The sequence below is a fragment of the Aeromonas aquatilis genome, assembly GCF_054052405.1.
Genome location: NZ_JBSTYP010000006.1, coordinates 1 through 57,671, shown reverse-complemented (window position 1 = coordinate 57,671; position 57,671 = coordinate 1). Strand labels below are relative to the sequence as shown.

The following is a 57,671-nucleotide window of genomic DNA, read 5'->3' as shown; positions in this document are numbered from 1 at the left end:
GCTGCACTTCTTCTGGCAGCGTCACTGCGATCGCAAGGATGGTTGGGATCCTGCGCTCCATCGCGGCGATCACGCCGAGTTGGACGAACAGGGCACCGAGAGCGTGCAGGCGCCCACCTGGTATGCCCTGCTGCCGATCATCCCCTTCGTGCTGATGATGACCTTCTCCAAGCTGCTGGTGAGCGACATCAAGATGAGCGTGGAGGTGGCCATGCTGCTGTCGGTCTTTATCGGCATGTTGTGCGAGCTGCTGCGTAACCGCTCGGTGCGTACCGCTTTGGCCGGGCTCTCCAGCTTCCTCGACGGCATGGGCAAGGTGTTTGGCCCGGTGGTGGCGCTCATCGTCTGTGCCGAGCTGTTTGCCGAATCCCTCAAGGCCATCGGCGCCATCGATACCCTGCTGCACTCTGCCAGCAATGCCGGTATCGGTAGCGGCCTGATGACCCTGGTGATGGTGGGCCTCATCATGGTGGCGGCGGTCATCATGGGCTCCGGCAATGCGGCGTTCCTCAGCTTCTCGACCCTGGCGCCGGCGGTGGCGGCCAAGTTTGGCGTGCCTGCGGTGACCATGCTGCTGCCGATGCAGCTGGCCTCCAGCATTGGTCGCACCATCTCCCCCATCGCGGCGGTGTTGATCGCCTGTGCGGGGATCGCCAAGGTATCGCCCTTTACCGTGGTCAAGCGCACCAGCGTGCCGATGGCGGGGGCGCTGGTGACGGCGCTGACCCTCAACTATCTGCTGTTTATGTAGTGGTGTTTGGAATTTACCGGTCGGGCGGGTGGCATGGCTGCCCGCCTTTTTCTCACTGTGTCGCATTGTTGCAATAGGCGATCGGCCCTCAATGCTGATTGTTGCATGGAGAAGATAATGACAGTTGTAAAGAGCCCGTTTTCCCTCGATAGCTATCTGGCCGATCTGGCCCCGCTCATCAACCTCGATTGCGGTACTCGCACCCCGGCCGGGGTGGCGAAAGTGGCCGACATCATGACCGAGAAATATGAGGCCATCGGCTGGCAGGTGACCCGCCACCAGTTCGCTGCCGAGTGCGGCCCCTGCCTCGAGATCACCAATGCGCCGGGGGCCGATCACTACGACGTGATGCTGTGCGGCCACATGGATACCGTCTTCCCCGAGGGGACGGCGGCCAAGCGCCCGCTGAAAATCGAAGGCAATCAAGCCTTTGGTCCCGGTGTGTCGGACATGAAGAGCGGCCTGCTCTCTATCTGGTATGCCCTCAAAGAGATGGATCCGGCATTGCTTGCCAAGCTCAAGGTGCTGGTCTGCTACAACTGCGACGAAGAGATTGGCTCCCCCTGGTCGAAAGATTGGCTGATGGAGAAGGCCAAACAGAGCGGCTGCGTGCTGGTGGCCGAGGCAGCCCGTCCCAATGGGGATCTCATCAGCGCCCGCAAGGGCAATGCCAAGTACCGCATCACCTTCCACGGCAAGGCGTCCCACGCCGGTTCGGCCCTGACCGAAGGGGTCTCTGCCATCACAGAACTCGCTCATTGGGTGCTGGCCATCAACGCACAGGTCAACATGACCACGGGCACCACCATGAACGTGGGGGTGGTGCAGGGCGGCACTGGTGTTAACGTGGTGCCGGACTTTGCCGAGGCGATCGTGGATTTGCGCTTCTGGAGCAATAAAGAGGCCGCTGCGGTACACGACCGGCTCACCTTTATGGCCAACAACCCCTTCCTTGCCGGTTGTCGTGTCGAGGTGGATCGCCAGACCTTCAAGCCGGCGATGCGCCCGAGCGGCGACACAGAGGCGCTGATGGCGCTGGTGGAGGTGGCAGCCAAGGAGGAGGGGATCCCCTTCAACTGGCTGGAGGCCGGTGGCGGCTCGGATGCCAACTTTACCGCCGCCGCGGGTGTGCCGTCCCTCGATGGTTTCGGCCCCATGGGGGGCGGTTTCCACTCGGAGGCGGAATTCCTGCTGCTGGAGAGCATCGAGCCGCGCATCCGTCTGTTGCAGCGGGTGCTGGGCAAGCTGGCGAAATAAGCCGGTTTATCCCTTGTTCGGGTCGTCATGGCCCGCTCAAAACTGGTCCGCTCAAATCCAAACGGGAGGCTGTTGCCTCCCGTTTTTTTATCTCGATTTTGCGCGCGCTGAGTGAGCGGGCCAGATGGCTTGCGGCCGTTACCCCTGTGGCTCGGCCAGATAGGCCAGATGATCCTGCCGCGCCACCTGCCAGCCATTGAGGTGCAGCGGGGCGGCAAAGCCCGGGCCGTCGGTCACCATGGTGTGGTACTCCCCCTGCTCGCCGCAGGCATCGAAGCCCTGTATTGAAGCAAGCTGCTGCAACTCGGCGAGGGTGGCGGCATCAAGGGTGCGTCCAGTCCACTCGGGGGCCAGTACCCGGGTATCGACGCAGGAGAGGTGGGCGACGATGCCGCGGGCCAGCATATCCGCCAGCAAGGCTTGACGAGATTGCTGCCAGAGCGGGGTATGGACGGTGAGACCCAGCGGCTGGCAGCGTTCGCGGATCCAGTTTGGTGCGCCCCCCACGCTGTCGATATCGCCGGTCACCACCCCGTCGAGGTTCCACTCCTGCTGCAAGTGGCTCAGCGCCGTCTCATAGCTCAGCTCGAACGGCGCTTCTATGGTGACAAGCAGATGGGGCAGTCCGAGGGCTGCCGCCTGACGGCGCACCAGCGGCAAGGGGTGAGCCAGAAATCGGGGCTCTGGCGGGGCAAAGGTGGCCAGTGCCATCACCTGATGGCCCGCAGCGCGGGCATGACAGAGGGCCAGCATGGCATCTTTGCCACCGCTCCAGAGCAGGATGACGCGAGACATAAGGTAAGCTCCAAGGATAAGAGGAGGCATGCTAACCAGTGTGCGGCCGGTTGGTAAAGTGCGATGAGTCATGGGGGGGGGAAGAAATGAGACAGGCCCCGGAAGGGGCCTGTCAGGCGGGCTGAACAGCGTGCGCAGATTAGAGCAGAATGCTGGTCAGGATATAACCCAGGGTACAGGAGGAGATTACCCCGATCAGCCCCGGAATGATGAAGCTGTGGTTGATGATGAACTTGCCGATGCGGGTGGTGCCGGAGCGGTCGAAACCGATACAGGCCAGATCACTCGGGTAGGTCGGCAGCACGAAGTAGCCGTAGCTCGCCGGCAGGAAGGCGATCAGCAGCTTCGGCTCCACACCCAGCGCCAGACCCATGGGGGCGATGGCGGTCAGGGCGGCGGCCTGGCTGTTCACCAGCTTGGAGATGAGGAACAGCACCAGCGCGTAGGTCCAGGGCTGGGCCTGTACCACGTGGGCCAGGGTCTCTTTGAGCAGCGGCATGTGGGCCTGGAAGAAGGTCTCACTCATCCATGCAACCCCGAAGACGGAGAAGATGGCGACCATGCCTGCCTTGAAGACGGCACCGTTGGAAATATCACCCGGCTTGACCTTGCAGCGCATCAGGATGATGGCACCGGCGATCAGCATCATCATCTGGATCACCAGGTTCATGGAGAGCGGGCCGGTCTTGTCCTTGATGGTGAACACCGGACGCAGACCTTCGTTGGCACCGAGTAATACTACGGCAGCGATGGCGGCGAAGAAGATCCAGGTAGACCAGTAGGCCTCTTTCGGGAACTTGGTGTTGAGCAGGGTTTCACCGCCGCCGTAGATGAAGGCGCGTTGCTCCGGATCCTTGATCTTGGCCTGGAACTCTTCGTCCTGGTCCAGATCCTTGCCGCGACGCAGGCTCCACAGGGCCGCCATGACCACACCGGTCAGGGAGGAGGGGATGGCGACCATCAGGATGTCGAGCAGGCCGTAAGCCTGACCAATACCATGACCGGCCGCCAGAATGGAGACCATGGAGACCACGGCAACGGAGACCGGGGAGGCACAGATCGCCATCTGGGAGGCAACGGATGCCACGGCCATCGGACGCTCGGGACGGATGTTCTTCTGCAACGCGATGTCAGCGATGATGGGGAACATGGTGTAGACCACGTGGCCGGTACCGCACAGGAAGGTGAGGGTCCAGGTCGTCAGCGGCGCCAGGATAGTGATGTATTGCGGGTGACGGCGCAGCAGACGCTCGGCCACTTGCATCATCAGGTTGAGGCCACCGGCAGTCTGCAGGGTGGCGGCACAGCCGATCACCGCCAGAATGGTCAGCATCACCTGAACAGGCGGTTCGCCCGGCACCAGGCCGAAGACGAAGGTCAGCAGGAAGAGACCGATACCACTGATGAGACCGAGTCCCATGCCCCCAAAGCGGGTACCCAGCAGCAAACAGCCGAGCACCACCAAAAATTCCATCAAGATCATTCCATCACCTCGTGTGATTCAACCCATGTTGCCGCGGGTAGCCTGAACCATGAATTGTCGTTGTCTGTTTTATTTAGCCCAAAAGGGTTAGTTGCTATTCTGCTCCCCTGCAAAAGTGAAAAAATTGAGTTACTTCAATAACTCGATGAATTTTAGATTAAACCACTTAAAAACCACGTGCTGATAAAAACATCACTTCTTCAAGGGTATGGTATCACTCTGGATTCACCCGTCAGGTCGCTACAGAGGGCGTCATGACGGCAAACAAGGCTGCAAGGGAGGCGTCAGAAAAGGTCTGGATCACGGGAGAATAGGCGCTAAAAGCGCGGGTTCGGATGATAATTTCTACCAAGTTGGGGGTTCTACGAGTCTGATTGTCAGGGGGCGGACGATGACTGCAGATAGCGGCGCTGATAATCCTCGCTTAGCTTGGCAATATCCAATCTGGCAATGGCCTGCGCCACCCGTTGCTGCAACGCCTGCTGATCGGGGCGAAACATGATGTGCATGCTCTTGTGTTCGAGGATCTTCGGGTGAAATTGCAATCCGGCGCTGCTCAGTTTGCGCTCATGGTTGATGAGCCACTGAAAGACATCCCGATCGATCACCGCCAGATCGAGCCGGTCGCGCTGCAATTTGCGCAGGTTGAGCAGGTCGGAATCGACAGCGGCAGTGTTGAGGCGCTTACTGGCCATTAGAGCATCGAATTCACGGCTGTTGACGTACCCCGCCACCACGCCGATCCGGTAGGGGGCGAGATCCTCGAGCTGCTGCCAGAGGATAGGCGCCCCAGCCCGCTGAGCCATGCCCAGCACACTGTCGCCCACGCTGGGGGAGCTGCGCCACAGGGTGGGCAGGGTGTCGGAGAGGTACTCGGGAAAGTAGCCGCTGTAGGGATCGGCCGGATCGGCCGCCAGCCGCACCGCCCGTTGCCAGGGGTAGAAGTCGAACTCCACTTCCAGTCCCGCCTCGGCAAAGGCGCGCTTGACGATATGACCGGTAAGGCCGCCATCGGGCAGGCTCTGGCTGGTGTAGGGGGGCCACTCCAGAGTGGTCAGACGAACGGGCTTGGCCCACAGTGGAACAGGCATGCAGAACAGTAATAGCGAGAACAGCAGGCGATATCCCATGGGCGACGAGTTCCTTGTGCCGGTTGATCCTGAGTATCACCCATAACGGTGACAATAAAAAAGCCGACCCCAAGGTCGGCTTTTGCAATCAAGTGGCAAGATACCGCTGATCAGAACTCGGCGGTACGCGGAGTACGGGGGAACGGGATCACGTCGCGGACGTTGCCCATACCGGTCACGTAGACCACCAGACGCTCGAAGCCCAGACCGAAGCCGGAGTGCGGCACGGTACCGAAGCGACGCAGGTCGCGATACCACCAGTAATCTTCCTTGTTCAGGCCCATCTCTGCCAGACGGGCATCCAGCACGTCCAGACGCTCTTCACGCTGGGAACCACCGATGATCTCGCCGATGCCCGGTGCCAGTACGTCCATTGCGGCAACGGTCTTGCCGTCGTCGTTGAGGCGCATGTAGAAGGCCTTGATATCTTTCGGGTAGTTCTTCACCACTACCGGCGACTTGAAGTGCTCCTCGGCCAGATAGCGCTCGTGCTCGGAGGAGAGATCGATACCCCAGGAGACCGGGAACTCGAACTTCTTGCCACAGTTTTGCAGCACGTCGATGGCGTCGGTGTAGTCGATCTGGGCGAAGTCGGAGGAGACAAAACGCTCCAGACGATCGATGGCATCCTTGTCAACGTGCTGGGCGAAGAACTCCAGATCGTCGCGGCGCTCGGTCAACACGGCGTTGAAGACGTACTTCAGCATGGCTTCGGCCAGTGCGGCGTTGGCGGCCAGATCGTTGAAGGCCACTTCCGGTTCAACCATCCAGAACTCGGCCAGGTGACGGCTGGTGTTGGAGTTTTCCGCCCGGAAGGTCGGGCCGAAGGTGTAGACCTTGGAAAGGGCGCAGGCATAGGTTTCGGCGTTCAGCTGGCCGGATACGGTCAGGAAAGCCTCTTTGCCGAAGAAATCTTCGTTGTAGTCCACCTTGCCGGCGTCGGTGCGCGGCAGGTTTTCCATGTCCAGAGTGGAGACGCGGAACATCTCGCCGGCACCTTCGGTGTCAGAGGCAGTGATGAGCGGTGTCGCAACCCAGAGGAAACCCTCTTCGTGGAAGAAGCGGTGGATGGCTTGTGCCAGGCAGTGACGAACGCGGGTCACTGCGCCAACAATGTTGGTGCGCGGGCGCAGGTGGGCCTGTTCACGCAGATATTCGATGCTGTGGCGCTTGGCGGCCATCGGGTAGGTGTCCGGATCTTCGACCCAGCCAATCACTTTCACATCGGTCGCCTGCAGTTCGAAAGCCTGGCCGCTGCCCTGAGAGGCGGCAACCACGCCGGTCACTTCCACGGAGCAGGCAGTGGTCAGACGCAGCACTTCATTCTCGTAATTGGCCAGGGTATTGGCAACAACCGCCTGTACCGGATGGAAACAGGAGCCATCGGATACGGCCAAAAATGAGATCCCCGCCTTGGAATCACGGCGAGTCCGGATCCACCCTTTGACAGTTTGGGTGGTGCCAACCGCATATTTACCGGTCAGCACATCTACTACGGATGCGTGCGTCATCGAAATATTGTCTCCAGCTTGTTCTTGCAGCGCTATTTGCAACATTAGGGAGTCTGGCCCGGGCACAGATGGCCCACCATGGCAGACTAAGCCGTCAATCTTACCCGCGCGGGTTTGATAAACAAGCAAAAATGTCGGACTCTGGTGGGGTTTTCGGCATGGTTTACTCAACAAGAGTGTCACGGGTGCAGGAGAGGCGGGTGAAAGATCGGCGGCATGGGCCAGATTGGCTGACACGGGTATTGCAGGGGCTGGTGATGCTCTGCTGGGGCGGCTTTATCGTGCTGCTCTCCCTTTACCACCATGCCCGGCCCGAAATTGCCTACGGTTTTCTGGTCTTTGGCGGGATCGAGGTGCGCGATTATTGGGACCCGGCCCTTACCCCCTGGCTGGTCTACGGGCTCTGGAGCTGTTGCGCCCTGACGCTGGCGGTGTTGCTGCTGGAGCGCACGCGCAGCCGCCGTCAGGATGACTCCCGGCACGTCAATCTGGCGATCTTGCTGCTGGTGCTGATCGCCAGTCTGCTCTTCTACTACGTCGGTTAACCGCTTCCGCTCAACGGGGCTGATCCGGCTCCTGTCTGCTGGCCTTGGTGCGCTTGCCGAGCTGGCGCTCCACGCTGTCGAGCATCTGGTTGTAAGCTTGGGCCAACCGGCCAATCTCGTCGCCATCATCCCCCTCCAGCCGGTGGCCGAAGTCGTGCATATCGGTGGCCTCTTCCATGGAGCGGGTCAACTGGTTGAGAGGGCGGACGATCCAGGTGCGGATGACCCAGAGGGTCAGCAGCAGTCCCAGCCCGAAGATGCCGGTGAGGATCAGCGCCGAGGTGAGAATATTCTGCTCGACCCGGGTAAAGAGGGAGTCGAGAGAGTAATCAAAACGGACGGCGCCGAGCACGGTATTCTCCGGCACCAGATGACAGCTGGTGCAGTCGGTGCCGCGAAAATCCTTCTTGGCCAGCAGCGGTCGGGTCACTACCAGACGGCTGTGCATGCCGTCGTGCACCACCTCCAGGCTCCCTTTACCCGCTAGTGCCAGCTGATCATATTCATCCTTGCTCTGTTCGCTCTCCCGTCCCGGCCCGTACTGTTTGCTCACCGCCTCGCCACGGACGATGCGGGCATCCTCCACATGGGCGTGATCGAGAAACTTGGCGCGCAGGGTGTCGCGGGCATCCATCTTGCCGGTCAGCATCAGCATGTTGAGGCCGTCGAAATAGGCTTCGGTCTGCTCGCGGCTCTGCTCCTTGATGAGGGTCAGGATCAGATCGCGCTCGCGCACCGCCTGATAGGCTGCGGAGAAGACCAGTACCATGGAGAAGATGAAGAGCAGGAAAAAGTTGATTTTGGCAGCAATGGAGAGGCGCATGAGCAGTCTTTCTTGATGGTAAAACCGCAGCAGTTTACCCCTCTTGGAGTCTCAGGTCTGGTGTTTTGCTCACATTACGGCAAGTGAAACCGCACTGAAGTGGATAAAGTTGTCCTCTCTATATATCAAATGCCGGTAGTCAAACGGGCGGCAACGATGGCCGCCCGCCGCTTGCCTTAAAACTCGCCCTCGGCGATGGCCTGACTGATGGCACCGGTCAATACCCGCAGCTCTTCAGGGGTGATGACGAAGGGGGGCATCAGGTAGATCAGCTTGCCAAAAGGGCGGATCCAGGCGCCCAGTTCGACAAACTTGCGCTGGATGCGCGCCACGTCCACCCGCTCCTTCATCTCCACCACCCCGATGGCACCGAGCACCCGCACATCCGCAACTGCCGGGTTGAGAGTCAATTCCACCAGTTCGGTACGCAGTTGATGTTCGATGGCGCGCACCCGCTCCTGCCACGGTGAGGCCAGCAGCAACTCGATGGAGGCGTTGGCCACCGCGCAGGCGAGCGGGTTGCCCATAAAAGTGGGGCCGTGCATAAAGACGCCCGCCTTGCCGTCACAGATAGTGCGGGCGACATGCTCGGTGGTGAGGGTCGCCGAGAGGGTGAGGTAGCCGCCGGTCAGCGCCTTGCCCAGACACATGATGTCGGGGCTGATCCCCGCCCAGTCGCAGGCAAACAGCTGGCCGGTGCGGCCAAAGCCGGTGGCAATCTCGTCGGCAATCAGCAGCACGCCGAATTCGTCGCACAGGGCGCGCACCCACTGCAGGTAGCGGGGATGGTAGAAGCGCATGCCGCCAGCGCCTTGCACTATGGGCTCAAGCACGATGGCGGCGATCTCTTCGTGGTGATCGGCCATGAGCGTCGCCAGCTCCACCACGCACTGCTCGTCCCACTCGGCGTGGAAGCGGCAGCTGGGCGCGTCGACAAAATGGTGCTCCGGCAAGAAGCCCTTGTAGAGCTCGTGCATGCCGCCATCGGGATCGCAGACGCTCATGGCGCCAAAGGTGTCGCCGTGATAGCCGCTGCGCAGGGCGACAAACTTGGCTTTGGGCGTCCCCTTGGCGTGCCAGTATTGCTGCGCCATCTTGAGCGCCACTTCCACTGCCACCGAGCCGGAATCGGCCAGAAATACCCGATCAAGCCCCTTCGGAGTGATCTCCACCAGCTTGCGGCAGAGCTCGACCGCCGGGGCGTGGGTGAGGCCGCCAAACATCACGTGGGACATCTTGCCGAGCTGGGCGGTGGCGGCGGCGTCCAACTCCGGCACCTGATAGCCGTGCACGCAAGCCCACCAGGAGCTCATGCCATCCACCAGTTCGCGGCCATCGCTGAGGGTGATGGTCACCCCTTTGGCACTGGCCACTTCATAGCAGGGCAGGGGGTGGGTCAGGGAGGTATAGGGGTGCCAGATGTGGTGCAGGTCGAATTCTTGGTTGGTCATTTGCTGTTCTGTTGTCAATTAATTTGATCTGGTCGGTGTTGACAGTCTACGCGTGCTCTCTACACTAGCCAACAATTTCAGCCACTTGGCACTGCGCATAACCCTGAGTGCGCAGGCCCGGCGGCGGGTTTTGTAGCTGACCATCCCAAGATGGCGGGCGCAGGATCCCACTAATAACAACCGGAAGCCATGTATGAATGCTCTCACCGCGGGCGGTCACGCCCTTCGTCATGACTGGACCCTCGCCGAGGTTCAGGCCCTGTTTGCTCTGCCATTCAACGATCTGCTGTTTCAGGCCCAGACTGTCCACCGCGCCCACTTTGACCCGAATGAAGTGCAGGTGAGCACCCTGCTCTCCATCAAGACCGGCGCCTGCCCGGAAGATTGCAAATACTGCCCCCAGAGCGCCCGTTACCACACCGGTCTTGAGGCCGAGCGGCTGATGGAGGTGGAGAAGGTGCTGGAGCGGGCCCGCGAAGCCAAGGCCAACGGCTCGTCACGCTTTTGCATGGGGGCCGCCTGGCGCAACCCCAAAGAAAAAGACATGCCCTACATCATCCGGATGATCGAGGAGGTGCGCGGGCTGGGGATGGAGACCTGCATGACCTTGGGCATGCTCACCGCCGATCAGGCGGCCCGTCTTGGCGCTGCGGGGCTCGATTACTACAACCACAACCTCGACACCTCGCCGGAGTTTTACGGCGAGATCATCTCCACCCGCACCTATCAGGATCGGCTCGATACGCTGGAGCATGTGCGAGGCGCCGGCATGAAGGTCTGCTCCGGCGGTATCGTCGGCATGGGCGAGCAGGCCAAAGATCGGGCGGGCCTCTTGATGGCGCTCGCCAACCTGCCCCGTCACCCCGAAAGCGTGCCCATCAACATGTTGGTCAAGGTGAAGGGAACGCCGCTGGAGAACGAGGAGAACCTCGATCCATTCGAATTTATCCGCACCATTGCCGTGGCGCGGATCATGATGCCCGCCTCCCATGTGCGCCTCTCAGCCGGGCGGGAGAAGATGAATGAGCAGATGCAGGCCATGTGCTTTATGGCCGGGGCCAACTCCATTTTCTATGGCTGCAAGTTGCTGACCACCCCGAACCCGGACGAGAACAGCGATATGCAGCTGTTCAAGCGACTCGGTATTCGTCCCGCCCAGCGCGCCCAGAAGCCGGATCAGGTTCAAGAAGAGGAGCTGCTGGCCGAGGTGAGTCGCCAGAGCGCACCTGCCGAGATGTTTTATGACGCCACCCGCCCCCGTGCAGGGGCCGCTCGGTCATGACTGGCCCTGCTGTAACGGGCCCCTTTGCATTGGGCGCTGCGCTGGCCGGGCGCGAACAGGCTGGCCTGCTGCGCAACCGCATCGCGACCGACGGGGCGAGTGGCGGGCGGCTCAGAGTTGCGGGGCTCGAATACCTCAACTTTTCCGCCAACGACTATCTGGGACTGGCAGAACACGGCGCCATCAAGGCCGCCTTCAACGCGGGGATTGAGCGCTATGGCGCTGGCGCCGGCGCCTCGCCACTGGTGACCGGTTACAGTCGTGCCCACCAAGAGCTTGAGGAGACCCTGGCCGATTGGCTGGGGGTGGAGGCGGTGCTGCTGTTCAACTGCGGCTTTTCGGCCAATCAGGCGGTGCTCAAAGCGCTGCTTGGCAAGGAGCACCTGCTGTGGCAGGACAAACTCAATCACGCCTCTTTGCAGGAGATGGGCAGCCAGCTCCCCTGCAAGATGAAGCGCTTTGCCCACAACGACATGGCAGCCCTTGAACGGCAGCTTGAGCCAAATCGCGGACTGATTGTTTCGGAAGGGGTGTTCAGCATGGACGGGGATCAGGCCCCCTGGCGCGAGCTCGCGGCATTGGCAGCCCGGAGCGGCAACTGGCTGATGATCGACGATGCCCACGGTCTCGGCGTGCTGGGCCCTGAGGGACGTGGCACCCTGGCGGCGCAAGGGGTTGATCCTGCCAGCGTGCACATCCAGATGGGCACTTTTGGCAAGGCGCTCGGTGTGGCAGGCGCCTTTGTCGGTGGCAGCCGCGAGCTGGTGGAGTATCTGGTCAACTTCGCTCGCCACTATGTCTACAGCACCCATATGCCCGCCGCGCAGGCTTGTGCGGTGAGCAAGAGCATCGTGTTGGTGCGCGCCGCCGATGAGGCCCGCGCCCATCTTGGTCAGCTGATCGCCCGCTTCCGGCAAGGGGCGCAGGCTCTGGGTTGGCAACTCGGTGCCAGCGCTACCCCGATCCAGCCGCTGCTGGTGGGGGAGAGCAGTGTTGCCCTGCAACTGGCTGAACGGCTGCGGGAGCGCGGCGTCTGGGTGAGCGCCATCCGCCCGCCCACGGTGCCGGTCGGTACGGCCCGGCTGCGTATTACCCTGAGCGCGGCTCACCGCGAGCAGGATGTGGATCGCCTGCTCGATGCCTTGGGTGCCAGCCCTGCTGCAACAACGGTTGGGGAGGCTTGCCATGGCTGAGCGTTTTCAAACGGTGGACAAGGCGCAGCTCGCCCGTCGTTTCGGGGCGGCGGCTCGTCACTACGACGCCCATGCCCGCTTTCAGCAGGAGGTGGGGCTGGCGCTGCTGGAATGGATGCCAGACAGGCTGGTTGGCACTGATCTGACGGTGAGCGGGTTGGATCTGGGCTGCGGCACCGGTTTTTTCTTGCCCCAACTGGCGAACCGCTGTCACCAGCTGGTGGGGCTGGATCTCGCCCCCGGCATGCTGGCGCAGGCTGCCCTGCGCGGCAGCGGTGCCCGCCTGCTCTGCGGCGATGCGGAGCAGCTCCCTTTCGCCGATAACACGTTCGACTGGGTCTTCTCCAGTCTGGCGCTGCAGTGGTGCGAGCGTCCGGCTCACGCCTTTGGCGAGTTGCTGCGGGTGGTCAAACCCGGCGGCCAGATCTTTTTTTCGACCCTGCTCGATGAGTCGCTCTGGCAGTTGCGAGCCGCCTGGCAGCAGCTTGATGGTCGCGCCCATGTCAATCGCTTCCTCAGCCTGCCACAATTGGAGCAGGCGCTGGCTAGTGCTGGGGTATCTGCTCCCGAGCTGCGTTGTATCACCTGGGATCTCGCCTATCTTGAATTGCCGCAGCTGTTGCGCGATCTCAAGGGGATCGGGGCCAATCAGGTCAACGACAATCAGGGAAACGACGCCCCGGCCGGTCTGAGCGGTCGCGCCAGATTGCAGCAGCTGGCTCAGGCGTATGAGGCGTTTCGCCAGCCCGATGGCAGGCTGGTCGCCAGTTATCGGGTGTGCCTCGGCCGTCTCAGCAAGCCTCGCTGAGCGCCGGGAATCGCAGTATGTGCAGGGCAGTGTGCCACTCCCTGCCAAGGAGAGAATCGTATGAAATCATTCTTTATCACCGGCACCGATACCGATGTGGGCAAGACGCTGGTGGCGCGCACCTTGTTGCGTGAATTCAGCGCACAGGGAATCAAGTGCGCGGGCTACAAGCCGGTCTCGGCCGGATGTGCCCGCACACCGGACGGGCTGCGCAACCTCGATGCCGTTCTGTTGCAGGAGGCGGCGAGCCTGCCGCTGCCCTATGAGGTGGTCAATCCGTTCGCCTATGAGCCGCCGATTGCGCCCCATATCGCCGCCAGCGAGGCGCGCCAGCCTATCACCATGCAGGGGTTGAGCGAGGGGCTGCGCAAGATTGAACAGGCAGGGGCCGAACTGGCGGTAGTGGAAGGGGCGGGGGGCTGGTATCTGCCGCTCGATCGCAAGCATCTGCTGTCGGACTGGGTCAAGCAGGAGAACATGGCGGTGATCATGGTGGTGGGGGCCAAGCTGGGTTGCCTCAACCATGCGCTGCTCACCTTTGCCGCCATTCGCAATGATCAGTTGCCGGTGGCGGGGTGGGTAATTAATCGGCTCCATGGTTCCATGAGCCATTATCAGGAAAATCTGGACACCCTGAGAGGTTTGCTGCCAGCCCCCTTCCTCGGCGAAATTCCGTTTATAAACAATCCGCTTGAAGCCGATTTGCAGGGGCGTCTCGATATCTCGCCGCTACTTTGACGGCATATTCAGCGAACATTCATCGAATCTCCCTAGAATGTCGACATTAACATGATCAGGTGGGGATCCCGAGTGATCCCCGGTCATGTCCTTTATCTTCACAAGGAGTCTATATGAAGCGAATTATGCTATTCCTGGTGACCAACCTGGCCGTCATGCTGGTGCTGGGGGTGGTACTCAATATCCTGTTCTCGGTTCTGGGGATCAACAAGTCAAGCATTTCCGGGCTGTTGGTGTTCTGTGCCGTGTTCGGTTTTGGGGGTTCCTTTATCTCCTTGCTGATGTCCAAGTGGATGGCCAAGCGCAGCTATGGCGTCCAGGTCATCGAGCAACCCCGTAACGAGACCGAGCACTGGCTGGTGAGCACTGTGGCCCGTCAGGCCCGCGAAGCGGGTATCAAGATGCCGGAAGTGGGGATCTACGACTCTCCCGAGATGAACGCCTTTGCGACCGGTGCCCGCCGCGATGATTCGCTGGTTGCGGTCTCCTCCGGCCTGCTCTACAGCATGAGCCGTGACGAGGCGGAAGCGGTGCTGGCCCACGAGGTGAGTCACGTGGCCAATGGCGACATGGTGACCCTGACCCTGATCCAGGGGGTAGTGAACACCTTCGTGATGTTCTTCGCCCGGATCGTGGCTGGCGTTATCAGCAACTTCTTCAGCTCCAACAACGAGGAAGAGAGCAGCAGCACCGGCGGTTTTGCCTACATGATCACCGTGTTCGTGCTGGAGATGCTGTTCGGCATTCTGGCCTCCATCATCGTCATGTGGTTCAGCCGTCAGCGCGAGTTCCGTGCCGATGCCGGTGCCGCCAAGCTGGCCGGTCGCGACAAGATGATTGCCGCCCTTGAGCGTCTCTCCCGCGGTGCCGAACCGCAGCTGGAAGGCTCCATGATGGCTTTTGGCATCAACGGCAAGCGCTCCATGAGCGAGCTGTTCATGAGCCACCCGCCCATCGAGCAGCGTATCGCCGCCCTGCGTGGTTGATAGATACTGAATGATGGGGGATAACCCCGCAAAAAAAACGGCTGCCTTCGGGCAGCCGTTTTGCTTTTCAGCGTTCTTTAAAGCTTGAAATGCCCCATCTCCTGGCGCAGTACCCGTGACAGCTGCTTGAGCTTGGCTGCCTCTTGGGACACGTGGCGGGCGGCATCCCCCGATTGCTCGGAGAGGGAGGTGATGTTGCCGACGGTAGAGACCACCTCGTTGGCGGCGGTGGACTGCTCGCGCAGGGTGTGGCTGATCTCCCCCATCAGGCCGGTGAGGTTTGAGGCGTGGCTCTGGATGCTGGCGATCGCCTCGCCGGTCTGGTTGGCCAGTGTAACCCCGCGAGAGACGTTGTTGACCGTGTTCTCCATGCTGCGGATGGAGGCATCCGCCCCGCTCTGGATCTTGCTGATCATCCCGGTGATCTGCTGGGTTGAGGCCGCCGAGCGGCTGGCCAGATTGCGCACCTCGTCGGCCACCACCGCAAAGCCGCGCCCCTGTTCACCGGCCCGCGCCGCCTCGATGGCCGCGTTGAGGGCCAGCAGGTTGGTCTGATCGGCGATGCCGCGGATCACTCCGATGATCTCCGAAATCTGCTGGGTATGGCCGTTGAGCTCGGAAATGGTGCTGGCCGCATCCCCCACTGTGGTGGAGATATTCTCGATGCTGCCAAGCGTCTCTTTAATGACCCCTGATCCCTCCTCCAGGGTATTGGCGGAGACCTTGCTCAGCTCGTCGGCATGGGTGGCGTTGTCGGAGAGGTGACTGATGCTCACCACCAGCTCCTCGATGGCGGCGGCCATGGTCTGGGTACTGGTTTGCTGATCGGTGGCAAACTGGGCAGTCTGTTCGGCGATCTGGGCGATGCTGTCAGCAGAGTGGGACAGCTCCTCGGTGGAGTGGGAGACCTTGGCGATGATCCCCTTGAGGGTGGTCTGCATGCCGCCGAGCAGACCGATCAGGCTCTCTTTCGAGCCGGCCGGCACCTTGATGGGACGCGAGAAGTCCCCCTCCGCCAGCAGATGGAGATCGGTCTTGAGCTGTTCGACCGAGGTGCCCACCAGATCGAGCAGGGAGCGATAGGTGCGCCAGAGGAAGAACATCAACACCAGACCGAGGGCGATAAAGAGATAGCGCAACATATCGGTATTGGCGATGGCGCTTTCGACCGCCTCCTGGTTACGCTGCTCCATCATCACGTAAAAGTCATCGATGGGAGACATGATGCGCCCCTTGTTCTGGTGATAGGCCTTGTCATGCATCATGGCGATGGCTTTCTGCTGGTTGGTAACCGGGTCGCCATCGCTCTGCTGCACCAGTTTGAAGGCGGCCACCTCGGTGTTGACCAGCGCATCCGAGTTGTTTTTGGCTTCGTTCAGTTTGGCCAGCTCCCCGTCGGTAAAACCGGCATCCTTCATCAGGTCGATCAGGCCGCGGCGCTGGTTACTATCGGGTCGTGGATTCTGGCCGTTGGCGGCGACAAAATCCCAGTAGATACGGTTGTAGCCTTCCGGCCTCGGTTGCTCGCCGTTGCGAATGGCCAGGATCCGCATGTACTGCTGCTCGTAGGCGGGATCCTTGGTGATGACATAGGTGCGACCGAGTCGGGTCAGATCATCGGAGGATTGGCGCAGCTCATCGGCCAGCAGGTAGGAGACATATTGTTGTCGATAACTCTCTTCCAGTTGTTTACCCGCCCAGCTGTAGGCGAAAAACACCAGTGACAGCAGGATTAGGGTAATGACGGATAGCAGCAGGTTGAGCTGAAAGGCGGGCTTGTTCTGTTCCATGGTATGGGCGTCCTTTCCCTATGGCTGAGTGTCGTATGGAGCATCGCCAAGTCAATGGCTGGCAAGGCTTTTTGCTCTGAGAGTATAGGAAGGGAAAACTTGCTCCGAGGACGATGAACGGAAATAAGCAGAAGCTGGGCGGCGGCCTTGGCAAGAAAAATGACCGGGATCAATTCCCCGGTCATCTGGGTTGGCGTGAATTAATGCAGCCCGATCACCTGCTCATAGGATTTCAAGGTCTGTGAGCGGCACGGCGCAGCAGGCAAGGATCTTGCCCTTTGCCCGCTCGGCGGCGGTGATGGCGGGGGTATCGGGGTGATCCACCTCGCCCGAGATCAGCGTTTGTTTGCAACTGCCGCAGATGCCGGCGCGACAGCTCCATGGCAGCTCTACACCTTGCTTGTTGGCTTGATCCAGCACAGTGCCCTGATTGTTGCCGGTAAAGGCTTGGGCGCCGATACGCAGTTGTACCGCCTGATGGGGGCGGGCCACCGAGAGAATGGCGCCGCCAAAACTCTCCTGTTTGATCCGTGCGGCCGGAACGCCGAGGGCTGCAACTTTGGCGGCAGCATCGGCCATAAAGCCGTGGGGGCCGCAGATAAAGACCTCTTTTTCGGCCAGCCCTTTGACCAGTTGCAGATGCTCATCATTGAGTCGCCCTTGCAGCCCCTGCCAGTGGCTATCTGGCTGGCTCAGGATCAGGGTGAGCGTCATGCCTTGCTGCGCCATGGCGTGCAGTTCGCTGGCGGCGGGAATGTCCGCTTCGCTGCGGCACAGATGCATAAAGTGCACATCTTCCAGCTCCTCGTGTAGCGCCAGGGTGCGGGCTATCGCCAGCATGGGGGTGACGCCGGAGCCTGCGGAGAGCAGCAGGAGGTTGCGCTCGTGGCCCAGGTGAAACTCGCCTGCGGGGTTGGCGGCCAGCAGCCGGTCGCCCACCTGCAACTGCTGGTGCAGCCAGTGGGAGATGCGACCACCCTCCACCTTCTTGACGCTGATACTGTAACGCTCTGGGTGATCTGGCGTAGAGCTCAGGGTATAGCGCCGTTGAATCCGCTCGTTTTTGATATCAAGGCTGATGGGCAGATGCTGGCCCGGCAGGTAGTCGGGCAGCGGCTCGCCATCGGCCGCCTCGAACCAGAAGGTCTCCAGATCCCGCGCCAGCGGTTCGCGGGCCACGCAGACCAGCTCCCGTTTTTTCGGCGCGGCGGCGGGATAGACCACCGGACGGGTGCGTTCCAGCACCTCGATCTCGCTGCCTGCCTCAATCCACCCCTCGTTCAGGGCCACCAGATTCTGGCCGAAGTAGACCTCGCCATCCTCGCCACGGCGGTAGCGGGTGAGGGTGGCCAGCGGCTCTTTCAGGGCGTTGAAACGATCGGTGCCCGCTTCCACCGTGGTCATGATGCAGCGGCTGCAGGGCTTGACCACCTTGAATTCCACCTCGCCGATGCGGATACGCACCCAGCTGTCCTCCTCGAGGGGGCGGGTGCCGCTTGCCACCAGATTGGTACGGAACTGGCTCATCTGGTGCAGGGCATCGGAGCGCAGGTTGAGATCCTCCAGGGAGGCCTGGCTTATCAGCAGCAGCGGATAACCGTCGGCAAAGCTGACCCGGGTGCCGGTCTTCTCGCGAAAGCGATCAGAGGTTTCACCCAGCCAGAGCAGTTGCACCGTCTCCCCTGCCACCCGGCTTAGCCACCCATCGGCTTTGGGGTCGGTGTGCAGGGCGGTGAAACGGTCGCTCCAGACTCCGGTAGCTTGCGGGGCGCGGCTGAAGTCGGCCTCTTGCAGGGTGAGCGGTTCAAAGCCCGGATAGCGCAGTTGCAAGCCCCCTTCGATGGGGGTAGCCACGACCTGTTGCAGTTGGGGATGGGTTCGGGCGGTGATAAAGGTGCCGTCCGGTTTGACCACCATGTAGCGGCGATCCCCTGCCAGTCCCTCTTCGGTCACCCGGGCGCGAGCCAGCGGCATGCCTGCAGTCGATTTGATGGGGTAGAGGTGAATGCTGTCTAGCCTGGGCATCTTCATATCCTTGTGACGCGGCGCGTTCGCCTGGAAAAAGGGGAACATAACGGTTCCCCGGCGATCCGGCAATCCTTTCAAGGGGCGGTCTATAGTTGGGAAAACAGAGCAAGAGGGTATCGGGATGAAAATAAGCTGGTTGCTGGCGGTGAGCCTTTTTTGTCACGGGCTCTGGGCGCAGGAGCTGACCCTGACCACGGGAGAGTATCCCCCTTACTGCTCCGAGACGCTGAAATATCAGGGGCTGATCCCCCATGTGGTGAGCGAGGCGTTCAAGAGTGAAGGGGTGAGCGTCAAGTTCCAGTTTCTGCCCTGGAAGCGGGCCTTTCGCTTGTCGGAGGAGGGAGTGGTGGATGGCACAGTCCACTGGTATGAGTCGAGCGAGCGGCGCAAAACCCATCTCTACAGCGATCCCATTCTGAGCGAGACCTACGTCTGGTTCTATCTCAAATCCGATCCGCTGGAATGGCGTGGCTATCAGGATCTGGCGGATCGCAAGCTGGCTGCGGTCAGTGGCTATACCTACAATGCAGATTTTTTTGCAGCCATCGCGCAGGTGCCGCTGCAGGTGCAGTTCGTCACCCGGCTGCGCCAGAGCTTCGATCTGCTGCTCTCCGGCCGTGCCGACCTGACGCTGGAGAACATCGATGTCGGCTACTACTCCCTGCGTCAGTTCTACCCGGCCAGCACGGTCGATCTCTTTGTAACCCATTCAAAACCCGTGATGAAAGTTGAAGGTCACCTGTTGATCAGCCGCAAGCGCGCCAATGCCGACGAGCTGATCAAAACCTTCAATCGGGGGCTAGCCAAACTGAAAGCGAGCGGCCAGCTGGACAAGATGTTACTTGAGTCACGTTCTGGTCTCTATGAACCATAAAGTGCAACATTTTTTGATCCTGATTCGCTAATCAGTACAAAAAAGCGGCCATTATCGACTCAGTTCCCAGTTTCTAACGCTTTCGCTTCTTCCCCATCCGGCCACCGTCCGCCTCGGCGACACGGTATCAAGCGCCATCGGGTGGGGCCTGTCACACAAAAAGAAGAAAGCAATGTATGAGCAAACAACTGGACATGACCCCATTGCCGGATCTCTCCCTGAAAACGGGAACAGGCCCGGTGCGTACCCGGCTACCCGTCTGGCGGCCGGCCCTGCCACCCTGCAATCACGCCTGCCCGGCCGGAGAAAACATCCAGGCCTGGCTTTCTTTGGCGCAGGCCGGTCGCTTTGAAGCGGCCTGGCAGACCCTGATCGAAGAGAACCCCTTGCCCGCCATTCATGGCCGGGTCTGCTATCACCCCTGCGAGAGCGCCTGCAACCGCGGGCAGGTGGATGAATCCGTCTCCATCCACGCCATCGAGCGTTTCCTCGGCGACGAGGCGCTGGCCCGTGGCTGGCAGCCAGCGCCACCTGCCCCTGCCAGCGGCAAGAAGGTGCTGGTGATCGGTGCCGGGCCCTCCGGCCTCTCCTGCGCCTGGCACCTCAACCGGCTCGGCCATCAGGTGGAGATCCGCGAGGCGGGGCCGCTTGCCGGCGGCATGCTGCGCTTCGGTATTCCCGCTTACCGTTTGCCCCGCGACGTGCTGGATCGGGAGGTGGCCCGTATCGTGGCTGCCGGGGTGACCCTCACTCTCAACCACAAGGTGGAGGATGTGCTGCGCGAGCGCGACGAGGGGGGCTTTGACGCCGTCTTTATGGCCATCGGCGCCCATCTGGCCAAGCGGGTTGATATTCCGGCCCGGGAAGCGGGCAAGATCCTCGATGCGGTGAGTTTCCTCGAGCAGGCCAGTTTGGCCGAAGAGCAGGGCTTGCCGCCACCCAAACTGGGACGGCGGGTGGCGATTTATGGGGGTGGCAATACCGCCATGGACGCGGCCCGCACTGCCCGCCGCCTCGGTGTGGAAGAGGCGATGATCATCTACCGCCGCGACCGCGACCATATGCCGGCCCACGCCTTCGAAGCCGATGAGGCCGAGGAGGAGGGGATCAAGATCAACTGGCTGCGCAGCATTCGCCAGCTCGACAACACCCATATCGAGGTGGAGGTGATGGCGCTGGATGCCGAGGGCAAGCCGGTGCCCACCGGCAAGTTTGAAACCCTCGAAGCAGACTCCCTTATTCTGGCGCTCGGTCAGGAGGTCGATCTCTCGGTGCTGGAGAGCATTCCCGGCGTGCGGGTCAACAAGGAGGGGGTGGTGCAGGTGGCGGGTAACCTGATGACGGATGTGCCGGGTCTGTTTGCGGGCGGCGACATGGTGCCCTCCGAGCGTACCGTCACCATCGCCACCGGCCATGGCAAGAAGGCGGCGCGCCATATGGATGCCTGGCTGCGCGGTCGCCACTACCAGAAGATGGTCTCCTACCCGCTGGTGGGGCCGGAGCAGTTGCAACTCTGGTTCCAGACCCACGCGCCAGCCAGCAGTCAGCCGGTCAAACCGGCGTGGGCGCGGGATGACTTTGGCGAGATCATCGGCGGGCTGGATGAGGTTGCCGCCCGTTACGAGGCGGCGCGCTGCTACTCCTGCGGCAACTGCTTCGAGTGCGACGGCTGCTACGGCAGCTGCCCCGAGCAGGCCATCGCCAAGCTGGGGCCGGGCAAGGGGTATCAGGTGGATGCCGAGCGCTGCACCGGCTGCGGTGCCTGCCACGACCAGTGCCCCTGCCACGCCATCGAGCTGCGCCAACCGGAGGAGTCCCAATGAAACATGAATTGATCATGGTCGACGGCAACGAAGCCGCGGCCCGGGTGGCCTACCAGCTGAGCGAAGTGTGTGCCATCTACCCCATTACCCCAAGCTCGACTATGGCCGAACTGGCCGACGCCTGGGCGGCGGAAGGGCAGACCAACCTGTGGGGCAACATCCCCACCGTGGTGGAGATGCAGAGCGAAGGGGGGGCGGCTGGCACGGTACACGGCGCCCTGCAGGCGGGGGCGCTCGCCACCACCTTCACCGCCAGTCAGGGGCTGATGCTGATGCTGCCCAACATGTACAAGATCGCCGGTGAACTGACCTCGGCGGTGTTCCATGTGGCGGCCCGATCCTTGGCGGCGCAGGGGCTGTCGATCTTTGGCGACCATCAGGACGTGATGGCGGCGCGCAGCACCGGCTTTGCCATGCTCGCCTCCGGCTCGGTGCAGGAGGCGCAGGACCTGGCCTTGGTTGCCCACAGCGTCACCCTGCAGTGCCGGGTGCCCTTTATCCACTTCTTCGACGGTTTTCGCACCTCCCACGAGGTGAACAAGATCACCGCCCTGCATCGGGACGAGATCCGGGCGCTTATCGACAACGACTGGGTACGCGCCCACCGTGCGCGGGCGCTCAACCCGGATCATCCGGTGATGCGCGGCACCGCCCAGAACCCGGATACCTATTTCCAGTCCCGCGAGAGCGTCAACCCCTTCTACGAGGCGGTACCGGCGCGGGTGCAGCAGTGCATGGACAACCTCGGCGAGCTGACCGGTCGTCACTACCGGCTGGTGGAGTACCACGGCGCGCCCGATGCCACCGACGTCATCGTGCTGATGGGCTCGGGGGCGGCTACTGCCCGCACTACCGTGGATTGGCTCAACCAACAGGATCGCAAGACCGGGGTACTGGTCATTCGCCTCTATCGCCCCTTCCCGGTACAGGCGTTGCTCGATGCGCTGCCCGCGAGCGTGCGGCGCATGGCGGTGCTGGATCGCACCAAGGAGCCGGGCGCCGGTGGCGAGCCGTTGCTGCTGGATGTGCAGAGCGCGCTGATCGACGGTTTGCAGCGCGGCCTTATCAAGCGGCTGCCCTGGCTCAGTGGCGGTCGCTACGGCCTATCTTCCAAGGAGTTCACCCCCGCCATGTGCGCGGCGGTGTTCGAGGAGCTGGCATCCGATGCGCCGCGCCCGCGCTTTACCGTGGGGATAGTGGATGATGTGTCGGGCCTCAGTCTGGCCTGGCACCCCATCGGCGATCTGGAGCCCGCCAGCCGGGTGCGGGCACTCTTCTTCGGCCTTGGTGCCGACGGCACGGTGGGCGCCAACAAGAACAGCATCAAGATCATCGGCGAGCTGGAGGGCTTCCACGCTCAGGGCTACTTCGTCTACGACTCCAAGAAGTCGGGCTCGCGCACCGTCTCCCACCTGCGCTTTGGCCCCGAGCCTATCGATGCCCCCTGGCTTATCGAGCAGGCGAGCTTTATCGGCTGCCACCAGTGGGGTTTTGTCGAATCGGTCGATCTGCTGGAGCACGCCGCGGAAGGGGCGACCCTGCTGCTTAATGCCCCCTATGAGGCGGACAAGGTGTGGGGTCAGCTGCCCGAGCGGCTGCGCGCCCGTATCCGCGCCCTCAATATCCAGCTCTACTGCATCGATGGGGATCGGGTGGCCGAGCAAAACGGCATGGGCAATCGCATCAACACCATCATGCAGACCTGTTTCTTCGCCCTGGCCGGAGTCTTGCCGCGGGATGAGGCTATTGCGCTGATCAAGGAGAGCATTGAGAAGAGTTATGCCCGCAAGGGGCCCGAGGTGGTCGAGCGCAACTTCGCGGCGGTGGACGACACCCTGGCCCATCTCCATCAGGTGGTCATCCCGGCCGGTGACGAGCAGATCAGCGACTATCCGTTGCCACTGGCATCGGGGGGCAGCGAGTTTGTCCAGCGGGTCACTGGCGAGATGCTGGCGGGGCGCGGCGATCTGATCCCGGTCTCCATGCTGCCGGTGGATGGCACTTACCCCACCGCCACCAGTCGCTTCGAGAAGCGCGATATCGCCCGCGAGATCCCGATCTGGCACTCCGATATCTGCATCCAGTGCGGCAACTGCGTCTTTGTCTGCCCCCACGCGGCGCTGCGGGCTAAGTTCTACCATCAGGACTGGCTGGCGACTGCCCCCGAGGCAGCGCAGTCGGTGCCCGTCACCGCCAAGGGCTTCCCCGATAGCCGCTACACCCTGCAACTCTATCCGGAGGATTGCACCGGCTGCGGTCAGTGCGTGCAGGCCTGTCCGGTGCGGGCTGGGGCGGATGAGGAACACGAGGGCGAGCGCGCCATCACCATGATGGATAAGGCGCTCCATCTGGCTGGCCAGAAACAGGCGCTGCGCTGGTTCGAAAGCCTGCCGTGGCCTGCCCGCGAGCGGGTGGATTTCTCCACCGTGCGCGGCACCCAGTTCCTCGAACCCCTGTTCGAGTTCTCCGGTGCCTGCGCGGGCTGTGGCGAGACCCCGTACCTCAAGCTGCTGACCCAGCTGTTTGGCGATCGCATGCTGGTGGCCAACGCCACCGGTTGCTCCTCCATCTATGGCGGCAACCTGCCGACTACCCCGTGGGCCAAGAATGGCGAAGGGAAGGGGCCGGCCTGGTCGAACTCATTGTTCGAGGACAACGCCGAATTTGGCTTTGGTTTTCGTCTCACCGCCGATCAGCATCACGGTCAGGCGGTGGCGGCCCTTGAAGCGATGAAGGGGGAGCTGGGCCCAGAGCTGGTCGATACCCTGATTAGCGCACCGCAGCGGCTGGAGTCGGAGATCCGCGCCCAGCGCACCCGGGTGGCCCAAGTGCAGGAGCGGCTGGAAGAGGTGAAATCCGGCAAGGCTCGCGAGCTGCTGTCGCTTATCGATCAGCTGGTGCGCCGCTCCGTCTGGATCATCGGTGGCGATGGCTGGGCCTATGACATCGGCTCATCGGGGCTCGACCATGTGCTCGCCTCCGGGCGCGATGTGAACGTGCTGGTGATGGATACCGAGGTCTACTCCAACACCGGCGGCCAGATGTCGAAATCGACCCCGCTCGGCGCCGTCGCCAAGTTCGCGGCGGGGGGCAAGACGCTGGCCAAGAAGGATGTGGCGTTGCAAGCCATCTCCTACGGCAACGTCTATGTTGCCCGTATCGCCTTTGGTGCCAACCCGAAGCAGGCGCTGCAGGCCTTGCGTGAAGCCGAAGCCTATCCGGGCCCGTCGCTGATCATCGCCTACAGCCACTGTATCGCCCACGGCATCGATATGGAGTTTGGCCTGACCCAGCAGAAACGGGCCGTGGCCTCCGGTCACTGGCCGCTGATGCGCTACAACCCGGTATTGCGCAGATCGGGGCAGAACCCCTTCAGTCTCGACAGCCTGCGCCCCTCCATCCCCCTTGCTGAATACCGGCAGGAGGAGACCCGTTATCGGGTGCTGGCCCAGAGCCATCCGGAGGAGGCCGAACGGCTGATGCAGGTGGCGCAAAAAGTGGCGTGGCAGAAGTGGGCCACCTACGAGGAGATGGCCACCCGCGAGGCCAGCCATTTCCATCCGCCGGTGTGATGGTGAAGTAAGTGAAATATAACCAAGCGGGCCATTGGCCCGCTTTTTTGTATTGGAAATACGCGAATTGCTCACAGGAACAACGCATTTTGTTTGATGGAAAGTACCGTTACAGAATTATCATGGTATTGATGCAAATAACAAAATTATTGATATGCAAGCCCCAAGTGGGCATGATGCACACATGAATATTTTTAATCTCTCTATTCTGTAAATAATATTTTATTTGGGGTGAGTTATGAAGCTAACAGTTCCAGAATTAAAGATTAATGATGATGAAGGATTTTCAACAGAAAAAGATTTGTTTAATCGAAAGCAGTTTGGTGATCGACTTTATAACTTGATTGTTAATTCTGATGAGAATTTGGTGTTGGCATTGGATGCGCAATGGGGGGAAGGTAAAAGCACATTTATAAAAATGTGGTCTGGTGAGAACAAATATAAGCAAGAGCCTCCTCTTGAAACAATATATTTCGATGCATTTGAAAATGATTACCAAAAAGAGCCATTCTTAGCTCTTGCCTCAGAAATATATGAGTTGCTAGAGGATAAAGTTGAAAGTAAGAAAGTTGAATTCAAGAAAAAAGCAGCTCAGGTTTTTAAAACCTTTAGTCGAGGGATGATTAAAACTGGCATTCGGTTAGGTACTGCAGGTCTAATTGATGGAACAATACTTGATCAAGCTGAAAGTGATATTTCTACATTGGTTTCTGAACAAGTAGATTCAATTATTGCTTCCAAGTTTGAGAGTTCTAAAGCGGATAAATTAGCATTAAGAAATTTCAGAGATTTTTTATCAGACATAGCGATCAATCATACACCTGGAAAAAGGATAGTCTTTGTTATTGATGAGCTTGATCGCTGCAGGCCAGATTTTGCATTAGACCTACTGGAAAATATTAAACACTTATTTTCAGTATCAGGTATTACATTCTTGCTTGTTATGAATAGAAAGCAATTGGAAGAGTCAGTCAAGTGTCGATATGGTGATGGAATTGATTCTGTTACATACCTACAGAAATTTATTAATGTTTGGCTATCGCTGCCTCGAGCATCTGGTAAATATCAGCAAGATGATGGCGTTAAATATCTAGTGACAGCTTTTAAATTAATGAGTGAAGGGAGTGCTATAAATAATGATGATGCTGTAGAAACACTAAAATTATTAGTTGAACATTTAAAGCCTTCATTACGTGATATTGAGCGAATGTTAACCTACTTTGCGATCATTGAGAATTCCCTCGGTATACGTATGGATAGCTATTATCAAGATATAATGGCAACGATTTGTTTTATGAGTGTTGCTAATCCAAGACTGCTGGATGCAGTAATTAGTAAGCGTGAAGGAAGTAAAAAATTATTGGATTTCCTCCAAATATCTGAAAGTTCAAACCCCTCTGGAAAGTATGCTCTTGAACATTTGGCTGCGATGATAGAATTTGATCTTGCCTCAGAAGAACGTAGGACTGCGATGCAGGATAGTAGATTGGTAGAGTTCAGGTCAGTACGGTTGCCTAGTCAAGTATTCGACTATATCTATCGAATTTTAAATAATATTCAAACTGTGTGATGAGTTACACGGTTAGTAATTCAATAAATGTCGTTTAGAAATAAAATGGTTTTAGAGATATGTGACCAAGGCTTCCTTTTCCTACCAAGGCAGGTAAGCTGCGGGGCAAATAGCGTCAAGCAGGAGAAGGGACGATGACAGAGCAACATTTCGCTGGGACGATCGGCATTCTGGGGGCGGGGTGGCTGGGGCTGCCGCTGGCGCGAGCCCTGTTGGCGGCTGGCAAGCAGGTGGCGGTGACGGTTAGCAGCGCCGAGAAGGCGGCCCGTTTGCAGGGGGAGGGGATCAACGCCTATCCGCTGACCATCTCTGCCAACATGGGCTCTGCCGAGATGCCCGTTGCTGATCAAAAAGAGCAGTGGCCCATCCCCTGCGAATCGTTGGTTATCTGCGTACCGCCCAGCAAGACCGATGACTATCCGCAGGCGGTGGCAAGGGCCTGTGCGTTGGCCAAAGCGAGCGGCACCCGGCGGGTACTGTTTGTCAGCGCCACCTCGGTGTGGGGCGCAGGGCAGCAGGAGGGGGAAGAACCCCAACCCCGCCATGCCCGTGGCGAGCGGATGCTGGCGGCGGAGCAGGCGGTGCTGACGGCCGGTTTCGAGACGGTGATGATAGTGCGCCCCTCCGGCCTTTATGGCCCGGATCGCCATCCCGGTCGTTTCCTGGCGGGCAAGACCCTGGATGGTGGCGCCCAGTCGGTCAATCTGGTCCATCTGGACGATGTGGTGGCAGCCTGCATCTTGTTGCTGGAGCGGGGCAAGGATGGGGATGTATTCAACCTGAGCGCGCCTGTGCATCCGCGTCGCGAGCAGTTCTACCCCTTTGCGGCGCGTCAGCAGGGGCTGCCCGCGCCGGTCTTTATCGAGCCTGCCGGTGAATTTCAGCCCATCGACGGTCAGCTGATTTGCCAGCAGATGGGATTCAACTATCGCTGGCCCGATCCGGCCCACTGGTTTGCCGAGCTCGCCGCCTCGGGCAATTGAGGTTTGCCAAGGGGGTGATCGCCCCCTATCATGCCGCCATCCATGAGAGAGAGGCGGTAATGATGGTAGATACAAAACGTCACCCCGATGGGGAGTTGTTGCTGAGAACCCTGGCAATGCCAGCCGATACCAACCCCAATGGCGACATCTTTGGTGGCTGGATCATGTCCCAGATGGATATAGGTGGGGGCATTATGGCCAAGGAGCTGGCAAAGGGACGTATTTGTACCGTATCCGTCGAAGGCATGACCTTTCACAGTCCGGTCAAGGTGGGCGATGTGGTCTGCTGCTACGGCCGCTGCATCAAGATCGGCCGCAGCTCCATGAAGCTCAAGCTGGAGGTGTGGGTCAAGCCGGTACTGCGCGAAAACGACGCCCAGCGTTATTGTGTGACCGAGGGGATCTTCACCTATGTCGCCATCGACGAACACGGCAAATCCCGCCCGGTTCCGGTGAGTGCCTGATCAAATAAGCCGGGCGTTGATGATGGATATTTCCTGCTCAAGCCCGGTTTTTTGCCGTATCATGCGTTCCAGCATCTCTTCCGAGCCCACATATTGCAGGGTGTCAAACAGGCAGAGATCGCATTGAGGGTCCCGTCTGATGTGATAGACGGTAGACAGCTCCACTTGATGACAATTTCCTTGTTGATCATAAAACGTCACGCAGTACCGAAGTTCTCTCGCCATTGACAGGCTCCTTCTGGTTGGGTGGAACAGGGACTATCAGCTTAGTCGGCGTGGATGACGTTTGTGATGGTCGCAACAAAAAGCAAAGGCGGGCGGTTGTTAGCCAATGAAAAATAGTTATCGCATTCTTGGCACCTCCCTGCTGACCCTGGGGTTGGTAGGTTGTTTCGAGGTGCCGGATCAGAACCATCTGGTCACAGCTCAAGGGATTGTGCCGGGACTCGACTGCCAGCGTCCGCCGCTGGTAGCGTTGGCGACCACGGCGCTGCCCCGTGAATTCGGCATCACGGTCTGGAACCTCTACAAGGGCCAGCGCAAGAACTGGCGTGAAGGGATGGACAGTTATGCCAAGGGGCAGGATCTGGTGCTGCTGCAAGAGTCGGCCACCCGTCCCGATATGCTCGACTGGCTGCGCGCCGGTGATTTCCAGTGGCAACAGCTGCAAGCCTTCACCCAGGGCGGCGTCTCGTTCGGGGTGATGACGGTAGCCAAGACCCCGCAGGCGTTCGTCTGTGGCGTGCGCTCCCCCGAGCCTTTGCTGCGTATCCCCAAATCCGGGCTGGTGAGCCTCTATCCGCTGCAGGGCGATCCTGACGGCGTCATGGTCATCAATATCCATGCGGTCAATTTCGAGCTGGGGATGGCCACCTTCCGCGAGCAGCTCAACGACCTGACAGCCTTGGTGCGCCGCCATCAGGGGCCGGTTATTCTGGCCGGTGATTTCAACACCTGGAGCGACAAACGTCAGTTCTGGTTAAGCAAATTGGTGGACGAGCTGGGGCTGCAAGAGGCCGTGCCGGTGCCTGATTTGCGCCGCACCGCCTTTGGTCGCCCGCTGGATCACCTCTACTACCGCAATCTGGATTTGGTCGAGGTGAGTTCACCGGCGACCGACAGTTCGGATCACAACCCCATCATTGCGCGCTTTGCCGCCCAGTCTGTCACTCCCTGACAAGGGATGGTGCGAGTTCCGCGTATAAAAAATCCGGCGCCTGATGGCGCCGGATTTTTTATATGCTCTGGCGGTCAACCCGCTCGTGATGACCCGCAGGAATTACTGGTAGAGACCCAGATTCGCTTTGGCGTAGGCTTCGAAATCGGTGCAGCCACCGATGTGCTGCTCATCCAGGAAGATCTGCGGCACGGTATTGACCGGCTTGCCGGCGCTCTTGGCCAGATCTTCTTTGGTGATCCCTTCTGCGTGGATATCCACGTAGCGGAATTTGAAGTCATCGCGCTGTTCGGTCAGCTGCTCGGCGATCTGTACGGCACGGACACAGTAGGGGCAACCCGGGCGACCAAAAATCACTGCAAACATATTTTCTCTCCGTTTTTTAAGCCGTTTATGTATGGCCGTTGATATGAGGCAGGCAACAGCATAGCCCTGCCTCGTGGCGACTTGAAGCCGAAATTATCGATACCGTGATTCGAGTGGGCCTATTGGCTCAGCTCTCATCGGCGATCTGGATAGGTTGCTGCTGATAGATGCTCTCCAGCACCCCCTTCTCAAATACGGTCCAGGGCCACGGCGCTTTGCTGGCACGGTAGCGTTCATGGGTGGCCGGATCTTGGGACAGGCCGCGCTGGAACATCACGAACGCCTTGCGCTGGCCGCCTGCCGTGTCGATAAAGCCCACCAGATTGGAGGTGCCGGTGATGGTGCCGGTCTTGGCGTGGACCTTGTTCTTCATCATGGGGGCGGTGACGCTGCGGCGCCACGCCAGGGTGCCATCCACCTGGGAGCTTGGCAGCAGCTTGATCAGGCCAAGCTCGGCATCATTTTTCTGGATGAAGTTCAGCACCGACATCATCTGACGGGCGCTGATGAGATTGTGAGCGGAGAGACCGGAGCCGTCTGCCAGAGTGGCGTTGCCCAGATCGATGCCGTTCTTGGTCAGGATGGCGCGCACTGCCATGGTGCCGCTGCGATAGCTGCCCGGCTTGTTGTAGTAGTGACGGCCCACGGTTTTGAGGAAGGTATCGGCGTAGAGGTTGTCCGATTTCTTCAGCATCTTGGCGAGCATCACCGGCAGGGAGACCGAATAGTGGGTGCCGAGGGTCTCAGCCCCTTCAGGGGCCTTGTGGGTGACCCGCAGCAGGCCATCATGCTTAATACCGGCACGGTTCATCGCCCAGCGGATGTTGTCCCAGCCCCAAGCCTCCACGTCGTGAATGGCGAAACGCAGACCCTGCGGCTCTTTATTCGGGGTGATGCAGCCCTTGAGCTCGTAGAAGTTGCCCTTGGCCATGTCCACTTCCAGTGCGCAGAACTGGCGCGCCATGTCGCCATAGCTCATCACCTCCACGTTGTTGGCACCGATGCCGATGGGCACGCCGGTAGCCACATTGCCCACCGCCGGTTTGCCAATCTGGGTGGCAGTGATGGTGCCGTAGGCGCAGTTCTTGTCGATGATGACCGAGGAGACAGGAGCGGCGAAGCAGAGGGTCTGATCTCCCCACGACCAGCCGTTGCCGCGCTCGTAGCCGTTGTAGGCGCCGGTGTTGACGTAGACGTTGCCTTTGATCTGGTTGACGCCAAGCTGCTTGAACAAGGCCAGCAGATCCATGCGGGAGAGGGTGGGGTCGCCGACGAAGTTGATCCAGATATCGCCGTTGATGGTGTCACCCTGTTTGGCACCGGGTTGGGCCTGAATGTCGGTGGCGAAGCGGAAATCGGCACCCAGCTCGAGGCGGGCCGCCAGCGCGGTGAGCACCTTCATGGTGGAGGCGGGGGCGATCATCTGATCGGCGTGGCGGGCGAACTCGACGCCGTTATTGCCCTGCACCATGATGGCGTACTGGCCACCCTGAGGGGGCGTCAGCGGGGCGGCGTGAGCCGCCAGAGAAGAAAAGAGAGCACAAAAACCAATCAACAGCCGCTGCATAACATCCTCTAACGTGACGAAGGGCCCGGCAGTGGTGCCGACCCTGATAATTCAACCCGCCGATTCGGGATCGACGGGGGTAATGCAATTCATGCCATGTATGCCGGTCGCCATCATGCCAGCGAGTTGGCGGTACGATAGCGACCCTCATAATCAAAAATTTTCTCTTTTATCTGCCAGAAGCGACCCGATTTGCGGGCGATGACAAAATCCGGATGACGGAACTGGCTTTGCGCGGCCAGCACGCTCGCCAGGGTGGCAAATTCGGGCTCCAGCCCCGGGGCGGGCCAATGATGACGCACAAAGTGCTGTTGAAACAAGCGCCGCGCGCCCGGGGAGTGAAATCCGAAGTATTCGCTGAGGGTCAACCCATCCTCATCGTGGTAGGTCACCTCCAGCCGCTCCCCCTGTTTGCCGCGCCCTGCGGTGAAGGTGAGACCGGCGCAGCGGATCACCATGCAATCCTTGAGATTGAGCGCCTCTTTGAGCTTGTCGTCAGGGTCGACCAGCAGCTGATCGCAGTTCTGGCAGCGGCGGGCGGCGATGTCATTTTCGGCGCCACAGCCGGGACAGATCTTGGCGCGAAAGCGGTAGTCGCACTCCTCGCGGTTGCCCTCATCATCTTCAAACAGCCCCTGACAGCGGCGGCCGTAGTGCTCGATCACCTTGCCATCCTCGTCGGTCTTGCCCCAGAAGGTGTTGGCAAAGCCGCAGGCAGGGCAGGGCACCTGCACCGGCTCTGTACCGGCGTGGGGGCGAGGCTCCCCCACTTCGGGAGCGAACAGGTTGAAGTTGTTGCCCGCATAGTCGAGCACCAGACAATCGGTCTTGCCCGGCGAGAGGCGCAGGCCCCGCCCGACGATCTGCTGATAGAGCGAGACCGATTCGGTAGGTCTGAGCATCACGATAAGATCGACATGGGGGGCATCGAAGCCGGTGGTGAGCACCGCTACGTTGACCAGAAACTTGAGCTCGCGCGCCTTGAAGGCGTTGATGAGGGCATCGCGCTCCGGCCCCGGCGTCTCACCGGTTATAAGGGCTGCCAGCTGGCCTCGGGCGCCCAGCAGGCCGTGAATTTCGCGGGCGTGTTCGACGGTGGCGGCGAAGATCATCACCCCCTGCCGGTTGGCGGCATACTCCAGCACCTGACTCAGGATATGGGGTGTAACCCGCTCCTGTCGCTTGAGCTCGCCGTTGAGATCCGCCTCGCTGAAGAGGCCGTTCTCCCGCGGTACCAGCTTGCTGAAGTCGTAGTGGACGATGGGGGCATCCACCATGCGCGGCGGCGTCAGGTAGCCGTTTTTGACCATAAAGCGCAGCGGCAGCTCGAACACGCAGTCGCCAAATAGCCGCTCGCCGTGGCTCTTGACCATGCCGTGGTAGTGGCGCCGGTAGATCCAGCCCAGCCCCAGCCGATAGGGGGTGGCGGTGAGGCCGAGAATTTTGAGGGCCGGATTGGCGGCCTTGAGGTGGTCGATCACCTGATGGTACTGGCTGTCGTCATCGAGCGAGACCCGATGGCACTCGTCGATAATGAGCAGCGAAAACGCCCCGTCGAAGGCGTCCAGATTGCGGGCAACCGACTGCACCGAGCCAAACACCACCTGGGCGCTTGCCTCCTTGCGATCCAGGCCGGCAGCGAAGATGTCGGCTTTGAGCCCCCAAGCCTCGTACTTGGCGTGGTTCTGTTCCACCAGCTCCTTGACGTGGGCCAGCACCAGCACCCGACCGCGTGCCTTGCGCGCCAGTTCGGCGATCACCAGACTCTTGCCAGCCCCGGTGGGCAGCACCACCACGGCGGGATCCGGGTGTTTGCGAAAGTGGCTGATCACGGCGTTGACGGCGTCGGTCTGATAGGGTCTGAGAACGAACATGAGGGCGTGGCGTTTGGGCATGGTGCGGCGCAGGGTGGCACCATTATAGGGTGCTTGCTGTCACAAAAACAGCGAGCCGGCATGATGCCGGCCCGCTGGGTGCTTGGGTGCTGATCAATGGAACGGGAAGATGTAGTTCATCCAGCTTGCCATGCGCAGCAGCACTTTTCGCATCACTGACACATGGTGGAAGTGATCGGTGTATATGGCAGCCTGCCCGCTGGAGCCTGCAATTACCTGATACTTGGCCCACTCGGGGTCGGTGATGGAGATAACCACCGGCAGACGACCCGGGCGCACCGCCGTGGTTTGATCCAGCAGACCGGCGTTGGCCTGCACGTTACCGGCGGCAATGGCCGGAACCACGGCGGTCACCTTGCCTTTGAAGATTTTGCCGGGTACGCCATCGATCACCACCTCGGCCTCATCGCCCACCGCCAGTCGCTGCATGCTGTTTTGCCAGAACCAGCCGACGTAGGCAGTGTCATCCTTGTGGATGAAAGTCATCACCGGACGATACATGAAGGGGGTGGCGATCATGCCGGGGCGCAGGGCCAACTGCACCACATGACCATCGCTCGGGGCATAGACCACGGTTTGTGACTGCTGGTACTTGGCTTCCATCAGCTGGGCCTGCAGATCGTTCAGGGTGGCTTTCTGCTGGTCAATCTGGGCCACGATGTCGTCCACGTTGGCCTGGGTGACGTCGAGGTCGCGCTGCTTGCCCACGCCACGGCGCATCAGGTCGCTGGCGCGATCCCGATCCAGCCTGGCGGAGCGCAGTCTCGCCTCGATGGACTTGAGGTGCTCGCGGTTGGATTCGACCCGTGCGGTGAGGCTCTCCACTTTCAGGCGAAACGGCTCGTCATCGAGGCGAAACAGCACATCACCTTTTTTCACTGGCTGGTTGGCCTGCACCGGGACTTCAACAACCCGCCCCTTGACCAGTGGCACTATGGGGGTAGAGACGTAGTAGTTGCGCGCCATCTCGGAGTAGGGGTGGTTGTAGTTCATCAGCATGATGAGAGTGCCGATGAGCACCACGCCACCCAGCGCTGCGGTTGGGACTGTCCACTTGTTGAGCGGGATGCGGAAGATTTTGAATATGGCGACACACAGCGCCGTGTAGGTCAGGATCAGTAGCAGGTCCATGGTTTATCCCTGTTGCTCACTCTGTTCGATAGTGTTGATACGGCTCTTCAGATCCGCCAACTCCTGCTTGAGGGCCGCCAGCTCCTCTTCATCTTTTTGCAGCCGCTGGCTAAAGCCCCAGCCGCGATCGGGGCGATAGATGGTTGCCCAGATCCAGAGGAAGGGCCACAGCACATGCAGGGTAAACAGGCTGACCCAGCCTGCCACGTGAATGGCATCCTGATGAGGGTGATTCCGATGTTTGGCAATCTCGTAAGGAATATCGTGGATAACGATGACGCCATAAAAAATGACCAGCCCGACAAAGACGAGCAGACCAAGGGCAAAATAATCAAGGGCCATTTATAACCTCCACTGGCATGACGCACAGCTTAATCATTGGTTCCAACAAACACTAAAGCAATTAAGAATCACACATTTATCGTCAGTTCGCCCGGAATCTTAAAGCTATTCGCTGTATTGAAGCTGAAGCCGTTCAACAGTTGCATTATTAGTCTTTTTGTCATTAAAAAAGGCGCCATTAGGCGCCTTTTTTGTGCTGCTTTCGCTGCATTTTTTGCTGTTTTTACCCTTCGCTGGTACTGCTGACCAGCGGTTGGCGGAACTTCATCAGGAAGGCCACGGTAATGGCCGCCGTTGCAGTCAAGCCGATGATGGTGGAGGTCCCCATCTCCAGCCCGAACCCGATGGGGGCGTTGGCCAGGTAGGTAAACACCACGGCGGTCATGAACATGGCGGGAATGGTGCAGACCCAGTGCAACTTGCCCTCTTTGATGAGGTAGGCAGCCGCAGCCCACAGCATGATGACGGCGGTAGTCTGGTTGGCCCAGCCGAAGTAGCGCCATATCACCCCGAATTCAGCCTTGGAGATGATGAAGCCAAGGATAAACATGGGGATGGCGATCAGCAGACGCTTGGCCAGCGGCTTCTGGGTCATCTTCAGGAAGTCCGCTACGATCAGGCGAGCACTGCGAAACGCGGTGTCACCGGAGGTGATGGGCAGGATCACCACGCCGAGGATGGCCAGAATGCCGCCGACTGTACCGAGCAGGCTGGTGGAGACTTCGTGTACCACGGCTGCCGGACCGCCGTTGGCCATGGTGGCGTTGAGCGCTTCGGTGCTGTCGTAGAAGGAGAGACCCAGGGTGCACCAGATAAGGGCGATGATCCCTTCACCGATCATTGCGCCGTAGAAGATGAAGCGGCCGGATTTTTCGTTTTGCATGCAGCGCGCCATCAGCGGTGACTGGGTGGCGTGGAAGCCTGATACCGCGCCACAGGCGATGGTGATGAAGAGCAGCGGCCACAGCGGCAGTTCGGTCGGGTGCAGATTGGAGAAGTCCATCCCGGTGTTGTAGAAGCCTTTGCCGGAGGCGATCAGGCCAACGATGAGGCCGACCGACATGAAGACCAGCAGGGCGCCGAAGATGGGGTAGAAGCGGCCGATGATCTTGTCGATAGGGACTATGGTCGCGAGGATGTAGTAGGCAAAAATTGCCACGATCCAGTAGACCAGATCGGTGGAGGTGAGGTTGGCGAGCAGCCCTGCCGGGCTCAGCACAAATACCACGCCCACCAGCATCAGCAGCACCACGGCAAACAGGTTCATGAAGTGCTTGGCGGCGGTGCCAAGATGCTCACCGACCACGGTTGGCACCGAGGCCCCCTTGGCGCGTACCGACAGCATGCCGGAGAAGTAGTCATGTACCGCACCGGCGAAGATGCAGCCAAAGACGATCCACAGCATGGCGACCGGGCCGTAGAGGGCCCCCAGGATAGGGCCGAAGATGGGGCCGACGCCTGCGATGTTGAGCAGTTGGACCAGATAGACTTTCTTGTCCGACATAGGGACATAGTCCACCCCGTCAGCCATGGTGATGGCGGGGGTTTTCAGCTCGGGTTTCGGGCTGAATATCCGTTCGATGAATTTGCCGTATATGAAGTAGCCGGCCACAAGTAAGCCGACACAGAGGAAGAACCAGATCATTGCTACGCTCCTGCATTGTTATTTTTTAGTGTGCAGAGCGAGTCTAAAACGGTTGCACCTGACTGGTAGGTGAAACTCCCCGAGCGGCGCTTTGGCGCGCCGAGCGGTCGGCGGCTGTGATCCGGCGCACACTCCTCGGTTCAGTCCAGCCCCAGTTGATCTTTGAGCTCCTTTAGATAGCGACGACTGACCGGCACCCGGGCGCCGCTCGGGGTGACAATCTCTGCCAGCTGGTTATCCAGCAGCCGGATCTCGAAGATGGCGTTGGGGGAGACCAGATATTGGCGGTGACAGCGCAGCAGCGGGCTCTTTTCTTCCAGCGATTTGAGGGTGAGCTGGGTGTGGAACAGCTCGCCCTGGCAGGCCACATGGACCCCGCCCAGATCGGAGAAGGCATACTCCACCTGCGCGATGGGCAGCAGTCTGACCCGGTTGTGCAGATAGCCCGGAATATGTGCGATGGTGGGGGCCAGCCGCTCGATGGGCTGCGGCGAGATATCCTGCTTGAGGCGAGCGAGGGTCTTGGCGAGCCGGGCGGGCTCCACCGGCTTGAGCAGGTAGTCGAAGGCGTTCTCTTCAAATGCCTGAATGGCATATTCGTCAAAGGCGGTGACAAAGACGATGCGGGGTAGGGGGTCGAGCATGGCGACCAGCTCCATGCCGCTCAGCTTGGGCATCTGGATATCGAGGAACACCACATCAGGATTGAGGCGCTGAATAAGCGGTAGCGCCTCGATGGCGTTGGCCGCTTCCCCCACGATCTCGATGGCAGGATCGCAGGCCAGCTGCTGCCTCAGCTCTTCGCAGGCGTAGTGTTCGTCATCGACTATCAGGGTGCGGATCATGGTTGCTCCTTGGGGATGGTGAACGAGACCCGGGTCCACTGTTCCGGCTCGCAGGCAATAGTCACGCCATAGCGCTCGCCAAAGGCGCTTTTCAGTCGCCGATCGACAATGGTCATGCCCAGACCGTCGCCAGCGGGGTGCGCTTGCCAGGTGCCTGCATTATCTTCCACATGGATGGTGACGCAGGTGGGATGCTCATCGGTCCAGAGGCGAATACGCCCCTGCTCCAGCAGAGTCGAGATGCCGTGCTTGATGGCATTCTCGATCAGCGGTTGCAGGGTGAAGCTGGGCAGTCGCAGTGTGGCCAGATGGGGCGGGATCTCGTTTATCACCGTCAGCCGATCGCCAAAGCGGGCCAGCTCGATCTCCAGATAGGATTGGCAGTGCTCCTGTTCTTCCTGCAGGGTCGCAAGGCCGCTCTGGCGCTTGAGGTTCTTGCGAAAGAACAGCGACAGATGCAGCAGAAGGTCTCGCGCCTTGTCCGGATCGCGCCGGGTGATGGCACTGATGGTGTTGAGGGTGTTGAACAGAAAGTGGGGGTTGATCTGGGCCTGGATAAGTTTCAGTTCGGACTGCACCAGCAGCCGCTGATGTTGCTCCAGCCGACCGGCCAGCAACTGCTGTGACAGCAGGTTGGCAATCCCTTCCCCCAGGGTGTGGTTGATCTTGAGAAACAGCCGCTTCTTCGGCTCGTAGAGCTTGATGGTGCCGATCACTCCTTTATCCCCCTGCAGCGGGATCACCAGCACCGAACCCAGCTGGCATGCGGAGGAGAGGCTGCAGCGATAGGGCTGGCTGTTGCCATCGGCAAACAGCACCTTGTTCTGGGCGATGGCCTGCATGGTGATGGCTGACGCGATGGGGGTACCCGGCAGATGGTGATCTTCGCCGGTGCCGATAAAGGCGAGGATCTGCTCGGTGTCCGTGATGGCGACCGCCCCCACGCCGGTCTCCTCCTGAATGATGCGAGCAATCTTGTTGCTCGCCTCCGGGGTAAAGCCCTGACTCATGATCCCCACTGTGCGGTTGGCGATATTGAGCGCCTTGGCGGAGAAGACCCGGGAGAACTTCTCATACATCCGCTGCTGGTCGCGGATCATGCTGATAAAGAGCGCCGCGCCGCAGGAGTTGGCCAGAATCATTGGGGTGGCGATGGTGCGCACCAGCAGCAGGGATTTGTCGAACGGGGTCGCCACCAGCAGGATGATGACCATCTGCATGATCTCGGCATAGAGAGTGGTAAAGAAGGCGATGCGTGGTTCAAACAGGGCATCCGTTCGCCCCGAGCGCATCAGGCGCCAGTGCACTATGCCCCCGAGCAACCCCTCGCAGGTGGTGGAGATGGCGCAGGCGAGATCGGTAAATCCCCCCAGCGTATAGCGGTGCAGGCCGCCGGTCAGCCCCACCAGAAAGCCCACCAGCGGTCCCCCCAATAATCCCCCCAAGACAGCGCCGACCGCCCGGGTGTTGGCGATGGCATCGTCGATATCGAGGCCCACATAGGTGCCGAGGATACAAAAGCTGGAAAAGATGATGTATATCAGTATCTTGTGAGGTAGTCTCACGGAATAGTTGGCAAGCGGGCGCAGCAGCGGGCTTTTCGAGAAGAGATAGGCGATCACCAGGTTGACGCTCATCTGTTGCAGCAAGGAGAGGACCAACTGCATAAAAAACGCTCCTCATAAGCCAGCTGAAAAAATAGCCAGCCCGTGAATAAGTGTGATCAGGATCTTGTTCTGTTGGCCCAACTGGGCGCAACGGGCCGTCAGTTTGCCAGAACAAGTGGATAAAACCATATTAAATCAGCATGTTAAATTGATATTTGTGTAAGCGGCAGCGGGTTGATATTGATGGATGGAGCATGAATGTATCCGCTGGATACGCCACACGGAGGTGGCATGCTCCGCCCGGCCCCTTGGCTGGGCGTTTTTTATACATGGCCAGTTGGCAACCTTCTGATGGGGGTTTGAGCAATTATTCCGGTTTGTCCAATGAGTTATCCCCAGCTTCTGGGGATAACTCAGAATGCAAAGTAGTAGCAGAAGCGGCGGGTCAGGTTGAAGAACTGCCGTTGTCCCTCATCGAGCTCTTCCTGTTTGATAAAAGCAGTGATGGTGCGTTCATCTTCCCGCAGATCGATCATGGCGACGGCTTCCGGCCGTTGGGCCTTGATGTAGGGCAGGATCTTCGGCTTGAGGGGCATGGTGGGCTCGGTGGAGAGCACCAGCGCAATGCTCTCGTCGGAGAGTTTCACCAGTGATCCCGGCGGATAGACCCCCAGCACCTTGACCAGCAACTTGACCAGATTCTGGTCGAACTTCTTTTGGGATAACTTGTAGAGCTGGCTGATGGCCTGACTCGGCGCGGCCGGGTTGCCGCTGTTGCGGGGATGGAGCAGCTCGTCGTAGAAGTCGACCAGCCCGATCAACCGCGCCAGCGGCGGGATCTCCCCGCCCTTGATCCCGAGCGGATAACCGCTGCCATCGAGTCGCTCGTGGTGCAGATGGGCGACCTGACGGATTTTCGGTTCAAAGGCGTTGAGCTGGGTCAGCATGTCAGATCCGTACTGGGGATGCATCTTGAGGAAGTTCTGCTCGGCCTTGTTGAGCTCCCCGCGTTTTTGGGTGATCTGGCTGGGGATTTTCAGTTCGCCGATGTCGTGGATAAGTCCCGCAAGCCCGGTCTCTTCCAGTTCGATGGGATTCATCCCCAATTCGCGGGCCATCAGCATGGCAATAAAAGCCACATTGAGGCTGTGTTGCAGCAGGATATCGGTGTGGGGGCTGCGAATAAGGTGGAGCCCGAGAGGCCCTTCATGCTGACTGAGGGTGAAGGCGGCATTACGGACGATCTGGGCGGTGTTGGCCAGTCCCTCATCCGGTTTGAGGTTGAGTGCCCCGAGTGCATCGCGCAGCTCGCTCATGGATTGGCCAAAGGCTTTGTCGGCGGCGCGCATGGAGCGGCGAAAGGCTTTTTCGTCAAATGGGGGCGGGCCCGAGGCTATCAGCTCTTCCAATTCGTCAAGGTCGGGCCCGGCATCCGGAATATCGCCGCGCAGCAGCGGCTCTATGGGCAGATCGCTCTTGTCGGGGTCGACCATCAGCAGGGTGAGATCAAGATGACGGAGAATGTCGAGTTGCTGCTGGTCCTTGATCTTGAAGGTATTGAACATAAACGGGTGGTTAGTCCATCCCGTGGGGAGATGGATATAGTGGCCTATTCTCAATTGCTCTATCGAGGCTTGGATCAGTGCCATCGGTTAACCTGCATTTCGTGAATGCCTACTCAACAAGCTAGCAAAATCCGATGGATAGACAACTAAAAATCCATTTCGGGGCCGCGGATCACCCCGTGCTGTGATGGTGCGCACGAGCGCCGTGCTTCTCCTCTTAATTCGCGCTTAAGTTTTCCTTCCTACGCTGGCCCCGTCGTTTTTGTTGGCTTGGCCGGCCCGCTGCGCTGCAGGCCGGTATGTAGGAGTTGTTTATGCGTGTAACTCTCGGTGTACTGCAGACCAATCTGTTGCTGGTGCTCTTTTTCGCCCTGGTACTGAACTGGCCAATATTTTTGCATTTCTATACGGTGCTCAGCGCCCTGACCCATGTCAAAGCCGGATTTGCCATCTCGATCCCGCTGGTGTTGATCGCGGCGCTCAATGCCGTGTTTATTCCCTTCACGTTCCGGTTTGTGCTCAAGCCCTTTTTTACCGTGCTCATTCTGACTGGCTCCATCGTCAGCTACGCCATGCTCAAATACGGTGTCATCTTTGATGCCGGCATGATCCAGAACATAGTTGAGACCAACAGTGGTGAGGCGGGGGCCTATTTGAATGGCTCGGTTGCGCTCTGGTTTCTGCTGACCGGGCTGCTGCCTGTTCTGGTGCTCTGGTCACTGCGGATCCGCTATCCGGCTCGCTGGTATCAGGGGTTGGCGTTGCGGGCAGGTGTATTGGCTATCTCTCTGCTGTTTATCGGGGGAGTGGCGTCACTTTACTATCAGGATTACGCCTCGGTCGGGCGCAACAACAAGTCGCTGGCCAAAGAGATTGTGCCGGCCAACTATGTGCACGGCCTCTACAAATATGGGCGGGATGTGCTGTTTGCCACGCCGATCCCCTACCAGCACTTGGGGACCGATGCCAGGGTAGTCGCACGGGGAAGCAAACCGACCCTGATATTCCTGGTGGTGGGGGAGACGGCGCGCAGCCAGAACTACTCCCTTAACGGGTATGGCAAGGCGACCAACAGCTTTACAGCCAAAGAGCAGGGGGTAGTGTCGTTCAGGAATGTGCGCTCCTGCGGTACGGCTACTGCGGTTTCGGTGCCCTGCATGTTCTCCAACCTCACCCGTCGCGGTTACGATGACCAGCTTGCCAGCTCCCGTGACGGCCTGCTCGATGTGCTGCAACATGCCGGAGTCTCGGTGCTGTGGAAAGAGAACGATGGCGGCTGCAAAGGGGTGTGTCGCAATGTGCCGACCATCGAGATCCTTCCCAAATCCTATCCTGCGCTCTGTCAGGGGGAGTCCTGCTATGACGAGGTGCTGCTGGAGGGGCTGGATCAGCAGATTGCAGGCATGAAGGGCAACAAGTTGGTGGCTTTTCACCTGATGGGCAGCCATGGTCCGACCTATTTTCGTCGTTACCCTGCCAGCGAGCGCGTCTTTATGCCGGACTGCCCGCGCAGCGACATCGAAAACTGCAGCAACGAGGAGCTGGTCAACACCTATGACAACACCATCCGCTACACCGACAAGGTGGTGGGGCTGCTGATAGACAAGCTCAAGTCGCTGGAGAGCCAGTACGATGTGGGACTGGTCTATCTCTCCGATCACGGCGAATCCCTCGGGGCCATGGGGCTCTATCTGCACGGCACGCCATACAAGTTTGCGCCGGATGATCAGACTCGGGTGCCGCTGCTGACCTGGTTCTCGCCTCAGTTACAGGCCGATCGCCAGCTGGATATGGGTTGCCTGGCGGCGGAGGCGAGCAGCCAGCGCTTCTCCCATGACAACCTCTTTCACTCCATGCTGGGGATCATGGATGTGCAGACCCGTGTTTACGACAACAAGCTGGATCTGTTCAAGCCATGTCGGGCGGGCTAAACCGCCAGCAAGCACACAATAGAAAACGGCAGCCACTGGCTGCCGTTTTGTTATCTCGCAAGATCAGAGCCTTACTTCTGCTCCATGATGATCTGCAGCAGATCTCCCTCCAGCAGGGCGCGCTTGACCAGCGCAAAGCCGCCATAGGTCGGCTGGTTCTGGAAGCGGGCTTTCACGATGGGCAGGCCACGGTGAAAGCTCGGCAGGGATTGATGCTCGACGCAGCGACGGATGGCCGGGAAGAGGATCTCTTCAGCGGCGGTGATTTCGCCGGCGATCAGCACCTTCTGCGGGTTGAACAGGTTGACCGTAATAGCCACCGCTCGTCCCAGATGCTCACCCACGTTCTCGATCACGCTGCGGGCCAGTTCATCGCCCGCCAGCGCCGCCTTGCACACCTCCTGAATGGTGATGTGCTTCTCTTGCAGCGCGCTCTGGTGACCGCGGCTGATGAGCTCCTTCACCTTGTCGATGATCGCTTCGTTGGAGGCGATGGTCTCGAGGCAGCCGAAGTTGCCGCAGTGGCAGCGTTTGCCTAGTGGCTCGACCTGGATGTGGCCGATCTCGCCGACGTTGCGGTTCTGGCCGAGGAACACCTGACCCTTGGTGATGATCCCGGAGCCCGTCCCCTGGTGGACGCTCACCAGAATGGAGTCCATGCAGTCGCGGGACTCACCGAAGAAGTGTTCGGCCAGTGCCAGCGAGCGGGTGTCGTTGCCCACGTAGCAGGGGAGGTTGAAGTGGTTCTCAAGCAGCTTCGCCAGCCCCAGATTGCGGATCTGGTACTTGGGGGTGTAGATGACCATACCGGATTCCGGGTTGACCAGACCCGGCATGGTCAGCGCGATGCTGATGAGGTTGCGACAACGTTCGCGGTTGGCATCGATAAAGGCGCCAATCTCCCGCAGCAGCATGTCGACCACAGGTTGCTGGTCGATCTCGGTCACCTGAATGACGTGCTGGTCGAGCTCCTTGCCATCGAGGTCATAGAGACTCAGTTGCAGGTAGCCGCGGCCCAGCTTGGCAGAGACAAACTGAAAGCGATGTTTGATGGTGGTCAGGGAGATGGCACGCCGCCCGCCGGTTGAGGCTTGCGGAGAGGTCTCCTTGATCAGGCCATGCTCGATCAGTTGCCGGGTTATTTTGGTCACGCTGGCCGGGGCCAGCTGACTCAACTCGGCAATCTTGACCCGGGAGATGGGGCCTTGCAGGTCGATGAGCCGATACACGGCTGCACTGTTGACCTGCTTGATAAGATCTACGTTTGCTATTTGTCCGCCAGTCATGATGTCACTGTTGTGTGTAGTGTCCGTTAACCACGGTCCCACGGACCGTGAAGTCCTGATCGAAGACAGTGAGGTTGGCTACTTTACCGACCTGGATACTACCGAGACGTGAGTCCCATCCAATGGCGCGAGCGGGGTAGAGGCTGGCCATTCTCAGTGCTTCATCGAGCGGTAATCCGACCTGCTTGACCAGATTTTCCACCCCCTCAATCATGGTGAGGGAGGAACCGCCGAGTGTACCATTCTCGTCGACACACTGACCATCGCGTAAAAAGACGGTGGTGCCACAAAAATCAAATTTCTCAAAGCCTTCCGGTGCACCGGCTGCCGCGGTGGCATCGGTGACCAGCACCAGTCGCTCCCCCAGCGCCTTGTGAGCCAGACGCACGTTGGCCCAGTGCACATGGTGGCCATCGACGATGATGCCCGCATAGACATCTTTGCGATCGTAGATGGCGCCCACGACGCCCGGCTCGCGACCGTTGAGGGTCGGAGTCATGGCGTTGTAGAGGTGGGTCGCAAAGCGAATACCGTTATCGAACCCGGCCATCGCCTGATCGTAACTGGCGGCAGTGTGACCGGCCGAAACCAGAATGCCCGCTTCCACCAGACGGCGGATATGGGCCGGCTCGTTGCGCTCCGGAGCCAGGGTAATTTTGGTGATGGCATCCGCGTTGGCGCAGAAGAAGTCGATCATCTCGTCCGCTGGCTGGCGAATTTGCGCAGCAGGGTGGATCCCCTTGCGCTTGAGGTTGGTGTAAGGCCCTTCCAGATGGACGCCCAGCACCTCGTTGGGGTGTGCAGCCATGTAGTCGCGGGTGACCGCAACGGCCTGCTTCATATCCGCATCCGGACTGGTGATCAGGGTCGGCAGGAAGCTGGTGGTACCGGATTTGAGGTTGGCCGCCTGCATGGTTGCCAGGGTCTCGACCGTGATGTCGGTGTTGAACATCACCCCGCCACAGCCGTTGAGCTGCACGTCGATAAAACCGGCGGTCAGGTTGGCGCCTTTGAGGTCAATCAGCTCGATGCCTGCAGGCAGTTCGGCCAGGTGAGAGATGGCGACAATCTTGTCGCCCTCGATAAGCACCCCGTAGCCGGTCAGCACGCAGCTGCCGGTGTAGAGGGTGCAATTGGTCAATGCGTACATGACGACTCCTTACAGACGGCCGATGTTGGCGGCTTCCAGCTGCTGGAAGTAGCGAACGGTCTTGACCTTGAGCTCCATGGTAGAGGGCTCGTCGCACACCATCATTCCCTTCGGATGCAGTTGCAGGGTGGAGATGGTCCACATGTGGTTGACGCTGCCTTCCACGGCGGCCTGCAGGGCCAGTGCCTTGCCGTGACCGGTGACCAGGATCATGATCTCTTCCGCATCCATCAGGGTGCCGACACCCACGGTCAGGGCCAGCTTGGGCACCTGCTCCATGTCGCCACCGAAGAAGCGGGAGTTGGCGATACGGGTATCTTCGGTCAGGGTCTTGACCCGGGTGCGGGAGGAGAGGGAAGAGGCCGGCTCGTTGAATGCGATGTGGCCGTCGTTACCCACGCCACCCATGAACAGATGGATCTTGCCGTAGGACTTGATCTTGTCTTCGTAGCGCTTGCACTCGGCCACCAGATCCTCGGCATTGCCGTTGAGGATGTTGATGTTTTCGGGACGAATGTCGATGTGGCTGAAGAAGTTGTTGTGCATGAAGCTGTGGTAGCTCTCCGGGTGATCTTCCGGCAGGCCGACGTACTCGTCCATGTTGAAGGTGACCACGTTCTGGAAGCTCACTTCACCGGCTTTGTGCAACTCGATCAGGCGCTTGTAGGTGTTGAGCGGGGTGCCACCGGTGGGCAGGCCCAGTACGAAAGGGCGATCGCTGGTCGGCTTGAACGCGTTGATGCGGTCAACGATGTAACGGGCAGACCACAGGCCTACTTGGCTGGCAGATTTCAACGGGATCAGGCGCATATGAGATACCTCTGTGTCGGGTTGCGACCGGTTTGGCGGTGGCAATTGGCTAAGACGGATTCAAGTTGTTTTATAGCGTAAATAAAGATTGCGAACTAAGCCACATCTATCCACCACCTTTATCTTGTTTGGGTGATAACGATCACGATTATCGGTTTATTAATTTGCGCAGCGAAATAAAAGCCCTAGACTGCCAATCAAGCCTTGATGGCTTATGCGTCAAACGTGATAAGCACTTAATTTGTAGAAAAACTTTAACTAAGGAGAGGAACCGTGAACATTCTCGGTTATATGCAAAAGATCGGCCGTGCCCTGATGGTGCCGGTAGCGGTATTGCCTGCCGCCGCGATCCTGATGGGGGTTGGCTACTGGATTGACCCGAATGGTTGGGGTGGTGACAGTGCGCTGGCTGCCTTCCTGATTAAAGCGGGCGCAGCCATTATCGATAACATGTCCGTACTGTTCGCAGTCGGTGTCGCCTACGGTATGTCCAAGGATAAAGACGGTTCTGCTGCGCTGGCAGGTCTGGTCGGCTTCCTGGTCGTTACCACCCTGTTGAGCCCGGGCGCTGTGGCCCAGATCAAGAGCATCCCGGTGGAGCAGGTTCCTGCCGCGTTTGCCAAGATCAGCAACCAGTTCGTGGGTATCCTGTGTGGTGTTATCGCCGCTGAGCTGTACAACCGCTTCAGCAGCGTCGAGCTGCACAAGGCTCTCTCCTTCTTCTCCGGCCGTCGTCTGGTACCGATCGTAACCTCCGTGGTGATGATCGTCGTATCCTTCATCCTGATGGCCGTATGGCCGGCAATCTACGGCGGTCTGGTCTCCTTCGGTGAGTCCATTGTGAGCCTGGGCTCTACCGGTGCCGGTATCTACGCCTTCTTCAACCGTCTGCTGATCCCGATCGGTCTGCACCACGCCCTGAACTCCGTGTTCTGGTTCAACGTGGCCGGTATCAACGACATCCCGAACTTCCTGGGTGGTCAGGCTACCATCGATGCCGCTCTGGCCGCTGGCAAGAGCCTGGAGCAGGTGAAAGGCGTGGTCGGTATGTACCAGGCTGGCTTCTTCCCCATCATGATGTTCGGTCTGCCGGGTGCCGCTCTGGCCATCTACCACTCCGCCAAGAAAGAGAACAAAGAGAAAGTTGCCTCCATCATGATCGCAGCTGCCTTTGCCTCCTTCTTCACTGGTGTCACCGAGCCGCTCGAGTTCTCCTTCATGTTCGTGGCGCCGGTACTGTATGTCATTCACGCCGTGCTGACCGGTATCTCCGTGTTCATCGCTGCCTCCATGCAGTGGATGGCCGGTTTCGGTTTCAGTGCCGGTCTGGTGGATATGGTGCTCTCCAGCCGTAACCCGCTGGCGACCAACTGGTACATGCTGATCCCTCAGGGTCTGGTCTTCTTCGGCCTCTACTACACCGTGTTCCGCGTAGTGATTGCCAAGCTGAATCTGAAAACCCCGGGTCGTGAAGATGATGAAGAGAGTGCTCCGGCTGCCGCTCAATCTACCAACCGTACCGAGCTGGCCAAGCAATACCTGGAAGTGCTGGGTGGTCAAGAAAACCTGGTCTCCATCGATGCCTGCATCACCCGTCTGCGTCTGACTCTGAAAGACCGCAGCATCGTCGATGAGCGCAAGCTGAAAGCCCTGGGTGCAGCCGGTGTGGTCAAACTCGGTGAGCAGAACCTGCAGGTGATTCTGGGCCCATTGGCCGAAATCATCGCCGGTGAGATGAAAACCCTGCGTTAATCGAGCGACTCGCTCACCTCAAGTCTAAGTCCATTGTTGACATAACTAAGGGCCCCGCTCAGGGGCCCCATATAAAAAAGCCAAGAAAATCGAACCTTTACTTCAAATGAGAGCAGCAGTTATGAACTTGAAACATTCTCTGTTAGCCATTGCCATGTCTACCGTTTTTGTCAGCCAGGTCCAGGCAGCCGATGCCGCCAAGCAGGCCGTGGTCGACTCCCTCGCCAACAACCTGGTGGTCAAGTATGAAGTGGTCACCAACGACGGTGCCGGTGCCGGCCTCGATTGCCAGGCGCTCGGCTCCGAGTGGGCGAGCTGTGGCGTTGCCAAGCTGCACCTGACCAACACCGGTGCGGACGTCACCTCCAAAGACTGGAGCATCTACGTCTCCTCCATCCGTCGTATCCAGCGTGTGGATAACGACCAGTTCACCATCACTCACCTGACCGGCGATCTCTATCGTTTGACGCCAACCGAGAAGTTCCAGGGCTTTGCCAAGGATGCCACGGTCGAAGTGCCGCTGGTGGTGGAATACTGGGTACTGTTCGAATCTGACATCATGCCGAACTGGTATGTTGCCAGCGAAGGTGCCGAGCCAAAAGTGCTGGCCAGCATGAGCAACATCAATGATGCCAGCACCTACGAGAAGCCGATGCCAGCTGATGGCTGGAAGCGCACCAAGGATGACAAGAACATCCTGATGAACAGCGAAACCCGTTTCGCCGCCAACCAGACCAGCACCCTGCTGCCGGCTGGCAAGATTGACAACCAGATCCTGCCGACCCCGATGAAGCAGGTGGTCAAGGCTGGTCCGCAAATCGACTTCTCTACCATCAAGCTCAATGCCCTGGATCTGCCGAGCGATCGCGCCGAGGCCCTGAAGGCTCAACTGACCAAGCTGGGTGTTACCCTCTCCGACACCGGCTACCCGGTTACCATCAAGCTCGGCAGCAAGCTCAAGCAGGCTGAAGGCTATGACATGACCATCGGTCAGAAGGGCACCGTGATCCAGGGTCGCGACATCGACGGGGCGTTCTGGGGTGCACAATCCCTGATCTCCCTGCTGGGGGTTGATGACAAGCTGGTGAGCCCGATGACCGTCGAGGATGCGCCGCGCTTTGAATACCGCGGCATGCAGACCGATGTGGCCCGCCACTTCCGCAGTCTGGATACCATGAAGAATCTGGTTGACCAGATGTCTGCCATGAAGCTCAACGTGCTGCACCTTGGCCTGACCAACGATGAAGGCTGGCGTCTGGAGATCCCGGGTCTGCCGGAGCTGACCCAGGTCGGTAGCCAGCGTTGCCACGACGAGTCCGAAACCAAGTGCCTGATGCCGCAACTGGGTTCCGGCCCGACCAGCGACAACCAGGGTTCCGGTTTCTACAGCAAGTCTGACTACGTGGATCTGGTGCGTTATGCCAAGGCCCGCGGTGTGACCGTGATCCCCGAGATCAACATGCCGGCCCACGCCCGTGCTGCCGTGGTCTCCATGGAAGCGCGCTACAAGCGTCTGATGGCGGAAGGCAAAGAAGCGGAAGCCAACCAGTTCCGTCTGACTGATCCGGCGGACACCTCCAACGTCACCTCGGTCCAGTTCTACGACAAGATGTCCTTCATCAACCCTTGCCAGCCGGGTGCTGCCACCTTCGTGGCCAAGGTCATGGATGAAGTTGCCCAGATGCACCAAGCTGCCGGTCAGCCGCTGACCGCATGGCACTACGGTGGTGATGAGGCGAAGAACATCATGCAGGGCGGTGGCTATCAGGATCCGGCCGTCACCAAGAAAGAAGAGCTGGTCGCCTGGAAAGGCAACGTCGACTCCAGCAAGCAGGACAAGCCGTTTGGCAAGTCTCCGATGTGCCAGAAGATGATCGACGAAGGCAAGATCAAGGAAGTGGGCGAGCTGCCGGTTTACTTCGCCAAGGAAGTGGGCCAGATGGTCAAAGACCGCGGCTTCTCTACCCTGCAGGCGTGGGAAGATGGTCTGAAGTACGCCAGCGGTGCCAAGGACTTCGCCACCGACAACACCCGTGTCAACTTCTGGGAAACCCTCTACTGGGGTGGCTTCAACGAAGCGATGAAGTGGGCCCACAAGGGTTACCAAGTGGTGCTGTCCAACCCGGATTACCTCTACTTCGACTTCCCGAACGAAGTACACCCGGCCGAGCGTGGCTACTACTGGGCAACCCGTTTCAACGACACCCGCAAGGTGTTCGCCTTCGCCCCGGAAAACCTGCCGCAGAACGCCGAGACCTCGGTTGACCGCGACGGCAACGCCTTCGTGGCCAAGGGTGACCAGGATCCGGTCAAGTTCAAGGGGATCTCCGGTCAGCAGTGGAGTGAAACTGTGCGTACCGATGCTCAGTACGAATACATGGTCTACCCGCGTATCTTCTCCGTGGCCGAGCGTGCCTGGCACAAAGGTGGCTTCGAGCTGAACTATGTGAAGGGTCGTGAGTTCTCCGGCGAGACCAAGTTCGTCAACAAGGCCACCCTCAACAAAGAGTGGAACCAGTTTGCCAACGTACTGGGTCAGCGCGTGCTGCCGAAACTGGATCAGGCCGGTGTTGAATACCGCCTCTCCGTACCGGGTGCCAAGGTAGTGAACGGTGTGCTGGAAGCGAACGTGGATCTGCCGGGTCTGCCCATCCAGTACAGCCTGGACGGTACCAACTGGAGTGCCTATGACGCCGCGGCCAAGCCGAGCGTGAATGGCAAGGTCTACCTGCGTACCACCAGCTTCGATGGCAAGCGCACCAGCCGTGTCACCGAACTGAACTGATAGCAGTCAACCGTTAACATGAGGTGGGTCGCAAGACCCGCCTTTCCCAAGGGCGATGGCGCATCGGATTTGGGAAAGGTTGACTGTGCGTGTGAGCCTTTGTTGTGTGTAATTGTCTGTTTTGTGTTTTTCATCACTTTCAGCCCCCGCCTAGTGCGGGGCTTTTTTATGCATTTGGTGTGCAATGTGCCAAGCCACGCCGTTTTTAGTGGCGTAATGGCCGGGAAATGGCCCGGAAGTGCCAAATTCAGGTTGAGACAGCGCCCGTAATAAGGGATCATACCCGGCTTGACGGCGGGGGGATGAGGGTGCCAGCCGGCACAACTTCCGCCAGTGACGCTTTTTTGAGGTGAGCCATGAGTCAGGCGAACAGCCCAACTAACTTTATTCGTCAGATCATTGATGAAGATCTGGCCAGCGGTAAGCACAGCAGCGTGCATACCCGTTTTCCGCCCGAGCCGAACGGTTATCTCCATATCGGCCACGCCAAATCCATCTGCCTGAACTTCGGCATCGCCCGCGACTATCAGGGCCAGTGCAACCTGCGTTTCGATGACACCAACCCGGTGAAGGAAGATATCGAGTACGTAGAGTCCATCAAGCAGGACGTACAGTGGCTCGGCTTCCAGTGGAACGGCGAGATCTGCTACTCCTCCGACTATTTCGACAAGCTGCACGGCTACGCCATCGAGCTGATTGAAAAGGGTCTGGCCTATGTGGACGAGCTGACGCCCGAGCAGATGCGCGAGTACCGTGGCACCCTGACTGAAGCAGGCAAAAACAGCCCGTTCCGCGATCGCAGCGTGGAAGAGAACCTGGCGCTGTTTGCCAAGATGAAGAACGGCGAGTTCGCCGAAGGCACCGCCTGCCTGCGCGCCAAGATCGACATGGCATCCCCCTTCATGGTGATGCGCGATCCGGTTATCTACCGCATCAAGTTTGCCCACCACCACCAGACCGGTGACAAGTGGTGCATCTACCCGATGTACGACTTCACTCACTGCATCTCGGACGCGCTGGAAGGGATCACTCACTCCATCTGCACCCTGGAGTTCCAGGACAACCGTCGTCTGTACGACTGGGTGCTGGACAACATCACCATCGACTGCCACCCGCGTCAGTACGAGTTCTCTCGTCTGAACCTCGAATACACCGTCATGTCCAAGCGCAAGCTGAACCTGCTGGTGACCGAGAAGCACGTCGATGGCTGGGACGACCCGCGCATGCTGACCGTCTCCGGTCTGCGTCGTCGTGGTTACACCCCGACTTCCATCCGCGAGTTCTGCAAGCGCATCGGCGTCACCAAGCAGGACAACATCGTCGAGATGAGCATGCTGGAAGCCTGCATCCGCGAAGACCTCAACGAACATGCACCGCGCGCCATGGCCGTGCTGCATCCGGTGAAAGTGGTCATCGAGAACCTGGCTGCCGACGAAGTGCTGACTGCCCCGGCCCACCCGAGCAATGCCGAGATGGGTACCCGCGAGCTGAACTTCACCCGCGAGATCTTCATCGACGAAGCGGACTTCAAAGAAGAGGCGAACAAGCAGTTCAAGCGTCTGGTGCTGGGCAAGGAAGTGCGTCTGCGCAATGCCTATGTGATCAAGGCCGAGCGCATCGAGAAAGATGCCGATGACAAAGTCACCTGCATCTACTGCTCCTACGACCCCGAGACCCTGGGCAAGGATCCGGCCGATGGCCGCAAGGTGAAAGGGGTGATCCACTGGGTCAGCGCCACTCACTCCCTGCCAGCGGAAGTACGTCTCTACGATCGTCTGTTCAAGGTGCCGAACCCGGGCGCCGAGGATGACTTCGAAGCCGCGTTGAACCCGGAATCCCTGGTGATCATCGAGGGGGCTCGTGTCGAGGCTTCCCTGAAGAACGCCAAGCCGGAGCAGGCTTACCAGTTCGAGCGTGAAGGTTACTTCTGCGCCGACAACAAGCTCTCCAGCCCGCAGCATCTGGTGTTCAACCGCACCGTTGCCCTGCGTGACTCCTGGGGCAAAGTCGAAGGCTAAGCCGATGGGGCAGGGGAAACCCTGCCCTGTATGCTGCCAGCGGCCTGCGCCGGACAATAAAAAAGCCAGCATCAGCTGGCTTTTTTATTGTCCGTTATCTGCAAGTCGCGGCCGACTTATTCGTCGTGCTTGCACTCACCGGTAGCACAGTGGCCGTAGAGATAGAGGCTGTGGTTGGTGAGACGGATATTGAATTTTTTGGCGATCTCGCGCTGGCGCTGTTCGATCACTTCGTCGGAGAACTCGATCACCTTGCCGCAGTCGAGGCAAACCAGGTGGTCGTGGTGCTCCTGAGTGGCCAGCTCGAATACCGACTTGCCACCTTCGAAGTGGTGACGGGTGACGATACCGGCATCATCAAACTGGTTGAGAACGCGATAGACGGTAGCGAGACCAATCTCTTCACCCAGGTCGATCAGTCGTTTATAGAGATCTTCGGCGCTGGTGTGCTGGCAGTCCGGCTGTTGCAGGATTTCCAGGATTTTGACCCGGGGCAAGGTGATCTTGAGCCCGGCCTTTTTTAACGCTTGGTTGTTGTCTGCCATATTCTACTTATTCGCATTCTCGAAGGTGGGGTTATTTTGATGGACTGCCGCAGGAATGGCAACCTTGAACTCGCTTGGCCTGTCATTATAGGTCGTAGCCTCCCTAAAAATAAACCCAGCAATTCAAGGGGTTTAGCCATAAATGGCCGGTTGGATTGAAATAATCAATCGTGTCGTCCGACTTGCTGGCATGGCAGATGTTGATAAGATGTAACTTTCATATTTCTGGTCGGATGAGATCCATGGATTGGCTTTTTGACAATGCGGCCTGGGTGCGCCGCGCACTCAACGCTTGGCCCCCTTTCTGGGGCGCCGGTATCAAGATAGAGACCCTGAGCGATGACTTTCGCTACTGCCGGGTGACCCTCAAATCCCGCTGGTGGAACAAGAACGCCAACCGAACCCAGTTTGGCGGCAGCATGTTTGCCATGACGGACCCCATCTATCCGCTGATGCTGATGGGCTACTTCAAAAATCGCTACTACGTCTGGGACAAGGCGGGCAGCATCAACTACATCAAGCCGGGCAAGGGCAAGCTGGTGGCCGAGTTTAACCTGACCGAGGGCAAGCTGGCCGAAATCGTGGCGGCGACTGAAGGTGGCAACAAACACTTCCCAGAATTCGAGGTTACGGTGCAGGACAAGTGCGGCGAGCTGGTGGCGCAGGTCAAGCGCACCCTCTATGTGCGGGCCAAACCGGAGCACAGAGGTGAATAACAGGGGAGAATAAAGGCGGGCATCGCAACAAGCAGATACAACAAGGGCCCCGTCGGGGCCCTTGTTGTCAGAGGTATGAGGGGAAGCGGATTACTCCAGCTCGCCCAGGCACATCTCTTCGTGCAGCTGCTTGCACCAGCCTTTGACGCGCTCGGCGGTCAATTCAGGCTGACGATCTTCGTCGATGCCCAGACCGACGAAGTGCTTGTCATCTACCAGCGCCTTGGAGGCTTCGAATTCGTAACCGGCAGTCGGCCAGTGACCGATGATGATGGCGCCTTTGGCTTCAACGATGTCGCGCAGGGTACCCATGGCGTCGAGGAAGTACTCGGCGTAGTCTTCCTGATCGCCACAACCGAAGATGGCAACCAGCTTGTTGGTGAAGTCGATTTCGCCCAGATCGGGGAAGAAGTCGTCCCAGTCGGCCTGTGCTTCGCCGTAGTACCAGGTCGGGATGCCGAACATCAGCAGATCGAAGTTCTCGATGTCGGCCTTGCTGCTCTTGGCGATGTCACGGACTTCAATCAGATTCTTGCCCAGCTCTTTCTGGATCATCTTGGCGACAGCTTCGGTGTTACCGGTATCGCTGCCAAAAAACAGACCTACACTTGCCATAGTGTTTAGTTACCCGTATTTGGTGTTAATGCTTGACGCTCAGACTGCAATATCCACCGCAAAGGCGGACTCAATCTGTTGCTTCAGGATAGATTGGATCAGCTCGGCTCGGCTGATGTTCTGTTGCAACGCAAGTTGGTTCAGGCGCTCCAGCAACTCGGCCTCCACCTTTAACTCTACCCGCTTCAGCCCATTCTCCCGATCGCGCTTAAGCTGGTTACGCTTGTTGATCTTGAGTTGGGTCTCGCGGGGGAGTGGGTTGGTCTTTGGCCTGCCGGGGCGCTTCTCGTTTGCGAACAGATCCAGTGTTGTTCGATCAGTTTGCTGTTTGGCCATACATCACAGATGAAAATTGTTAGCCTAGTCCTGAGCCTTCCCAGCCCAGTTCGATCAGCCCCTTGGCGACAAAACCTGCACAACCCAGAAACAGTACCAACCAGACGATGAAACGACCGAAACGGGGCACGTTGCCGCGTTTGAGAACGTCCTGAATGGCCAGGCCAATCAATATGAAAATGGCCACAAAGAATAACTTGAGGCCCAAACTTTCGATCAGGTCGATATGTTCACTTAGCATGGATTGCGCACACTCCTTATGACGGGCGCACTATATCACAAAGGATTTGGAACTGTTAACCGCCTGTGGACAGGAAATCCACAACCAGTTTGTTGAACAACATCGGTTTTTCCGCATGCAGCCAGTGGCCGGTTCCGGCGATGACACGCACCTTTGCCGCCGGGAATTGGGCCAGTGCCACCTCGCTGTATTGCGGCTGCATGTAATCGGAATCCCCCCCTTTGATAAAGAGCACTGGCCCCTCGAAGCGGCGCTCATCCTCGGGCCAGCCCATGATGTTGGCGTAGTTTTGCTCAAGGGCGGGCACATTGAAGCGCCAACCCCAGCCATGCTCGCCTTTGGCGAAGGATTTGAGCAGAAACTGGCGCACCCCGGCGATCTCGATGTGCTGCGCCAGCATGGCTTCCGCTTCATTGCGGCTTTGCGGCGGCGTGCGCAGGGTGGCGTTGAGGCCGGCAAAGACATTCTGGTGGCGGGAGTGGGGATAGGCGACTGGCGCCATATCGGCCACCACCAGCTTGGTCACCCGCGCTGGCGCCAGCTTGGCGACCTGCATCGCCACCTTGCCACCCATCGAGTGGCCAATCAGGGTTGCGTCGGCAATCTCCAGCCGATCCATCAGGGTCAGGATATCGGCTGCCTGGGCCGGATAGCTCATCTCGCTGCCATGAAAGGAGGCGCCGTGGTTACGCAGATCAACGCTGATGACCCGGTACTGTTCGCAGAGGGCTCGGGCCAGCAGGCCGAGGTTGTCGAGACTGCCAAACAGGCCGTGGATCAGAATGACCGCCGGGCCCTGACCCTGCTCCTTGAAGTTCAATATGCTGTTTTGTTGCAAAATGACACCTTGTCGGTCGTGGGTGCGTATCGCTGTTGTATTTAACGCACTGGAAAGAAAAGGATTTCGTCCGACGGATAGGGAATTAATGTAGTTTTTTTTCTAAAAATTCCGTCCTGATCGGCTATCAGTGCGGCTGATCACACACTTGGCCCGCTATTATGCCGTATTCTCGATGAGATTCATGTACATCTGCCAGCCCCTTGCTTGGGCTGTCGGGTTTGCCTATGTATAATCGCCGCATCCGAATTTCGACGAGTCCAGCGCATCCCTATGAAAACCATCGAGCTTGATGACGATCTCTACTTCTATATCGCCAGCCAGACCCGGCACATTGGTGAGAGTGCCTCCGATATCCTGCGCCGTCTGCTGGAACAGCCTGTTCACCAACGAGTGCCGGTTGCTGAGCCAGCTGCCGTCGCGCAGCCTGGTGCGGTAGCCACCCGGCAAGGGCTGCAAGCCCTGCTCGATTCCGGTGAGCTGCAAAAGGAAGAGAAGTCCATCAACCGCTTTATGCAGGTGCTCAGTACCCTCTACCGGGATGATCCGGTCGGGTTTACCCAGGCCACCGAAATCAAGGGGCGCAAGCGCGTCTATTTTTCACGGGATCCCGAGGCTCTGCGTGCCAGTGGTAGCACCACCAAGCCCAAGCCGGTACCGGAGACCCCGTTCTGGGTGATCACCAACACCAACACCAGCCGCAAGCAGAACATGGTGGCCCAGCTGATGGCCAGCATGGGCTATGGCGAAGAGGTGATCGCGCAGGTGTGTGGCGCCATTTAACGGTTTATCAAGACTCAGGCCTTGCCCGCCAAGGCCGCCATTACGCAAGGAAAACGCCATGGCTCAGCATTCCCACGCCGGTCAGCCGGCCCGTTTAAGCGACCTGACCAACATCCCCCGTCTGGTCAGTGCCTACTACCTCAACAAGCCTGAAATGAGCCGCCCCGAGCAGCGGGTTGCCTTCGGTACCTCCGGCCATCGTGGCAGCGCCCTGCACAGCGCCTTTACCGAATCCCATATTCTGGCGGTGACCCAGGCGCTGGTGGAGTATCGTCAGCAGGCCGGTATCACTGGCCCGCTGTTTGTCGGCATGGATACCCACGCCCTGTCCGAATCCGCCTTTGCCAGCGCGGTGGAAGTGCTGGCGGCCAACGGCGTTGAAACCCGCATTCAAGCCGGTATGGGCTTTACCCCGACCCCGGTCATCTCCCACGCCATCTTGGGCTACAACGCCAGCAAGCCTGCCGCGCTGGCAGACGGTGTGGTGATCACGCCGTCTCACAACCCGCCGGAAGATGGTGGCTTCAAGTACAACCCGCCTCACGGTGGCCCCGCCGAAGGGGAGATCACCAAGTGGGTGGAGGATCGTGCCAACGCCATTCTGGAAGCGGGTCTGGCTGGCGTGAAACGGATGCCGTTCGCCGAGGCGCTCAAGAGCCCGTTCGTGATCGAGCACGACTATGTCACCCCCTATGTGGATGATCTGAAGAACGTGCTGGACATGGATGCCATCAAGGACGCGGGCATCAAGATCGGTGTTGATCCGCTGGGCGGCTCCGGCGTCGCCTACTGGGACGTCATCGCCAAGACCTATGGCCTGAATATCGAGGTGGTGAACTACAAGGTCGATCCGACCTTCTCCTTCATGACCCTGGATAAAGATGGCAAGATCCGGATGGACTGCTCCAGCCCGTTCGCCATGGCTAGCCTGATTGCCCTCAAGGACAAGTTCGACATCGCCCTTGGCAACGACCCTGACTACGACCGTCACGGTATCGTTACCAAGTCTGGCCTGATGAACCCGAACCACTACCTGGCGGTGGCGATCCAGTATCTGTTTACCCATCGCACCGGCTGGTCTGCCGATGCTGCCGTCGGCAAGACGCTGGTATCTTCTTCCATGATTGACCGGGTGGCTGGCGAGATTGGCCGCACCCTGAAAGAGGTGCCGGTCGGCTTCAAGTGGTTCGTGGATGGCCTCTACAGCGGCGAGTTCGGCTTTGGTGGCGAGGAGAGCGCGGGCGCTTCCTTCCTGCGCAAAGATGGCACCGTCTGGACCACTGACAAGGATGGCTTCATTCTGGCGCTGCTGGCGGCGGAAATTCTTGCGGTGACCGGCAAGGATCCGCAGGCTCATTACGACGCACTGGAAGCCAAGTTTGGCCGCTCCAGCTATCGCCGTATCGACGCCCCGGCCAACAGTGCCCAGAAAGCGGTGCTCTCCAAGCTGGATCCGGCGCTGGTGGAAGCCTCCACCCTGGCCGGTGAGCCCATCATCGCCAAGCTGACCAAGGCGCCGGGCAACGATGCCGCCATCGGTGGCCTCAAGGTGGTGACCGAGAACGGCTGGTTCGCGGCGCGCCCCTCCGGTACCGAGTCCATCTACAAGATCTATATGGAGAGCTTCAAGGGCGACGCGCACCTCGACCTCATCCAGCAAGAGGCCCAGCAGATCGTCTCTGCTGCGCTGGCCAAGGCAGGTGTCTAAATCAGGTAGCCATCCTTGAGCCCGTGATGGGGTGGAATTTTGGATATAACAAAGGAGCCATTATGGCTCCTTTCAGATTGCTGAAGAACCCCCTCTTTTTCAAAGAGGGGGTTCTTTTTTAGCTCGGCACCAGGGGGCCACTCACTGACTGACAAGCCGC

At 59.3% G+C, this 57,671-nt stretch carries 48 protein-coding genes (1 of these 48 running past the window's edge); 22 read left to right on the top strand and 26 right to left on the bottom strand.

The features are described 5' to 3' along the window. Nucleotides 1–751, top strand: partial view of a C4-dicarboxylate transporter DcuC gene (gene dcuC / locus ACW5W8_RS03545; protein ID WP_498626437.1) — the 3' portion only. The gene continues 626 nt to the left of window position 1, outside the view; 751 of the gene's 1,377 nt are visible here — the last part of the coding sequence; its start codon lies beyond the left edge, outside the window; its stop codon occupies nt 749–751. A gap of 117 nt (nt 752–868) precedes the next feature. Then, entirely contained in the window at nt 869–2,008 is a 1,140-nt protein-coding gene (locus ACW5W8_RS03540; RefSeq protein ID WP_498626436.1) for a M20 family metallopeptidase, read from the top strand. Between the two features lie 138 nt (nt 2,009–2,146). On the opposite strand, the gene ACW5W8_RS03535 is transcribed toward ACW5W8_RS03540, so the two are convergent. The 4 genes from ACW5W8_RS03535 to asnS all read right to left on the bottom strand — a co-directional run bounded on the left by ACW5W8_RS03535 (nt 2,147) and on the right by asnS (nt 6,927). Next, nucleotides 2,147–2,803: a Dph6-related ATP pyrophosphatase gene (locus tag ACW5W8_RS03535; protein WP_498626435.1), complete on the bottom strand. Its 657-nt coding sequence runs from the start codon at nt 2,801–2,803 to the stop codon at nt 2,147–2,149. Between the two features lie 139 nt (nt 2,804–2,942). Next, entirely contained in the window at nt 2,943–4,286 is a 1,344-nt protein-coding gene (locus ACW5W8_RS03530) for an anaerobic C4-dicarboxylate transporter (RefSeq protein WP_498626434.1), read from the bottom strand. A gap of 377 nt (nt 4,287–4,663) precedes the next feature. Further along, nucleotides 4,664–5,416: a substrate-binding periplasmic protein gene (locus tag ACW5W8_RS03525; RefSeq protein WP_498626433.1), complete on the bottom strand. Its 753-nt coding sequence runs from the start codon at nt 5,414–5,416 to the stop codon at nt 4,664–4,666. A gap of 110 nt (nt 5,417–5,526) precedes the next feature. Continuing rightward, nucleotides 5,527–6,927 carry an asparagine--tRNA ligase gene (gene asnS / locus ACW5W8_RS03520; RefSeq protein WP_498626432.1) on the bottom strand — a complete coding sequence of 467 codons (1,401 nt, stop codon included), beginning with the start codon at nt 6,925–6,927 and terminating at the stop codon, nt 5,527–5,529. Nucleotides 6,928–7,127: 200 nt separating this feature from the next. Here asnS and ACW5W8_RS03515 point away from each other — a divergent pair, with 200 nt between their 5' ends. Beyond that, the gene (locus tag ACW5W8_RS03515) at nt 7,128–7,472 is read left to right on the top strand and encodes a hypothetical protein (protein WP_498626430.1); all 345 of its coding nucleotides are present in this window, start codon (nt 7,128–7,130) and stop codon (nt 7,470–7,472) included. Nucleotides 7,473–7,482: 10 nt separating this feature from the next. On the opposite strand, the gene ACW5W8_RS03510 is transcribed toward ACW5W8_RS03515, so the two are convergent. Together ACW5W8_RS03510 and bioA are read right to left on the bottom strand one after the other, a co-directional pair. Beyond that, complete coding sequence (locus ACW5W8_RS03510; protein ID WP_498626429.1) at nt 7,483–8,295, bottom strand: HAMP domain-containing protein; 813 nt, start codon at nt 8,293–8,295, stop codon at nt 7,483–7,485. Between the two features lie 176 nt (nt 8,296–8,471). Further along, nucleotides 8,472–9,746: an adenosylmethionine--8-amino-7-oxononanoate transaminase gene (bioA, locus tag ACW5W8_RS03505; protein ID WP_498626428.1), complete on the bottom strand. Its 1,275-nt coding sequence runs from the start codon at nt 9,744–9,746 to the stop codon at nt 8,472–8,474. A gap of 193 nt (nt 9,747–9,939) precedes the next feature. On the opposite strand from bioA, the gene bioB reads away from it, so the two are divergent. From bioB to htpX, 5 genes are all read left to right on the top strand, one after another. Beyond that, nucleotides 9,940–11,028: a biotin synthase BioB gene (gene bioB, locus ACW5W8_RS03500; RefSeq protein WP_498626427.1), complete on the top strand. Its 1,089-nt coding sequence runs from the start codon at nt 9,940–9,942 to the stop codon at nt 11,026–11,028. Continuing rightward, complete coding sequence (bioF, locus tag ACW5W8_RS03495; RefSeq protein ID WP_498626426.1) at nt 11,025–12,221, top strand: 8-amino-7-oxononanoate synthase; 1,197 nt, start codon at nt 11,025–11,027, stop codon at nt 12,219–12,221. Before bioB ends, bioF begins: the two co-directional genes overlap by 4 nt. Further along, on the top strand, nt 12,214–13,029 hold the full coding sequence (gene bioC, locus ACW5W8_RS03490; protein WP_498626425.1) for a malonyl-ACP O-methyltransferase BioC: 816 nt from the start codon (nt 12,214–12,216) through the stop codon (nt 13,027–13,029). Before bioF ends, bioC begins: the two co-directional genes overlap by 8 nt. Before the next feature lie 60 nt (nt 13,030–13,089). After that, on the top strand, nt 13,090–13,767 hold the full coding sequence (gene bioD, locus ACW5W8_RS03485) for a dethiobiotin synthase (RefSeq protein WP_005337893.1): 678 nt from the start codon (nt 13,090–13,092) through the stop codon (nt 13,765–13,767). Nucleotides 13,768–13,880: 113 nt separating this feature from the next. Further along, nucleotides 13,881–14,753, top strand: a complete 873-nt coding sequence (gene htpX / locus ACW5W8_RS03480) for a protease HtpX (protein WP_005337890.1) — start codon at nt 13,881–13,883, stop codon at nt 14,751–14,753. Nucleotides 14,754–14,830: 77 nt separating this feature from the next. Here the strand turns inward: htpX and ACW5W8_RS03475 are convergent, their stop codons facing one another. Both ACW5W8_RS03475 and ACW5W8_RS03470 read right to left on the bottom strand, forming a co-directional pair. After that, nucleotides 14,831–16,543 (bottom strand): methyl-accepting chemotaxis protein, encoded by a 1,713-nt coding sequence (locus tag ACW5W8_RS03475; RefSeq protein WP_498626423.1) that lies wholly within the window; start codon nt 16,541–16,543, stop codon nt 14,831–14,833. A gap of 222 nt (nt 16,544–16,765) precedes the next feature. After that, the gene (locus tag ACW5W8_RS03470) at nt 16,766–18,616 is read right to left on the bottom strand and encodes an MOSC N-terminal beta barrel domain-containing protein (protein ID WP_498626422.1); all 1,851 of its coding nucleotides are present in this window, start codon (nt 18,614–18,616) and stop codon (nt 16,766–16,768) included. A gap of 76 nt (nt 18,617–18,692) precedes the next feature. On the opposite strand from ACW5W8_RS03470, the gene ACW5W8_RS03465 reads away from it, so the two are divergent. The 6 genes from ACW5W8_RS03465 (at nt 18,693) to yciA (ending at nt 27,857) form a co-directional block, all read left to right on the top strand. Further along, entirely contained in the window at nt 18,693–19,445 is a 753-nt protein-coding gene (locus ACW5W8_RS03465) for a substrate-binding periplasmic protein (RefSeq protein WP_498626421.1), read from the top strand. A 176-nt stretch (nt 19,446–19,621) separates the two neighbouring features. Beyond that, the gene (locus tag ACW5W8_RS03460; protein ID WP_429207819.1) at nt 19,622–21,268 is read left to right on the top strand and encodes an NAD(P)-binding protein; all 1,647 of its coding nucleotides are present in this window, start codon (nt 19,622–19,624) and stop codon (nt 21,266–21,268) included. Further along, on the top strand, nt 21,265–24,840 hold the full coding sequence (nifJ, locus tag ACW5W8_RS03455) for a pyruvate:ferredoxin (flavodoxin) oxidoreductase (protein WP_498626420.1): 3,576 nt from the start codon (nt 21,265–21,267) through the stop codon (nt 24,838–24,840). The genes ACW5W8_RS03460 and nifJ overlap by 4 nt, the downstream gene beginning before the upstream one ends. A gap of 238 nt (nt 24,841–25,078) precedes the next feature. Further along, nucleotides 25,079–26,410, top strand: coding sequence for a KAP family P-loop NTPase fold protein (locus tag ACW5W8_RS03450; protein WP_252412363.1), 1,332 nt, complete (start codon nt 25,079–25,081; stop codon nt 26,408–26,410). A gap of 134 nt (nt 26,411–26,544) precedes the next feature. Continuing rightward, nucleotides 26,545–27,393 (top strand): NAD-dependent epimerase/dehydratase family protein, encoded by an 849-nt coding sequence (locus ACW5W8_RS03445; protein WP_498626418.1) that lies wholly within the window; start codon nt 26,545–26,547, stop codon nt 27,391–27,393. A 59-nt stretch (nt 27,394–27,452) separates the two neighbouring features. Beyond that, nucleotides 27,453–27,857 carry an acyl-CoA thioester hydrolase YciA gene (gene yciA, locus ACW5W8_RS03440; RefSeq protein WP_335812575.1) on the top strand — a complete coding sequence of 135 codons (405 nt, stop codon included), beginning with the start codon at nt 27,453–27,455 and terminating at the stop codon, nt 27,855–27,857. Here yciA and ACW5W8_RS03435 read toward each other — a convergent pair whose 3' ends face one another. Further along, nucleotides 27,858–28,082, bottom strand: coding sequence for a hypothetical protein (locus ACW5W8_RS03435; protein ID WP_498626416.1), 225 nt, complete (start codon nt 28,080–28,082; stop codon nt 27,858–27,860). A gap of 106 nt (nt 28,083–28,188) precedes the next feature. Between ACW5W8_RS03435 and ACW5W8_RS03430 the strand changes: the two genes are divergently transcribed. Further along, nucleotides 28,189–29,034, top strand: coding sequence for an endonuclease/exonuclease/phosphatase family protein (locus ACW5W8_RS03430; RefSeq protein WP_224968035.1), 846 nt, complete (start codon nt 28,189–28,191; stop codon nt 29,032–29,034). A gap of 102 nt (nt 29,035–29,136) precedes the next feature. On the opposite strand, the gene ACW5W8_RS03425 is transcribed toward ACW5W8_RS03430, so the two are convergent. From ACW5W8_RS03425 to ACW5W8_RS03385, 9 genes are all read right to left on the bottom strand, one after another. After that, nucleotides 29,137–29,433: a GrxA family glutaredoxin gene (locus ACW5W8_RS03425; protein ID WP_223849348.1), complete on the bottom strand. Its 297-nt coding sequence runs from the start codon at nt 29,431–29,433 to the stop codon at nt 29,137–29,139. Nucleotides 29,434–29,527: 94 nt separating this feature from the next. Next, complete coding sequence (dacB, locus tag ACW5W8_RS03420; RefSeq protein WP_498626415.1) at nt 29,528–30,967, bottom strand: D-alanyl-D-alanine carboxypeptidase/D-alanyl-D-alanine endopeptidase; 1,440 nt, start codon at nt 30,965–30,967, stop codon at nt 29,528–29,530. A 113-nt stretch (nt 30,968–31,080) separates the two neighbouring features. After that, entirely contained in the window at nt 31,081–32,841 is a 1,761-nt protein-coding gene (radD, locus tag ACW5W8_RS03415; protein ID WP_498626414.1) for a DNA repair helicase RadD, read from the bottom strand. A gap of 114 nt (nt 32,842–32,955) precedes the next feature. Then, on the bottom strand, nt 32,956–33,993 hold the full coding sequence (locus tag ACW5W8_RS03410; protein WP_498626413.1) for an HlyD family secretion protein: 1,038 nt from the start codon (nt 33,991–33,993) through the stop codon (nt 32,956–32,958). 3 nt (nt 33,994–33,996) lie between these two features. Next, the gene (locus tag ACW5W8_RS03405; RefSeq protein ID WP_005337862.1) at nt 33,997–34,335 is read right to left on the bottom strand and encodes a DUF3302 domain-containing protein; all 339 of its coding nucleotides are present in this window, start codon (nt 34,333–34,335) and stop codon (nt 33,997–33,999) included. Between the two features lie 223 nt (nt 34,336–34,558). Further along, complete coding sequence (locus tag ACW5W8_RS03400; RefSeq protein ID WP_498626412.1) at nt 34,559–35,980, bottom strand: carbon starvation CstA family protein; 1,422 nt, start codon at nt 35,978–35,980, stop codon at nt 34,559–34,561. A gap of 140 nt (nt 35,981–36,120) precedes the next feature. Continuing rightward, nucleotides 36,121–36,825: a two-component system response regulator BtsR gene (btsR, locus tag ACW5W8_RS03395; protein ID WP_498626411.1), complete on the bottom strand. Its 705-nt coding sequence runs from the start codon at nt 36,823–36,825 to the stop codon at nt 36,121–36,123. After that, nucleotides 36,822–38,492 carry a LytS/YhcK type 5TM receptor domain-containing protein gene (locus ACW5W8_RS03390; protein WP_498626410.1) on the bottom strand — a complete coding sequence of 557 codons (1,671 nt, stop codon included), beginning with the start codon at nt 38,490–38,492 and terminating at the stop codon, nt 36,822–36,824. The genes btsR and ACW5W8_RS03390 overlap by 4 nt, the downstream gene beginning before the upstream one ends. 353 nt (nt 38,493–38,845) lie before the next feature. Next, nucleotides 38,846–40,081: a cyclic di-GMP phosphodiesterase gene (locus ACW5W8_RS03385; protein WP_498626409.1), complete on the bottom strand. Its 1,236-nt coding sequence runs from the start codon at nt 40,079–40,081 to the stop codon at nt 38,846–38,848. A 230-nt stretch (nt 40,082–40,311) separates the two neighbouring features. Here ACW5W8_RS03385 and ACW5W8_RS03380 point away from each other — a divergent pair, with 230 nt between their 5' ends. Then, the gene (locus tag ACW5W8_RS03380) at nt 40,312–41,928 is read left to right on the top strand and encodes a phosphoethanolamine transferase (protein WP_498626408.1); all 1,617 of its coding nucleotides are present in this window, start codon (nt 40,312–40,314) and stop codon (nt 41,926–41,928) included. Nucleotides 41,929–41,999: 71 nt separating this feature from the next. Here ACW5W8_RS03380 and nagC read toward each other — a convergent pair whose 3' ends face one another. The 3 genes from nagC to nagB are packed head-to-tail and all read right to left on the bottom strand — an operon-like array spanning nt 42,000 to nt 45,174. After that, nucleotides 42,000–43,214 (bottom strand): DNA-binding transcriptional regulator NagC, encoded by a 1,215-nt coding sequence (gene nagC / locus ACW5W8_RS03375; protein ID WP_005334312.1) that lies wholly within the window; start codon nt 43,212–43,214, stop codon nt 42,000–42,002. 4 nt (nt 43,215–43,218) lie between these two features. Continuing rightward, nucleotides 43,219–44,364, bottom strand: a complete 1,146-nt coding sequence (gene nagA, locus ACW5W8_RS03370; RefSeq protein WP_128816550.1) for an N-acetylglucosamine-6-phosphate deacetylase — start codon at nt 44,362–44,364, stop codon at nt 43,219–43,221. Nucleotides 44,365–44,373: 9 nt separating this feature from the next. Further along, the gene (gene nagB, locus ACW5W8_RS03365; RefSeq protein WP_005334308.1) at nt 44,374–45,174 is read right to left on the bottom strand and encodes a glucosamine-6-phosphate deaminase; all 801 of its coding nucleotides are present in this window, start codon (nt 45,172–45,174) and stop codon (nt 44,374–44,376) included. 273 nt (nt 45,175–45,447) lie between these two features. Here nagB and nagE point away from each other — a divergent pair, with 273 nt between their 5' ends. From nagE to glnS, 3 genes are all read left to right on the top strand, one after another. Continuing rightward, nucleotides 45,448–46,926: an N-acetylglucosamine-specific PTS transporter subunit IIBC gene (gene nagE / locus ACW5W8_RS03360; protein WP_498626407.1), complete on the top strand. Its 1,479-nt coding sequence runs from the start codon at nt 45,448–45,450 to the stop codon at nt 46,924–46,926. Nucleotides 46,927–47,047: 121 nt separating this feature from the next. Then, nucleotides 47,048–49,711: a beta-N-acetylhexosaminidase gene (locus ACW5W8_RS03355; protein WP_498626406.1), complete on the top strand. Its 2,664-nt coding sequence runs from the start codon at nt 47,048–47,050 to the stop codon at nt 49,709–49,711. Nucleotides 49,712–50,067: 356 nt separating this feature from the next. Beyond that, nucleotides 50,068–51,729: a glutamine--tRNA ligase gene (gene glnS, locus ACW5W8_RS03350; RefSeq protein ID WP_498626405.1), complete on the top strand. Its 1,662-nt coding sequence runs from the start codon at nt 50,068–50,070 to the stop codon at nt 51,727–51,729. A 116-nt stretch (nt 51,730–51,845) separates the two neighbouring features. Here glnS and fur read toward each other — a convergent pair whose 3' ends face one another. After that, nucleotides 51,846–52,274: a ferric iron uptake transcriptional regulator gene (gene fur / locus ACW5W8_RS03345; RefSeq protein ID WP_005334301.1), complete on the bottom strand. Its 429-nt coding sequence runs from the start codon at nt 52,272–52,274 to the stop codon at nt 51,846–51,848. 242 nt (nt 52,275–52,516) lie between these two features. On the opposite strand from fur, the gene ACW5W8_RS03340 reads away from it, so the two are divergent. After that, entirely contained in the window at nt 52,517–52,990 is a 474-nt protein-coding gene (locus ACW5W8_RS03340; RefSeq protein WP_498626404.1) for a DUF4442 domain-containing protein, read from the top strand. 90 nt (nt 52,991–53,080) lie between these two features. On the opposite strand, the gene fldA is transcribed toward ACW5W8_RS03340, so the two are convergent. From fldA to ACW5W8_RS03320, 4 genes are read right to left on the bottom strand one after another with little or no spacing between them, the layout of a single operon-like run. Beyond that, on the bottom strand, nt 53,081–53,605 hold the full coding sequence (gene fldA / locus ACW5W8_RS03335) for a flavodoxin FldA (RefSeq protein ID WP_033113451.1): 525 nt from the start codon (nt 53,603–53,605) through the stop codon (nt 53,081–53,083). 39 nt (nt 53,606–53,644) lie between these two features. Then, nucleotides 53,645–53,941, bottom strand: a complete 297-nt coding sequence (ybfE, locus tag ACW5W8_RS03330; RefSeq protein ID WP_005334297.1) for a LexA regulated protein — start codon at nt 53,939–53,941, stop codon at nt 53,645–53,647. A 19-nt stretch (nt 53,942–53,960) separates the two neighbouring features. Beyond that, complete coding sequence (locus ACW5W8_RS03325; RefSeq protein ID WP_005334296.1) at nt 53,961–54,182, bottom strand: DUF2788 domain-containing protein; 222 nt, start codon at nt 54,180–54,182, stop codon at nt 53,961–53,963. Nucleotides 54,183–54,237: 55 nt separating this feature from the next. Continuing rightward, nucleotides 54,238–55,020, bottom strand: a complete 783-nt coding sequence (locus tag ACW5W8_RS03320; protein ID WP_498626403.1) for an alpha/beta fold hydrolase — start codon at nt 55,018–55,020, stop codon at nt 54,238–54,240. A 273-nt stretch (nt 55,021–55,293) separates the two neighbouring features. Between ACW5W8_RS03320 and seqA the strand changes: the two genes are divergently transcribed. Further along, entirely contained in the window at nt 55,294–55,803 is a 510-nt protein-coding gene (gene seqA, locus ACW5W8_RS03315; protein WP_498626402.1) for a replication initiation negative regulator SeqA, read from the top strand. A 58-nt stretch (nt 55,804–55,861) separates the two neighbouring features. Then, nucleotides 55,862–57,511: a phosphoglucomutase (alpha-D-glucose-1,6-bisphosphate-dependent) gene (pgm, locus tag ACW5W8_RS03310; protein WP_498626401.1), complete on the top strand. Its 1,650-nt coding sequence runs from the start codon at nt 55,862–55,864 to the stop codon at nt 57,509–57,511. Nucleotides 57,512–57,671: the final 160 nt, after the last annotated feature.

Bases quoted from the DNA above. Each gene is read 5' to 3' on its own strand.
- ACW5W8_RS03540 (WP_498626436.1), top strand. From the start codon at position 869: ATGACAGTTGTAAAGAGCCCGTTTTCCCTCGATAGCTATCTGGCCGAT.
- ACW5W8_RS03535 (WP_498626435.1), bottom strand. From the start codon at position 2,803: ATGTCTCGCGTCATCCTGCTCTGGAGCGGTGGCAAAGATGCCATGCTG.
- ACW5W8_RS03530 (WP_498626434.1), bottom strand. From the start codon at position 4,286: ATGATCTTGATGGAATTTTTGGTGGTGCTCGGCTGTTTGCTGCTGGGT.
- ACW5W8_RS03525 (WP_498626433.1), bottom strand. From the start codon at position 5,416: ATGGGATATCGCCTGCTGTTCTCGCTATTACTGTTCTGCATGCCTGTT.
- asnS (WP_498626432.1), bottom strand. From the start codon at position 6,927: ATGACGCACGCATCCGTAGTAGATGTGCTGACCGGTAAATATGCGGTT.
- ACW5W8_RS03510 (WP_498626429.1), bottom strand. From the start codon at position 8,295: ATGCGCCTCTCCATTGCTGCCAAAATCAACTTTTTCCTGCTCTTCATC.
- bioA (WP_498626428.1), bottom strand. From the start codon at position 9,746: ATGACCAACCAAGAATTCGACCTGCACCACATCTGGCACCCCTATACC.
- bioB (WP_498626427.1), top strand. From the start codon at position 9,940: ATGAATGCTCTCACCGCGGGCGGTCACGCCCTTCGTCATGACTGGACC.
- bioF (WP_498626426.1), top strand. From the start codon at position 11,025: ATGACTGGCCCTGCTGTAACGGGCCCCTTTGCATTGGGCGCTGCGCTG.
- bioC (WP_498626425.1), top strand. From the start codon at position 12,214: ATGGCTGAGCGTTTTCAAACGGTGGACAAGGCGCAGCTCGCCCGTCGT.
- bioD (WP_005337893.1), top strand. From the start codon at position 13,090: ATGAAATCATTCTTTATCACCGGCACCGATACCGATGTGGGCAAGACG.
- htpX (WP_005337890.1), top strand. From the start codon at position 13,881: ATGAAGCGAATTATGCTATTCCTGGTGACCAACCTGGCCGTCATGCTG.
- ACW5W8_RS03475 (WP_498626423.1), bottom strand. From the start codon at position 16,543: ATGGAACAGAACAAGCCCGCCTTTCAGCTCAACCTGCTGCTATCCGTC.
- ACW5W8_RS03470 (WP_498626422.1), bottom strand. From the start codon at position 18,616: ATGTTCCCCTTTTTCCAGGCGAACGCGCCGCGTCACAAGGATATGAAG.
- ACW5W8_RS03465 (WP_498626421.1), top strand. From the start codon at position 18,693: ATGAAAATAAGCTGGTTGCTGGCGGTGAGCCTTTTTTGTCACGGGCTC.
- ACW5W8_RS03460 (WP_429207819.1), top strand. From the start codon at position 19,622: ATGAGCAAACAACTGGACATGACCCCATTGCCGGATCTCTCCCTGAAA.
- nifJ (WP_498626420.1), top strand. From the start codon at position 21,265: ATGAAACATGAATTGATCATGGTCGACGGCAACGAAGCCGCGGCCCGG.
- ACW5W8_RS03450 (WP_252412363.1), top strand. From the start codon at position 25,079: ATGAAGCTAACAGTTCCAGAATTAAAGATTAATGATGATGAAGGATTT.
- ACW5W8_RS03445 (WP_498626418.1), top strand. From the start codon at position 26,545: ATGACAGAGCAACATTTCGCTGGGACGATCGGCATTCTGGGGGCGGGG.
- yciA (WP_335812575.1), top strand. From the start codon at position 27,453: ATGATGGTAGATACAAAACGTCACCCCGATGGGGAGTTGTTGCTGAGA.
- ACW5W8_RS03435 (WP_498626416.1), bottom strand. From the start codon at position 28,082: ATGGCGAGAGAACTTCGGTACTGCGTGACGTTTTATGATCAACAAGGA.
- ACW5W8_RS03430 (WP_224968035.1), top strand. From the start codon at position 28,189: ATGAAAAATAGTTATCGCATTCTTGGCACCTCCCTGCTGACCCTGGGG.
- dacB (WP_498626415.1), bottom strand. From the start codon at position 30,967: ATGCAGCGGCTGTTGATTGGTTTTTGTGCTCTCTTTTCTTCTCTGGCG.
- radD (WP_498626414.1), bottom strand. From the start codon at position 32,841: ATGTTCGTTCTCAGACCCTATCAGACCGACGCCGTCAACGCCGTGATC.
- ACW5W8_RS03410 (WP_498626413.1), bottom strand. From the start codon at position 33,993: ATGGACCTGCTACTGATCCTGACCTACACGGCGCTGTGTGTCGCCATA.
- ACW5W8_RS03405 (WP_005337862.1), bottom strand. From the start codon at position 34,335: ATGGCCCTTGATTATTTTGCCCTTGGTCTGCTCGTCTTTGTCGGGCTG.
- ACW5W8_RS03400 (WP_498626412.1), bottom strand. From the start codon at position 35,980: ATGATCTGGTTCTTCCTCTGTGTCGGCTTACTTGTGGCCGGCTACTTC.
- btsR (WP_498626411.1), bottom strand. From the start codon at position 36,825: ATGATCCGCACCCTGATAGTCGATGACGAACACTACGCCTGCGAAGAG.
- ACW5W8_RS03390 (WP_498626410.1), bottom strand. From the start codon at position 38,492: ATGCAGTTGGTCCTCTCCTTGCTGCAACAGATGAGCGTCAACCTGGTG.
- ACW5W8_RS03385 (WP_498626409.1), bottom strand. From the start codon at position 40,081: ATGGCACTGATCCAAGCCTCGATAGAGCAATTGAGAATAGGCCACTAT.
- ACW5W8_RS03380 (WP_498626408.1), top strand. From the start codon at position 40,312: ATGCGTGTAACTCTCGGTGTACTGCAGACCAATCTGTTGCTGGTGCTC.
- nagC (WP_005334312.1), bottom strand. From the start codon at position 43,214: ATGACTGGCGGACAAATAGCAAACGTAGATCTTATCAAGCAGGTCAAC.
- nagA (WP_128816550.1), bottom strand. From the start codon at position 44,364: ATGTACGCATTGACCAATTGCACCCTCTACACCGGCAGCTGCGTGCTG.
- nagB (WP_005334308.1), bottom strand. From the start codon at position 45,174: ATGCGCCTGATCCCGTTGAAATCTGCCAGCCAAGTAGGCCTGTGGTCT.
- ACW5W8_RS03355 (WP_498626406.1), top strand. From the start codon at position 47,048: ATGAACTTGAAACATTCTCTGTTAGCCATTGCCATGTCTACCGTTTTT.
- glnS (WP_498626405.1), top strand. From the start codon at position 50,068: ATGAGTCAGGCGAACAGCCCAACTAACTTTATTCGTCAGATCATTGAT.
- fur (WP_005334301.1), bottom strand. From the start codon at position 52,274: ATGGCAGACAACAACCAAGCGTTAAAAAAGGCCGGGCTCAAGATCACC.
- ACW5W8_RS03340 (WP_498626404.1), top strand. From the start codon at position 52,517: ATGGATTGGCTTTTTGACAATGCGGCCTGGGTGCGCCGCGCACTCAAC.
- fldA (WP_033113451.1), bottom strand. From the start codon at position 53,605: ATGGCAAGTGTAGGTCTGTTTTTTGGCAGCGATACCGGTAACACCGAA.
- ybfE (WP_005334297.1), bottom strand. From the start codon at position 53,941: ATGGCCAAACAGCAAACTGATCGAACAACACTGGATCTGTTCGCAAAC.
- ACW5W8_RS03325 (WP_005334296.1), bottom strand. From the start codon at position 54,182: ATGCTAAGTGAACATATCGACCTGATCGAAAGTTTGGGCCTCAAGTTA.
- seqA (WP_498626402.1), top strand. From the start codon at position 55,294: ATGAAAACCATCGAGCTTGATGACGATCTCTACTTCTATATCGCCAGC.
- pgm (WP_498626401.1), top strand. From the start codon at position 55,862: ATGGCTCAGCATTCCCACGCCGGTCAGCCGGCCCGTTTAAGCGACCTG.